Genomic DNA, 57,671 nt, shown 5'->3' on the forward strand with positions numbered 1-57,671 from the left:
GAGCAAGCCCGAGGGCGATGGCGAAGTGCAGGAGATGATCGACATCGCCGACTTCGCGGTCGGCCAGAGCCGCATGCTCTATGGCTACACCATGCATTCGGAGCGCCCCGGCCACCGCATGTACGAGCAGTACCAGCCGCTGGGCCTGGTCGGCATCATCAGCGCGTTCAACTTCCCGGTGGCGGTGTGGGCGTGGAATGCGTTCCTGGCGGCGATCTGCGGCGATATCTGCATCTGGAAGCCGTCCAACAAGACGCCGCTGACAGCGATCGCGACGATGAAGATCTGCAATGCCGCGCTCAAGGATGCCGGCTTCCCGGACGTATTCTTCCTGATCAACGATTCCGGCACTTCCCTGTCGGAGAAGCTGGTCGAAGACACCCGTATCCCGCTGATCAGCTTCACCGGTTCGACCCAGATCGGCCGCGTGGTCGCTGAAAAGGTCGCCCACCGCCTGGGCCGCTGCCTGCTGGAGCTGGGCGGCAACAACGCCATCATCCTGGACGACACCGCCGATTTGAAGCTGGCCATCCCCGGCATCGTGTTCGGTGCGGTGGGCACCGCAGGTCAGCGCTGCACCACCACGCGCCGCCTGATCGTGCACGACTCCATCTACGACAACGTGCTGGCCACGCTGGTCAAGGCGTACAAGCAGCTCGACAGCAAGATCGGCGACCCCACCGACCCGGCAAACCTGATGGGCCCGCTCAACAGCCAGGGCGCGGTGGAGCAGTTCCTGGCCTCGATCGCCAAGGCCAAGGCCGCCGGCGGCACGGTCGAAGTGGGCGGCACCGCGATCGATCGTCCTGGCAACTTCGTGCTGCCGGCGATCGTCACCGGGCTGCAGAACAGCGACGCGGTGGTGCAGCACGAGACCTTCGCGCCGATCCTTTACGTAATGAAATACGGCACGCTGGACGAGGCGATCGAGCTGCAGAATGGCGTGCCGCAGGGCCTGTCGTCGTCGATCTTCACCCAGAACCTGAAGGCGGCCGAGAAGTTCCTGTCGGCGGCCGGCAGCGACTGCGGCATCGCCAACGTCAACATCGGCACCTCCGGTGCGGAGATCGGCGGCGCGTTCGGCGGCGAAAAGGAAACCGGCGGTGGCCGCGAATCCGGCTCGGATGCGTGGAAGGTCTACATGCGTCGCCAGACCAACACCATCAACTACTCCGACTCGCTGCCGCTGGCGCAGGGCATCAAGTTCGATCTGTAATCGATGGCATCGCAGCGCGCCGGCCATGGCCGGCGCGCTGCAGCTGTCGCATGCCTTCGCTGCGGCCGGCCTGCAATAACGACAGACAATCAATCGCGGCAGGTGCCACCCGCAGCGGTTGACAGCGGTCCGCTGACATTTCGGACAGGCCCCCGGCACCCCATCGGCAAGGTGTCGCGTTACCAGGCAATCAGACAGTCAAGGCAAGCCTTCAGGCCCCCTCCCCGGCGGCTAATGCCCCCAGGATCGCGTTTCCGCCCCAGACGGCACGCCATTCGGACGGCCGCTCTGGGATAATCGCCTCACGCCAGCCCTCTGCTGCCGCCAATCTCCAGGAGTTCATGATGAACGTTGTCGTTCGACAGACCAGCGCCATGGCCATCGTCAGCCTGGTCGCAGGCATCCTCGGCTGGACGCTGATTCCTTTCATCGGCAGCGTGTGCGCCATCATCACCGGCCACCTGGCACGCGCGGAAATCCGCCGCAACCCGCAGGGGCTGGAAGGCGACGGCCTGGCGATCGGCGGGCTGATCCTCGGCTGGCTGGCGGTGGCCCTGTGGGTGCTGGGCATTGCGGTCTTTATCCTGTTTTTCGGCGGTATGGCGTGGCTGGCGGCCGCAAACAGTTGAGCATGGCCGCGCCCTCCTCGGCCCAACGCTTCAACGACCGTGTAGCGGCCTATGTGCGCTACCGGCCCAGTTATCCGCCGCAGTTGCTGCGCTGGTTGCATGACGAACTTGGCATCACGCCAGCGACTGCGGTGGCCGATATCGGCGCCGGCACCGGCATTTCCAGCCGGCTGTTTCTGGAGGCCGGTTACGCGGTCACGGCGGTGGAACCCAACCCGGCCATGCGCGAAGCCGCGCAGCAGTGGCTGGCAGGGTTTCCCAAGTTCCAGGCCGTCGATGGCACCGCCGAAGCCACCGGGCTGGCCGATGCGAGCATGGGCCTGGTGTCTGCCGCGCAGGCCTTCCACTGGTTCGACACCCAGGCCATCCGTGCCGAGTGGGCGCGCGTGCTGCGGCCCGACGGGCTGGCGGTGATCTACTGGAACTCGCGCGAGCTGGACACCACCGCCTTCTTGCGCGGCTACGAGCAACTGCTGCTGGACTACGGCACCGACTATTCGGCCGTGGCCGAACGCTACCAGGACGATGCGACCATGCAGGCCTGGTTCGGCGACGGGTTCCGCGCGATGGCGCGCTTTCCCAATGGGCAGCGGCTGGATTTCGATGCACTGCGCGGCCGCCTGTTGTCGTCTTCCTACGCACCGCTCGCACACGACCCGCGCCACGCACCGATGCTCGCCGCGCTGCGCACGCTGTTCGATGCGCACGCACAGGACGGACAGATCGACTTCCAATACCAGACCCGCGTCTTCGCCGGGAAATTGAACTGACATCCATGTATTCGCTTGCCCGCCCCCTGCTGTTCACCCTCGATGCCGAGCGCGCGCATGCGCTGGCGTTGCGCTCCATCGACACCGCCTACCGCACCGGCACCACGTCGCTGCTGGCCAAGCGCCCGGTCCCGCTGCCGACGCCGGCATTCGGCTTGATGTTCCCCAACCCGGTCGGCCTTGGCGCCGGCCTGGACAAGAACGGCGAGCACATCGATGCGCTACTGGCGCTGGGCTTCGGCTTCGTCGAGATCGGCACGGTGACGCCGAGGCCGCAGGAAGGCAATCCCAAGCCACGCATGTTCCGCTTGCCGGAGTATCAGGCGGTGATCAACCGCATGGGCTTCAACAACCTGGGCGTGGATGCGCTGGTGGCCAACGTGCAACGCGCGCGTCGTCGCGGCGGCCTGCTCGGCATCAATATCGGCAAGAACAAGGACACGCCCAACGAGGAAGCGACCAGCGACTACCGCTATTGCATGGAGCGCGTCTATCCGCTGGCCGACTACATCACCGTCAACATTTCCTCGCCCAATACCGCCGGTTTGCGCGAGCTGCAGGAAGAACAGGCGCTGCGTCGACTGATCGCCGATCTGCGCGAAACCCAGGAAGCGCTGGCCGCCCAACACGGCAAGCGCGTGCCGATGCTGGTGAAGGTGGCGCCGGATCTCAACGACCGCGACATCGATGCGGCTGCGCGCGTGCTGGCCGACCTGGCGGTGGATGGCGTGATCGCCACCAACACCACGGTGACGCGCACCTTGATCGCCAATCATCCGCTGGCTGCCGAGGCCGGCGGCTTGTCGGGGGCGCCGCTGCTTGGGCAATCCACACTGGTGTTGCGCCGCCTGCGCGCACGCCTGCCCGAGTCGATCCCGTTGATCGGCGTGGGGGGCATCGGCTCCGGCGCCGACGCCGTGGCCAAGATGGCGGCCGGCGCGAGCCTGGTGCAGTGCTATAGCGGCCTGGTGTATCGCGGGCCGCCGTTGATCGGCGAGTGCGTCGATGCCATCCGTCGCCGTCGCGAAGCGCCCAGCGGTGGCGCGGTCTCGCCGCTATGAGCGATGCGGTGCACACTGGCTGGAACTTGAGCGCGCATGCGCCACTGCGTGCGCTCAACACGTTCCATGTCGAGGCGACGGCGCGCTGGTTGCTCGGCATCCACACGCCCGAAGCATTGCCGCAGGCGCTGGCCGCGCCTGAGATCGCCGGGCTTCCATTGCTGGTGCTGGGCAGCGGCAGCAATGTGCTGCTGGCCGGCGACCCGCAAGGTTGCGTGCTGTGTTTCGAAAACCGCGACATCGCCATCATTGCGCACCATGCCGACCACGCCATCGTGCGCGCCGGGGCGGGTGTGAACTGGCATGCGCTGGTGCTGTATTCGCTGCAGCAGGGGTTGTCGGGCCTGGAAAATCTGGCGTTGATCCCCGGCACCGTCGGTGCCAGCCCGATCCAGAACATCGGTGCCTACGGCGCGCAGGTGGGCGACTTCATCCACGCGGTGGAGGCCTTCGATCGGCTTGGCCAGCAGTTTGTGCGGCTGAGCGCGTCCGAGTGCGCCTTCGCCTACCGCGACAGCGTGTTCAAGCAGCAACCCGAGCGTTATCTGATTGTGGCGGTGGAATTCAATCTGCCGCTGTTGCACGAACTGCGGCTGGATTACGCCGGCATTCGCGAAGAACTGGCCAGCATGGGCGCCGAGCTGGCGGGGGCCGCCGACGTGGCGCAGGCAGTGATCAACATCCGTCGACGCAAGCTGCCGGACCCGGATGTGCTCGGCAATGCAGGCAGTTTTTTCAAGAACCCGCTGTTGCCGAACGAACAGATCGCCGCGTTGCAGGCCACCTTCGCCGACATGCCGGTGTATCCCGGCGAGCAACCAGGCCAGGGCAAGTTGTCGGCCGCGTGGTTGATCGAGCAATGCGGCTGGAAAGGCCAGCGCGAGGGCGATGCCGGCGTGTCTCCCGATCACGCCCTGGTCCTGGTCAATTACGGCACCGCCAGCGGCGCACAGTTGCTGGAATTTGCCAGGCGTATTGCCGAATCGGTGCGCGAGCGCTATTCGGTGATCCTGGAACCGGAACCGCGCATCATCGGAGCGCATTGGTGACTGCAGCGCAGGTCTCGCGTCGTGCGGCGCTGTGGATGCTCACCAGTACCTTCGCCTTCGGCCTGATGGCCATCACCATCCGGCTGGCGTCGAGCGACATTGCCACCACCGAGATCGCGTTCTTCCGTAATGCATTCGGGTTGCTGGCGTTACTGCCGTTGATCCTGCGGCCGGGCAAGGCGCTGCCACGGACGCGGCAGTTGCCGCAGTACCTGGCGCGCACGCTGATCGGCCTGGCGTCGATGCTGTGCGGGTTCTGGGCGATCGGCCACCTGCCCTTGTCGCAGGCGATTTCGCTGTCCTATTCCACGCCGTTGTTCGTCACCGTGCTGGCGGTGGTGTGGTTGCGCGAGCAGGTACGGTTGCGCCGCTGGCTGGCAGTGGCGGCAGGCTTCGTCGGCGTGCTGGTGATCCTGCGACCGGGATCGTCCACCTTCACGCCCGGGCTGCTGATCGCCTTGCTGGCCGCCGTCATCAGCGCCGTGGTCGCGATCCAGATCAAGCAGCTCTCGCGCAGCGACGACTCCGACACCGTGGTGTTCTATACCTATGTGTTCTGGGTGCCGATGTCGCTGATTCCGGCCCTGTTCCAGTGGACCTGGCCGCAAGGCATCGACTGGCTGTGGCTGGTGGCGACCGGCGTCTTCGGGACTGCCGGGCAGTTGTTCTGGACCCGCGCGCTCAAGCTGGGCGAAGTCTCCGCACTGCAGCCGATCAGCTTCATGCAACTGCCGCTGGTGGCATTGCTGGGCTGGTGGTTGTTCGGCGAGGCGATCGAACGCCACACCCTGATCGGCGCGGCCATCATCATCGGCGCCAATATATACATCGCCCACCGCGAAACCGTGCTGGCGCGCCGCGCTGCCACGCATGCCCCGGTGGAGGGGGCTAAGCCGGGCGAGTAATGCAGCAGCGGTGACGCGATACATGTGGGTATAACGCGCGTCGCCGCACGCATTGGCACGCGCACCACAACTGCAGCGGCCGCGTTGTCGCGTACTAAGCAGTTGTCAACGGCTTCTCCGTCACCTGGATCATGCGACCGGGATCGTATGCGACCATGCAGGCGAACCCGCTTGCGCCAGGACATTGCACGTGAAGACCATCGGGATGATCGGCGGCATGAGCTGGGAGTCCACCCTGCCCTACTACCGCCATATCAATCAGGCCATCCGCCGCGAACGTGGCGGGCTGCATTCGGCCCGACTGTTGCTGTACAGCGTGGACTTCCACGATATCGAACGCCTGCAGCACGCCGGCGACTGGGAGGGCGCCGGACGCGAGATGGCGGCGGCCGCGCGTTCGCTGCACGCCGGCGGCGCGGACTTCATCGTGCTGTGCACCAACACCATGCACTGCGTCGCCGATGCGATCACCGCCGCAACGCCACTGCCCTTGCTGCACATCGCCGACGCCACTGCCGATGCCTTGCTCGCGGCAGGCATCACCCGGGTCGGCCTGCTCGGCACGCGCTTCACCATGGAACAGCCGTTCTATCGTCAGCGGCTGGAGGCGCGTGGACTGACGGTGGTCATACCGCCTGCCGATGCGCGCGCGGAACTGCATCGGGTGATTTACGAAGAGCTGTGCCAGGGCGTGATCGATGCAGGATCGCGTCACTCTTTTCGTCAGGTCATGGCCGAACTCGAGCAGCAAGGCGCGCAGGCGATCGTCCTGGGTTGCACGGAAATCTCCTTGCTGGTGGATGCCGGCGACTCGGCGCTGCCGCTGTTCGATACCACCGTGCTGCATGCCGAAGCAGCGGCGCTGGCCAGCCTGCACGCTTGACAGGTCACCACGGGCGCAGACACGACGCGTTTACCGAAGTCCCATACGTGCCATCCAGCGCCAGCAGGCAAGCCGCACCTGCTGGCGCGCTAGGATGATGCCGCACAGGCGACTGCTGCATCCGCGCATGCGCGCCACCACCCGCCACAGGATGTCACGCCTTGAAGACCCATCCGCCCACAGGCACTGCACCGAGGTCGCAGCTCAAACGCGACGACTACAAGACGCTGGCCTTGTCCGCGCTGGGCGGCGCGCTGGAACTGTACGACTTCATCATCTTCATCTTTTTTGCCGCAGTGCTGGGCGAGTTGTTCTTCCCTCCCGGCATCCCCGACTGGATGCGCCAGCTGCAGACCTTCGGCATCTTTGCCGCCGGTTACCTGGTGCGCCCACTGGGCGGCATGGTGATGGCCCATTTCGGCGACCTGGTCGGTCGTAAGCGCATGTTCGGCTTGAGCCTGCTGCTGATGGCGCTGCCAACGCTGTGCATCGGCTTGCTGCCCACCTACGCGCAGATCGGCATTGCTGCGCCGCTGCTGTTGCTGGGCGCGCGCCTGCTGCAGGGCGCCGCGATCGGCGGTGAGGTGCCCAGCGCCTGGGTGTTCGTCGCCGAGCACGTGCCGCCCCAGCGCACCGGGCTTGCCTGCGGCACCCTGACCGCCGGCCTGGCCGGTGGCGTGTTGCTCGGTTCGCTGGGTGCCGGCGCCCTCAACCGCCACTTCACCCCTGCCGAGATCGCCGACTATGCCTGGCGCCTGCCGTTTCTGGCAGGCGGCGTGTTCGGGCTGGTGTCGGTCTACTTGCGCCGCTGGCTGCACGAGACGCCGGTGTTCGCAGAACTGGTCGCCATGCGTGCGCTGGCCCGCGAAACCCCGCTCAAGCTGGTGCTGCGCGATCATCGCCCTGGCGTACTGCTGTCGCTGGCACTGACCTGGATGGTGGCCGGCGGCGTGCTGGTGGTGTCGTTGATGACACCCGGCCTGTTGCAGAGCAGTTACCACTACCCGGCTGCAGTGGCGCTACAGGCCAACAGCCTGGCCATCGTGCTGCAGGCTGCCGGGTCGGTGGTGGCCGGTGCGTTGGCCGACCGCTATGGCAATGGGCGCGTGCTGCTCATCGGCAGCGTCCTGCTGGGCGTAGCGGCATGGGCGTTCTACCGCCTGGCCGGCGATCCACAGCTGGTGTTTCCGCTCTACGCGCTGCTGGGCGCCGCACTGGGCGTGCTGGGGGTGATCCCGCGCATCATGGTCGAGGCGTTCCCACCCGAAGTGCGCCTGTCCGGCGTGTCGTTCGCCTACAACCTGGGCTATGCCGTGTTCGGTGGGCTGACACCGCTGCTGGTGGTGATGCTGGTCAAACAACACCCCATGGGCGCCGGCTATTACATGATGCTGCTTGCGTTGATCGGCAGCCTGATCGGCATGCAGCTGGCGCGCAGGACATCTGCGCAGGATCGCCATCGCAACAGCGCCACATAGGCGATGCGCTGCACTCACAGATTGCGATGCCTCTACGGCAAGGGCGCCTGTTCGACGCGGTTTGCGACTTGCGTGAACGCGCGCCGACGGGAGACCGCACTACCCCTGGCGCGACACTGATCAGGCGCCGGCGCGCGCCTGCAACACCGCCAGGTTGCGCAACTCAGGCGCTGACACGGGGACGACGCCAATGCGGCCGCCGCGTGCCGCGGAACATCACCAGATACAGCCCCACCACCCACACCACTGCTGCCGACCAACCGCCGAGGATATCGGAGGGGTAATGCACGCCCAGATAGATTCGCGACACGCCGACCAGCACCGCGAACAGGCTGGCGGCGATGGTCGCCGGCCAGCGCCAGCGTGTGCGCCACGCCAGCGCAACGACCACTGCGGCGAGCGTCATCGAGCCCATCGCATGCCCGCTGGGAAAACTGAAGGTGCTTTCCGGTGCGATCGACTCCCACAGACTGGGCCGGTCGCGTTGAAAGAACTGCTTGGCGCCCATGTTCAACAACGCCGAACCGCCGAAGCCCAGCGCTGCAAAGGTGCCCTCGCGCCAGCGCCGTAACGCCAGCAGCACCAGCACGATCGCGATATCGATCGGGATCACGCCGTACTGGTAGCCCACCTTGGAAATCACCCCGAAAAACGTATCCAGCCCGGGCGTGGCGATGCTGCGCATGCTCCACAGCAAGGGTTCGTCGAAATAGGCGTTTTCCAGCTTGTGCACTTCATCGGCCAGGTCGACGAACAACCCCAGCGGCAGCAGCACGCCGGCAAACAACAGCGCCATGCGCCATGCGTTGTTGCGCAACCACGCGCTGAACCCGGCCGGCGATTCAGCCGGCGCGGCGGACATAGGTGCGTTCGACGTACTGATCGATCAGATCGATGAATTCGTAGGCGATGTTTTCGCCACGCAGGGTGACGCTTTTCTCGCCATCGATGAACACCGGTGCCGACGGCGCCTCGCCCGTGCCCGGCAACGAGATGCCGATGTTGGCGTGGCGCGATTCGCCCGGGCCGTTGACCACGCAGCCCATCACCGCCAGGGTCATGTTCTCGGCGCCGGGATTGGAAATCTTCCACTCCGGCATCTTGGCGCGCACGTGGTTCTGCACCACGCCGGCCAGCTCCTGGAAGAACTCGGAGGTGGTGCGGCCGCAGCCCGGGCAGGCGGTGACCATCGGGGTGAACGCGCGTTGGCCGGTGGTCTGCAGCAGTTCCTGCGCCACCACCACTTCCTGGGTGCGCGACTGGCCCGGCTCGGGCGTCAGCGAGATGCGGATGGTGTCGCCGATGCCTTCCTGCAGCAGCACGCTCAAGGCCGCCGCCGAGGCCACGATGCCCTTGCTGCCGATGCCGGCTTCGGTCAGGCCCAGGTGCAGCGCGAAATCGCAGCGGCTCGCCATGTCGCGGTACACCGCGATCAGCTCCTGCACGCCGGACACCTTGGCCGACAGGATGATGCGCTCGCGCGCCAGGCCCAGTTCCACCGCGCGCTCGGCCGAATCCACGGCCGAACGGATCAGCGCCTCACGCAAGACGCGGCCTGCGTCCCACGGCGTGTCGCGCCTGGAATTTTCGTCCATCAGCTGCGCGGCCAGCGACTGGTCCAGCGAGCCCCAGTTGGCGCCGATGCGCACTGGCTTGTCGTACTTGATCGCGAACTCGATCAGCTGCGCGAACTGCAGGTCCTTCTTCTTGCCGAAGCCGACATTGCCCGGATTGATGCGGTACTTGGCCAGCGCTTCGGCGCAGGCAGGCTCGGCGGCGAGCAGCTGATGACCGTTGTAGTGGAAGTCGCCGATCAACGGCACCTCGATCCCCATCATGCGCAGCTTGTCGACAATGCGCGGGATGGCCGCGGCCGACTCGGGGTTGTTGACAGTCAGGCGCACCATCTCCGAACCTGCGCGCCACAACTCGGCCACCTGCTTGACGCTGCCAGCGATGTCGGCAGTGTCGGTATTGGTCATCGACTGGACGACCACCGGGTGGCCGCCGCCCACGATCACGCTGCCGATCTTGACGGCCTGGGTGATGCGGCGCGGCCAGGCAGTGGCGTCGGCGGGAGGGGTTGGGCGAGTCACGGCGTCGTACATGCCGCCATTTTAGCCTGTCCGTCGTCCGCTCACAGCTGAAGCGTCGTGCGGGCCGCCATCCGGGCCGATGCGACGGTTTGTCGCAGGCCATCACTTCCGCGAGCGCATAGGATTGCCGTGATGAATAGCTCCGACGCCTCCTTCCTGCGGACCCTGTGCAGCCTGCGCTGGCTCGCCACCGCCGGCCAGGCCGCCACCATCCTGGTCGCCTCCGGCCTGATGGGTCTGCACCTGCCGCAACAACCGCTGTGGGCCGGCGTCGCCGCGCTGGCGGTGTTCAATCTGTATGCGCAGCTGCGCGTGGCGCATCGCGGCGCGGTCAGCCCGGCCACCGAGTTTGGCCATATCCTGGTCGATGTGACGGTGCTGACCTGGATGGTGGGCTGGAGTGGCGGCATCGCCAACCCGTTCGGCTCGCTGTTCCTGGTGCTGATCGCGCTGGCCGCGCTGGCCCTGCCGCTGAGCTGGGCGATGGCCGTGGCAGCATCGTGCGTGGCCGGCTATGTCATCAGCGCCGCGTTCGGCCTGCCGCTGCCGTACGGCAGCTTCGATCCGCTCAGCCTGCACATGTGGGGCATGGCGGCCAATTTCCTGCTGTCCACGGTGGTGGTGCTGGCCTTCGCCACGCGGCTGGCGTTGTCGATGCGCGAACGCGAGCGCGAAATTTCCACCCTGCGCGAGCGCTTTGCGCGTAACGAGGGCATCGTGGCATTGGCCACCCATGCAGCGTCGGTGGCGCACGAACTCAACACCCCGCTGGCCACGATGACCCTGCTGGTCGACGACATTGCCGACCAGTGCGATCAGAACGAGCTGCGCGAAGACCTGGACACCCTGCGCGAGCTGCTGGTGCAGTGCCACGAGCGCGTGCTGGCGCTGGCTCAGCCTGCCGACAACGGCCACCTGAGCCGCGAAGTGGCGGTACAGGAGGTGCTGGAGCAATGGCGGCTGGTGCGCCCCACCATCGAGCTGCGCCGCAACGAGGACGCACCGATGCGGCTGATGCTGCAGCCGGGCGTCAGCCACCTGTTGATGGTGCTGCTTAACAACGCCGCCGATGCCGGCGAACGCGCCGGGCGCCCGCAGATCGATCTGACCTTGCGGGTCGAGAACGACCACCTCAGTGGCGAGGTGCGCGATTACGGGCCCGGCTTCGACACCGCGCAAGCCATGCTGCCGGGCACCTTGTTCAACAGCGGCAAGCACGACGGCATGGGCGTTGGCCTTGCGCTGTCGCATGCCACCGTCGAGCGCCTGCAGGGCGAGTTGTGGATGCTGCCCGCCGAAGGCAGCGGCGCCCGCGTCGGTTTCCGCCTGCCGCTTTCCGAACACGAGGCCCTGGCATGACAAGCACCCCGATCCGCACCGGCCTGTTGGTCGACGACGACACCTTGTACCTGCGCACCCTGCAACGCAGCCTGGCGCGACGCGGCGTGGAAACGCTGACCGCCACCGATGCCGCCAGTGCGCTGTCGACCGCGCGCAGTGCGTTGCCGGATTTCGCCCTGATCGACCTCAAGCTCGGCCACGACTCCGGCCTGAGCCTGATCCAGCCGCTACGCGAGATCCGCGCGGACATGCGCATCCTGCTGGTGACCGGCTACGCCAGCATCGCCACGGCGGTGGAAGCGATCAAACTCGGTGCCGACGACTACCTGCCCAAGCCCGCCAACATCCCCACCATCATGCGGGCGCTGGGCGAAGAAGACGACGACCTGCCCGAGCCGGACGAAGAAGAAACCGCGCAGGAAATGATGACCCCACTCAGCCGTTTGCAGTGGGAACACATCCAGCAGGCCCTGCACGAAACCGGCGGCAACGTGTCCGCGGCCGCACGCCTGCTCGGCATGCACCGGCGTTCGCTGCAGCGCAAGCTGACCAAACGCCCCAGCCCGGGACCGTTGCGCGAACCCGGACGCTGATGGCGCCCAGGCTGCGCGCAGGCATGCGCCTGGGCGGCCGGCCTAGCGCCGCCTTGGCGCGAAGATGCTCGCCCTGCGTGAGGTGGCTCGGATGCCGTCGGGTCCTTGAATCAGCGTGCGGCCCCAGCTGCTGAGACGCGTCGGGTCCCAGCCCAGCACGATATCCAGCGATTGGGTACTGCTGTCGTTGCCCGACCACGACCAGCCCATGTAGCCGACGTTGTACTCGCGCGCACGGCGCATGATCGCCGCTTCGTCGACCTGGGCACCGCGGTGGTCGGCGCCGAATTCGCCGACCACCAGGGCCAGCCCGTTGCTGCGAAATGCGCGCAGATAGCTGTCCACCGCGGCGTCGTTGCCGAACACTTCGTACATGTGCACGCTGAAGACCAGATTGCGGCGGCTGTCGAGCGCCAGCAACGCCGCAGCGTTATCGCGCATGTAGAACTGCCAGTCCTGACCCCAGTTGGGCGCGTCCACCATCAACACGTGAGTGAGGCCGGCACTGCGCAGCGTGGCGATCGCACGGGCGTGGCCGTTGACCCACTCGCTGGCGCTCAACTGATTACCGAACGGTTCGTTGCCGATATTGATGATGACGTAATCCTCCTGGCCCACCAGCGCGCCGCGCACGCTGGTCCAGTAGGTGGCGGCATTTGCCAGGGTGCCTGCGGCGCCGTCTTCGCCGTAGCCGGTGGTGTCGTGCACTTCCAGCACGGCGATCAGGCCCAGGGCCTTGCAGCGCGCGATGATGCGCGCCACCTCCGCCTCGGGCGTGCGGTTCCAGCGGTGACCGGTGCTGAGCACCACGCGCACGCTGTTGGCGCCGGTGGCGGCGATCTGTGCCAGCGCCGCGTCGGTACGATCGGCAAACCAGGCATGCGGCAGATTGATGCCACGCAAGACCAGCGTGTTGCCGTTGGTCTCTCGCAGCTGCGTACCGGACACGGATAGGCCGGCATGCGCGGCCGAGGCCAGCGCCAGGCCGGCGATCAGCAGCACTGCGCGCTGCGCCAGACGATTGAAGATCTTCATGATCGGCTCCAAAAGAGTGGGTGGCGCGGGCGCACCTGCACGCACTCGCATGCCCGGCCCACGTGCGCCCACCGTGGCGATGGCGGGCGCACGCGATCTGCGGCTGGTTCACAGAACAGGAAAAATTGCCGGATGCAGACCGAGCGCGCAGACCACGCGGCAGCGCGCTGGTAACGTTAACTTCCGTGTATTCGAGCGTCCTGCGCTGCACGGGGCACGGCGCGCTCAGCCTGACGGCACGGTGCATCGGCGATGCTCGGCATTGCGCACTGCGGTGTTGCAGCGCGAAAACCGCACCTGCCGCCTGCACTGCGTAGACGCCGCGCGGGACCTACGCGTCGCGCTGCAACATGCCATTGCGCTGCTGGCAGCTGAATAAGCGAGCACGGCCACGTCAAGTGGATGCGGCCGAGGCCGATAGAGCCACATGCAATCACTGCCCGCCTCCGACTTCAAAGCGCCCCCCATGTCCGACGAAGCCACCCGTCTGGCCGTTCTACGCGGCCTGTGCCTGCTGGATTCGCCACCGGACCCGGTGTTCGACACCATCGCCGCGATGGCCGCGCGCAGCCTGGGCGCGGAGATCGCGCTGGTGTCGCTGGTGGACGAACACCGCCAGTGGTTCAAGGCGCGGGTGGGACTGGAGGCAGCGGAGACCCCGCGCGACCAGGCGTTTTGCGCGCATGCAATCCGCTCGGACGAGGTGATGGTGGTACCGGATGCGCAACTGGACCCGCGCTTTTCCGACAACCCGTTGGTGCTGGGCCCGCCGTTCATCCGCTTCTATGCAGGGGCGCCATTGCAACTGAAGGACGGCCACCGCATCGGCACGCTGTGCGTGATCGGCACCAGCCCGCGCGAGGGCCTGGATGCGGAGGCGATGACGCAGCTGGAAGGCCTGCGCGACCTGGCCGTGCTGCGGGTGGAGAACCTGCGCAGCACCACGTATCGCGATGGCACGACCGGCCTGCCCAACCGCTCGCGCTTTGGCGAAGATCTGGATACCTGGCTGGCCCGGCGCGATACCGCACCGGCCACCACGGCAGTGGCGGTGGACATCTGCGGCAGCGATTATTTCCGCGACATGGTCAAGGCGCTGGGCTGGGACTACGCCGATGGGTACGTGACCTTGGCGCAACGTCGCCTGGCCGCGTACCTGCCCGCCAACACCCTGCTGTATCGGCTGGACCCGACAACCTTCGGCTTCCTTACCCAGGCCGAAACCCAGCGCCTGTCCAGCCTGTGCAACAAGGTGTCCAAGGCGTTTGCCGAGCCGCTGGATCACCAGGGCATTCCGCACACCGCGGTGGCATCGATCGGCGCGGTGTCGCTGCAGACCAGCTACGGCGCCGCCGACACCATCCGCTCGCTCACCACCGCCGTGGACATCGCCCGCGAGCGCGGCCTGGCCTGGAGCATGTACGAGCGCAAGCACGACGTGGCGCAGCGCAATACCTTTCGCCTGCTTGCCGCCCTGCCCGCCGCGCTGGACAGCGCCAGCCAGCTACGCCTGCACTACCAGCCGCGCGTGGACTTGAACGATCACCGCTGTGTGGCGGTGGAAGCACTGCTGCGCTGGCAGCACCCGATGATCGGCCCGGTGATGCCATCGGACTTCGTGCCGATGGCCGAAAAGACCGCGCTGATCAACCGCATTACCGCCTGGGTCATCGACAACGGCATCGCCCAGGCTGCGCGCTGGCAGCAACAGGGCCTGGACTTCAACCTGGCCTTGAACGTGTCGGCGGCCGATCTGGACCGCCCCGGTTTTGCCGGCCTGTTGCGACGCGGGCTGGAACGTCACAAGCTCGACCCGCGCCGGCTGGAAATCGAATTCACCGAGAGCGCGATGATCCGCCATCCCGATCACCTGGCCGAACAGCTGGCCGATGTGGCCGCGCTGGGCGTGCATATCGCCATCGACGACTTCGGCACCGGTTACAGCAATTTCAGCTATCTCAAGCAGCTGCCAGCCAGCTCGCTGAAGATCGACCAGTCCTTCATCCGCTCGCTGCCGGACAACCGCACCGACCGCACCCTGGTGCCGGCGATGATCCAGCTCGGTCACAGCCTGGGCCAGCGCGTGGTGGCCGAAGGCATCGAATCGGCAGAAGCGTATGCGCAGTTGCGCGCCTGGGGCTGCGACGAAGGCCAGGGCTACTGGATCGCCAAACCGATGCCGGCCGCCGCCCTGGAAACCTGGCTGCAGACGCCGTGGCACGCGCAATTCACTGCGCCGGCCCTGTTTCTTGCGGCAGGCCTGGCCGCGGCGCGGGTATAAGCACGGTCACCAGCTCGCCGGCACCATCGCGCGCGGCCGCCAATCAGCCGCTCGCCATGCAAGCAAGGTGACTGTCGCTGCTTGCCAGGTCATCGACGGATGCGCTAACGCAACGCGGCGCGACACCGAAGTGTCGCGCCGCGTTGCGTTTCAGGCCTGGAGCGGAGGGCAGACGATGCGTCGGCCACTCCAGAACACTCCCTGGCTTACCAGAACACCGTGTACAGCACGATCAGGATCGCGATCACGCCAGCGGCGCCGATCTTGAAGCCCAGCGTGGTGCCGTAGGCCACATCGTCGGTACGGATCAGGTCGCGTGCCTGGGTGGGTGCGGTCATCAACGACACCACCACCGCCAGCACCAGTGCGGCCAGGAACACCACGCCGATGCGGTCCATGAACGGCAGTTCCGGCCAGGCGAACTTCAGCGCGAACGACAGCACCACCGAGCCGATCGCCGCGGTCAGCGCGCCTGCTTCGTTGGCGCGTTTCCAGAACAGGCCCAGCATGAAGATGACCACCACGCCGGGCGTAAAGAAGCCGGTGAATTCCTGGATGAACTGGAAGCCCTGATCGAAGTTGCCCAGCAACGGCCGTGCGGTGAGGATGCCGATCAGCACCGACGCCGCGGCCACGATCCGGCCCACACGCACCAGCTGCTTCTGTTCGGTCTGCGGGCGGAACTTGGCGTAGAAATCCAGGGTGAAGATGGTCGCCACCGAGTTGATCTTGGACGCCAGCGAGGCCACGATCGCCGCCACCAGCGCGGCAAACACCAGGCCCAGGATGCCGGTCGGCAGCAGCTGCATCATGGTCGGATAGGCCTGGTCGGGCTTGGCCAGGTCCGGCGCCAGCACCACTGCGGCAATGCCCGGCACCACGATCACCAGCGGCATCAGCAGCTTCAGGAAGGCCGCGAACACCATGCCCTTCTGCGCCTCGCCGATGTTCTTGGCCGCCAGCGCGCGCTGGATGATGTACTGGTTGAAACCCCAGTAGCTGATGTTCATCACCCACAGACCGCCCAGCAGCACGCTCAGGCCGGGCAGATCCTTGTAGAACGGGTTGTCCTTGCTCAGTATCATGTGGAAGTGCTCGGGGTGCGCGCTCCACAGGTGCTTGAAGCCCGCCAGCACGCCGGCGCCATCGCCGATCCGCGCCAGCGTCAGCCCGGCCACCAGCAGGCCGCCCAGCACCAGCAGCGTGACCTGCACGATGTCGGTCAAGGCCACCGCCTTCAGCCCGCCGTACAGCTGGTAGACCAGCGCGAACACGCCGATCAACGCCAACGCCAGGGTCTGGTCCATGCCGGTGACCTGGCTGACCGCGATCGACCCCAGCCACAGGATCGAGGTCAGGTTCACGAACACGTACAGCAGCAGCCAGAACACCGCCATCAGCGTGCGGATCCACTTGCCGTAGCGCTGTTCCAGGAACTGCGGCATGGTGTAGATGCCGTTGCGCAGGAAGATCGGCAGGAAGAACTTGCCGACGATCAGCAACGTCAGCGCCGCCATCCACTCATAGGAGGCGATCGCCAGGCCGATCGCATAGCCGGAACCGGCCATGCCGATGATCTGTTCGGCCGAAATATTCGCGGCGATCAGCGAAGCGCCGATCGCCCACCACGGCAACGACTTGCTGGCCAGGAAGTAATCCTCGGCGCTCTTGCTGTGGCCTGCCTTCTCGCGCGACACCCACTGCGCGAGCACGAAGATGCCGGTCAGATAGACCAGCACAATCACGATATCCAACGTCGCCAAACCCACTGCACTCTCCTGTCTGGCTCTGGGGTATGCGCCGACGATCAGGCAGGGCTGCAGAAGGCCGCCGCCGCGCACCAGGTGCGCAATGGCAGCGCGGCGAACCGCGTCTGCAGGCCATCCCGGCCGATCGACAACACCGCCCCCGCGGCGGCTGATGGCACCACCGCGATCGGTGGCCGCTTCGACACGTCGCCGGAAGCGGCGACGCACGTGTTTCGCTTGACCTGCACCGTGCCCGGAAGCGTGCCCCCGGGCATGGGGATTACTTGACCGGGCAGTCCACCGTCACTTCGGCTTCGTTGAGCGCGCCCAGCGCCACCTTCGACACCGACAGATCCAGCGCAGCGCCGCTTTCGATACCGACGACCTGGGTCAGCCTGGTCACGTCGGCACCGGCCACCGCGAAGCACTTGAGCGGAATGCCCACCACCTTCCACTGGCCCTGCGGCAGCGCGGCCAGGGTCTTCTGCGCATCGACGCGGCCGCTGCACTTGTCGCCGCAGCCCACGCCCAGCCACACCGGCGCGGTCACCGCGCTGTCGCGGCGCACGCTCAGCTGCAGCTGCACATCGCCGTTGCTCTCGCGCGACACGTCCACCGGCTTGCCGGACACCAGCAGCACGCTGGCAGGCTTGGCGCCGGACCACACCAGGCGACGTGCGTCTTCCTGCGCCTTGTGGTCGACTGCGGTCATCTTCAGGCTGCCATCGGACAGGCCCACCGGCAGCGTGGTCGCCGGCATGTTGGCCTGGCCCGCATTGGACAGCTGCATCGCGATGCCGAGCGCCGGCTTGCCGCGCACGAAGTACACCCCGCCCACCGACTGCTCGCCGGACACGCCCGATTCCTCCGGCAGCGCAGCCAGGTCGCCCTTGTCGGCATAGGTCAGGCCGAAGCCGAACTTGAACTGCGGGTCGTAATCCTTCTGCCCGACATTGTTGGCGAATTGCACCGCGGTCTTGGGCCAGGAGAAGCTGAGCTTGCCCTTGAAGTCGTTCTGCACGCTGCCATCGGCCTTGCGCAGCAGCACGTCGGCAATGCCCTCGCCTTCCGAACCCGGCAGCCAGGCGGCGACGAATGCATCGGCGGCATTGATGTACTGGTTCATCCACAGCGGACGCCCGCTCAGGAACACCGCCACCACCGGGATGCCTTCGGCCTTGAGCTTCTTGATCAGCGCCAGCTCGCTCTCGTCGCCCGGCTTGTACAGCAGGGTGGCGATGTCGCCCTGGAACTCGGCGTACGGGTTTTCGCCGAACACCACCACCGCCACATCCGGCTTGGTCTTGTACGCACCATCGACTGCCAGCTCGGCCTTGCCGCCGGCGGCCTTGATCTGCTTGTCCAGGCCTTCCCAGATGGTGTTGCCGTTGGGGTAGTCGCTGCGCTTGGTGCCGGTGCCCTGCCAGTTCAGCGTCCAGCCGCCGGACTGCTTGCCCATGTCGTTGGCGCCGTCGCCGACCACCAGCACGCGCTTTTTGGGATCCAGCGGCAGGATGCCGGCCTGGTTCTTCAGCAGCACCAGCGACTCGCGCACCGCCTGACGGGCGATGGCGCGGTGCTCAGGCGCGCCCAGCAACTCGTACTTGCCGCCGAGCGGGCGCTTGGACGGCTTGCCGGCTTCGAACAGGCCCAGGCGCAGCTTGACCCGCAGGATGCGGCGCACCGCATCGTCCAGACGCTCTGTGCTGATTTGACCGGACTTCACTGCGGCCAGTTCGGTTTCGTAGATGCCCTTCCAGCTGTCGGCGGCCATCGCCATGTCGACACCGGCAATGAACGAGGCCGGGCAGTTGTCGTTGGTGCAGCCCTTGACCTGGCCGTGGCCGTTCCAGTCGCCGACCACGAAGCCGCCGAAGTTCATGCGGCCCTTCAACACGTCGGTCAGCATGACCTTGTTGCCGTGCATCTTCTCGCCGTTGAAGCTGTTGAACGAGGCCATCACCGTCTGCGCGCCGGCCGCAATCGCGGGCGGGTAACCGGCCGCGTGGATGTCGCGCATGGTGGCCTCGGACACCTTGGTATCGCCCTGGTCCTTGCCGTCGGTGGTGCCGCCGTCGCCGACGAAATGCTTCACCGACGAGATCACGTGGCTGCCGTCCAGGAACTGCGGGGTGCCCGGAGTGCCCTGCACGCCTTCGACCATCTTGCCGGCGAAGCTGGCCACCACGTCCGGCGACTCGGAATAGCCTTCGTAGCTGCGGCCCCAGCGGTCGTCCTGCGGCACCGCCACGGTCGGCGCGAAGGTCCACTCCATGCCGGTGACGCGGGTTTCGGCGGCGGTGACTTCGCCGATCTTCTTGATCAGCTCCGGATTGCGGGTGGCCCCTAAGCCAATGTTGTGCGGGAACAGCGTGGCACCGACGATGTTGCTCTGGCCGTGCACCGCATCGATGCCGAAGATGATCGGAATCGCGTTGCCGCCCTTGGAGGTGTCCATCGACGCTTCGTAGAAGGCGTCGGCCAGCTTCAGCCATTCGGCCGGGCTGGCGTCGTACTTGCCGCCCGGATCGGAGTTGCCGCCGGCCAGCACCGAGCCGATGCGGTACTTGCGCACATCGTCCGGGGTCATGCTGGCGATGTCGCCCTGCACGGTCTGGGCGACCTTCTCTTCCACGCTCATCTTGGACATCACATCGGTGATGCGCTGCTCCAGCGCCGCGTCCTGCGCGAACGGCCACTTCGGCGACGGCCACTGGTCCGGATGGATGGTGGCCGATGCCTCGGCAGGTGCGGCAGCCGGCGCCGTCTTGCCGGCCTCGGCGGTGGTGTCCTTGCCTTGGCAGGCAGCCAGCATCAGCACCGCCGCAGCGGTAGCCAGAGAAAGGGCGCGACGCGCGACGGGCGCGGCGGTATGGCGAAGCAGCTTGTCCAAGATCCAGGTCTCCAGGGGTGTCTCCTGCCGCGATGCATGCGCCGCAGGCCTTCAGGCGGCGTACGCTCACGTGATTCAGCTACCCTGTCAACAACGCTCGCCCGTATGCCAAATGACGGGCAACTTATTGGGCCGGGCTATAGCCTTGGAATACCGGCAGCACCTGTCAAACCACGGAAAATCGCCAAATCCGGCGCGCCGCTTGGTCTTGCGCGCCCCCGCGCTTTGCTGCATCGCACCACCGGGCCGAGGTCACAGTGCGCAGGCACCATGCCCTGCCAGGGGCAGGTCGCGTCCGCTTTCGCTGCAGCGTCCGAACCGGCGCCAACCGGTGAGCTCGCCGTCAAACAACTGTCATATCCCGGGCCTAGCGTGACCGCTTGCCGATGCGCCGTTGCCCATCGTTGATCGTTGCCTTTGCCTGGAGTTTCGATGTCCGCCTCCCCCGACCCCTCCCGTCGCCGCCTCATGCAACTGCTGGCGGCCGTCCCCCTGTTGCCGCTCGGCAGCGCCAGCGCCGCCGCGTTCCAGCAGCTGGGCAGCGCCGCGCTGGCGGCGCGCCCGCTGCGGCCTTCGGAAAACCCCACCCGTCTGGTCTCGGCCACTTTCCATGGCATGCCCGCGCCCAGCCTGGCCGACCCGGCCGCGATGGCCACCACCACGGTGGGCTCGGCGCTGACCGTAGCGCGTAGCGATGGCAGCACCCAGCGCTATGCACTGGCCTACCACCCGTTCTTCGTCACCGGCGACCAGGTCCCCGACGGCAAAGGCGGCACCGTGCTGGCCGGCGGCTATTACGACATCCAGCATCGCCCCATCATCGACCGCTCCAAGCCCGGCGCCGAACGCCCGTTCTTTTCCGACTGCCCGGACGGCTCATCGCTGCTGACCCTGCCCGATGCCAAGGTGCCCGGGGTCAAGGGCAACCATGTGTTTGCGGTGGTGCAGTTCGAATACACCACCCGCGACCAGGCCGGCAACGACACCAACCGCCATCTGCCCGCGCCGATCGCGGTGCTGACGCTGGACCAGGACCCGGCCACCGGCAAGCTGTCGCTGGTGAAGTACCACAACGTCGACACCGCCCCGGTGCACGGGCTGTGGACCACCTGCGGCGCCAGCCTTTCGCCCTGGAATACCCACCTGTCCAGCGAAGAGTACGAACCCGACGCCACCGCACTGGCCGGCAACACGCAGTTCCGCAGCTACAGCACGCATCTGTACGGCGACCCGGACAAGGCCAATCCATATCACTACGGCCACCTGCCCGAAATCACCGTGCACCCGGATGGAACGGGGAGCGTCCGCAAGCACTATTGCCTGGGCCGCATCTCGCACGAGCTGGTGCAGGTGATGCCCGACCAGCGCACCGTGCTGATGGGCGACGACGCCACCAACGGTGGGCTGTTCATGTTCATCGCCGACCGCAAGGCGGACCTGTCGTCCGGATCGTTGTACGTCGGCAAGTGGCACCAGACCTCCGGTGTCGGCCCGGGCGCGGCCACGCTGAGCTGGATCAAGTTGGGGCATGCCACCAGCGCCGAGATCCAGGCAATGGCCGACCGCCTCACCGCCGCCGACATCCTCGATGTGCATCTGAGCGACCCCGGCGATGCCGGCTTCACCAAGATCCCGTTCAACGGCACCTTCAACTGGATCCGCATCAAGCCCGGCATGGAAAAGGCCGCCACGTATCTGGAAACCCATCGCTACGCGGCATTGGCCGGCGGCAGCCTGGGCTTTACCAAGCTCGAAGGCACCACCGTCAACGCCCACGACAAGGTCGCCTACATGGCGATGTCCTACATCGTCACCAGCATGCGCAACGGCTCGGGCGACGTGAAGGTGGAAGGCCCGGATGCAGGCGCGGTGTATGCATTGAATCTGCGCGGCGGCCAGCGCGACAGCCACGGCGCGGCGATCCATAGCGACTGGGTGCCGATCGACATGGCGGCCCCGGCCGCGCTCACCGGGCATGACCTGGCTTCCGCCGATGCACTGGGCAATCTCGCCGACCCGGAGCGCCTTGCCAACCCGGACAATCTCAAGTTCTCCGAAGCGCTGCGCACCTTGTTCATCGGCGAAGACAGCAGCCTGCACGTCAACAACTTCCTGTGGGCCTACAACGTGGACAGTGGCGCGCTGACCCGCGTGCTGTCGGTGCCGGCCGGCGCCGAATCCACCGGCCTGCACGCGGTCGACCAGATCCACGGCTGGACCTACGTGATGAGCAATTTCCAGCACCCCGGTGACTGGGAAAGCCCGCTGCACGACACTGTCAAGGCGACGCTGGATCCACTGATCCGCGCCAACTACAAGAACCGCTTCGGCGCGGCGGTGGGCTACCTCACCGGCGACCCGGTGGCGGTGCAATTGAGCAAGGCGTAGGCGCCGCCGTTCCAGTTGCAGCGCTGCGTGACGCTACAGCTGACACGTGCAGCGTGGCTATCTCGCTGCTGTCGCAATGCCGGTAGGAGCGCACCTAGGCGCGAGGAGCTTTGTCGGTAGGGCCTGTCGCGCCCGGGTGCGCTCCTACGGGTGAGGCCGACACGTGCAGCGTGGCGTTCTCGCTGCTGTCGCAAGGCCAGTAGGAGCGCACCTGGGCGCGAGGAGCTTTGCCGGTATGGCCTGTCGCGCCCGGGCGCGCTCCTACGGGCGAGGTCGATGGATGTCTGGCCGGGTCGGTGAGAAGCGGATCAGACCGCAAATGCATGAGCGCGCGGTTCAAGACTGCCGCAACTCCAGTGCCGCCATCACGATGGGCTTGGCCCAACCGGGCACCTGCGCCAATTCGTCGGGCGTTTGCGGGTACTGCAGGCCGCTGCGGTCCAGTTCCAGCACCAGCAACGGCGCAGCCTGCCCCGTGGTATCGGCCGGTGCGCTGTTGTCGTAGACGTGTAGCACCGACAGATGCGGCAGCAAGGCGATCAGATTGGCGCGCGAGGCATCGAAGCGCTCGCGGATCCTGTGCTCGGCGATCGCATGGCCACCCGCGGCTACCCGCGCTGCAACGCGTTCGATGTGCAGCTCCACCGTCGCCAGACCGCAGAACCAGATGGCCACCGTGTGCTGCGCACAGGCCTCGCGCAGCAAGCGCGGGATGGTGTTCGCGCCTAATGTGGTTTCGAAGGCGTAATCGCTGCCATCGGCCATCGCCTGGCGCAGCCGTCGCACGCCCTCCTGCCAAGCCTGCGCATTGGCATCTTCCAGTGTCCAGCCTTGCTCCACCAGCGCTCTGGTGAACGCATCCGGGTTGAACCAGCTGGCACCGTCTTCCCGCAGCAGGGTGCCCAGCAGCGAACTCTTGCCGGCGCCGTTGACGCCCGCCAATACCAGGATGTTTCCCATCGATCAGAGCGACGGTCCCAAGGCGACCTTGCGGCCACGGCGTGCGGGCTTGGCGATTACCTGGGCCAACACTGCGCCATCGACAACCGCGGCAAGATGCGCGTCGAATCTGGCCTGCAAGGCCTGCAGCGACTGCGCGCGTGTGGTCGCATCGGCAGACGCGCTGGCCTGCCGCACCAGATGCCGGTACTCCTCGGCATCCACCACCACCGCTTCGGGGTGATTGTGATTGGTGATGACGACCGCGCCGTGGGCGCGCACCTTGCGCATCAGGCTGGGCCAGCCCTTGATCTTGATGTCGGCCGCTGGCGCTCTTTCGAGCTCGGGCAGGTCTTGATGGCGGGACATGGGGCGGTCCTCCGAAGTGAGTAGCTCCAGGCTACGCCAAAATGTCTATTTTGGGAAATTTGTCCATTCTGGCCTTATTCCGCGAGGAGCCAACCAAAAGCAACCAAGCGCAGCGAACAAAACGTAACGGGCTTTCGTCAGATAGGTGCAGGCGGCGCGCAGCAACCGGAATGGACAAGTGTTGTTACAGACCGATTCCCGCGCTCGCCTGTCGGTGGTGCGACAGTTTTGTTGGCTGCTCCAAACCGTCACGGCCGGTCATCAGGTGGCTGAGGGAAGACGCACTCGGATCGGAGCATACGAGTGGCACGCGTCGCATCGAGCACCGGCTGCGCCCACCTGGCAGCAAACGTAGTCGTGCGTGAGCCGCTCCAAACTGAAACGGGGCCCGCAGGCCCCGTCGCTTGATGCCACAGCTGTGAGCCGCTCAACCGCGCAGTTTGGCCAGTAGCTCGCGGGTCACCGGGTCGGCCACATCGGCGGCCTCGCCCTTCAATGCCGGCAACAGCTGGCTGGCCAGCTGCTTGCCCAGCTCCACGCCGAACTGGTCGAACGCATTGATGCCCCACATCACCGACTGCACGTAGACGCTGTGCTCGTACATCGAGATCAGCGCGCCCAACGCCTGCGGGGTCAGCGCGTCGAGCAGGATCACCGTGCTCGGGCGGCCGCCCGGATAGCTGCGGTGCGGATCGCTGCTGTCCTGGCCGTTGGCCAGCGCTTCGGTCTGCGCCAGCACGTTGGCCATCAGCGCGACATGGTTTTCCGCATACGGATCGTCGTTGTGCACGGTGCCGATGAAATCGGCCGGCACCACGCTGGTGCCCTGGTGCAACGCCTGGAAGAAGCTGTGCTGCACGTCGGTGCCCGCACCGCCCCACCACACCGACACGGTGTCGCTGTCCACGGCAGAACCGTCGAGCTTGACCCGCTTGCCCAGGCTTTCCATCACCAGTTGCTGCAGGTAGGCCGGCAGCAGGGCCAGGCGCTGGTCGTAGGTCATCACCGCATGCGTGGCACTGCCGAGCAGGTTGCGGTTCCACACCGCCGTCAGGCCGTGCAGCACGGCGACGTTTTCTTCCACCGGTGTGTCGAGCGCATGCGCGTCGAACTGCGCGGCGCCTTCCAGCAATTGTTCGAAACGTTCGAAGCCGATCGCCAGGGCGATCGGGAAACCCACCGCCGACCACAGCGAATAACGGCCACCGACCCAGTCCCACATCGGCAGCACTCGGCTCGGCGCGATGTCGAAGGCCTTGGCGGCACGTTCGGGGTTGGCGCTCACCGCGTACAGACGCTCGCTGCCGCCGAGCCAGGCATGCAGGATGCTGCCGTTGAGCAGAGTTTCCTGGGTGCCGAAGGTCTTGGAAATCAGGATGCCGGCGGTGCGCGCCGGGTCCAGCGTCGCCAAGGTGCGCTGCATGGCGGCGCCGTCGACGTTGGAGACGAAATGCACGCGAAACCGCGCACCCGACGGCGCACGCAAGGCATCGGCCACCAAGCGCGGCCCCAGGTCCGAGCCGCCGATGCCGACGCTGACGATATCGGTAACGTCGGTGGCTTCCAGTTGCTGGATCAGCGCGCCCATGCGTTGGCGCACTTCCGCAGCGGTTGCATATGCTTCGGAGGCCACCGGCGCATCGGTCAGGTCGCCGCGCAACGCGGTATGCAATGCAGCGCGCTGTTCGGTGACGTTGACCTGCTCGCCGCGGAACAGGCGCTGGAACGCGCCGGCCAGATCACGCTCTCGCGCGATCGCGAATAGGGCATCGAGCGCGGCGCGGTCGTACTTCTGCCGCGCGAAATTGAAATACAACGGACCGACCTGCCTGGCGTACTGCGTCGGCCGTTGCGGCTCGGCGGCAAGCAATGCGGGGATGGCAGCGCCGCGCAGGCGCTGGGCGTGGGCGTGAAGCGCGTCGAATCCGTTGGTGTGTGTCATGCGGCCTGCGTGGGGATGCTGTGGTTGGTGTGGGTGATCGTGTTGCTGCCGTCCACATATACCAGATTGGGCTTGAAGGTCTCGGCTTCGGCTTCGCTCATGCTGGCAAACGCCGCAACGATGATCAGATCACCGACCTGCACGTGACGCGCGGCGCCGCCGTTTAGCGAGATGATGCCGCTGCCTTCCTCGGCACGGATGGCATAGGTGCTGAAGCGCGCACCGTTGGTGACGTCCCAGATATGCACCTGTTCGAACTCACGGATGCCGGTGGCTTCCAGCAGCAGGCCGTCGATGGCGATCGAGCCCTCGTAATTGAGCTCGGAATGGGTGACGGTGGCGCGGTGGATCTTGGCTTTCAGCAGGGACAGGTGCATGACGGGCAACGGCAAAGGAAAGCCGGCATTTTAGCGGAAAGCGCTCGTGTGCACCGGCCTGCCCTATAACCGGAGGTAAGGGCTTCAGGCCGGCGTCGGACAACGCGCCGGTGCGCCGAAGCGCAGGCGCCGCCGGTCATGGCCCAATCCGGCGCATGCAGCAGCATTGGGACCGCTCAGAATTCCAGGTTGTCGATCAGCCGCGTGGTGCCCAGGCGGGCCGCAATCAAGGCCACGCGCGCGCCGGCGTGGCTGTCGCCCGGCTCGCTCAGGTCGGGCAGCCGCACTACCGCGTAATCGACGCGGAAACCGGCCTGTTCCAGCGCCTGGGTGGCAGCCTCTTCGACCTGCGCACGCTGGGTGCCGGCAGCGTAGCTGTCGCGCATCTGCAGCAGCACCTTGCGGATCTGCGCCGACACCGGCCGATCCTCGGCCGACAGATATTGATTGCGCGAGCTCATCGCCAGGCCATCGGCCTCGCGCACGATGCTGCCGCCCAGGATCTCGATCGGAAACGCCAGGTCGGCCACCATCTGCCGAATCACCGCCAGCTGCTGGTAATCCTTCTTGCCGAACGCTGCCACATCCGGCTGCACCTGGTTGAACAGGCGCGCCACCACCGTGCAGACGCCGTCGAAATGGCCTGGACGGCACACGCCTTCCAGCACGTCGCTGACGCCCGGCGCGTGGATCGGCGTGGCCAGCGCGGTGCCGAGCGGGTACATGGTGTCCACGTCCGGCAGCCATAGCGCATCGCAACCGGCGTCTTCCAGCCCGCGCAGGTCGGATTCAGGGGTGCGCGGGTAGCGCGCGAAGTCTTCGTTCGGGCCGAACTGGGTCGGGTTGACGAATACGCTCGACACCACGCGGTCGGCGTACTGGCGCGCCAGCATCACCAGCGAATAGTGGCCGGCATGCAGGTTGCCCATGGTCGGCACCAGCGCCACGCGCAAGCCCTCGCGCTTCCAGCCGGTGACCAGGGCGCGCAGGGCGGAAAGATCGGTAATGGTCTGGATCATGCGGCGTACGCGTGCTCTGCATCGGGGAAGCTGCCATCGCGTACGGCCAGGGCATAGGCACGCACCGCGCCGGCCACCGAACCGCCTTCGGCCAGGAAATCCTTGACGAACTTGGGACGGCGATGGCCGCTGTCCAGGCCCAGCATGTCGTGCATCACCAGCACCTGGCCATCGCAGCCCGGGCCGGCACCAATGCCGATGGTGGGCACGCTGAGGTCGGCGCTGATCTGCGCGGCGATCGGCGTGGGCACGCATTCCAGCACGATCATGCTGGCGCCGGCATCGACCACCGCCTGCGCATCGCGGCGCAACTGCTCGCCTGCCTCGCCGCGGCCCTGCACTTTGTAGCCGCCAAACCGCAGCACCGATTGCGGGGTCAGTCCCAGGTGCGAACACACCGGGATCTCGCGCTCCACCAGGTAACGGATGACATCGAGCTTGTGCCCGGCGCCTTCGATCTTGACCATCTCCGCGCCGGCCTGCAGCAGCCGGGTGGCGGCGTCCAGTGCGCGCTCCGGCGTGGCATCGGCCTGGAACGACAGATCGGCCACCAGCAACGCCTGCTCCAGCACCCGCGCCACCGCGGCGGTGTGGTAGACCATGTCGGCGGTGGTCACCGGCAAGGTGGAATCGTGCCCCTGCACCACCATGCCCAGCGAATCGCCGACCAGGATCAGGTCCACGCCATTGGCGTCGAAAGTCCGCGCGAAGCCGGCGTCGTAGGCGGTCAACATGACCAGTTTTCGACCCTCGCGCTTGGCCTGCGCCAAGGCGGGCACGGTCCAGGGCTTGCTGTCGGTATGGCTGCTCATGAAGTCATTACGTGGGGTGATAAGCCGGCCATTATCTACCCAATCGGCTCCAGCCCGCAGACATCGATGGCCTGCAACGCGTGTCGCACTGTTCCATGGCCTGGAATGATCGCCTCTGGCGCCAGCTCGAACAGCGGCAGCAGGGCGAAGCCGCGCACGTGCAGATGCGGGTGCGGCACCTGCAACCGTGGCAGGTCGATCACCTGATCGGCGTACAGCAGCAGATCCAGGTCCAGCGTGCGCGGGCCCCAGCGCTCGCCGGCCTCACGCTGCCGGCCGAAGGCCTGCTCGATGCCCAGCAAGGCATCCAGCAGCGCCAGCGGGGCAAGCCCGGTCTGCAGCTGCGCCACGGCATTGATGAAGTCGGGCTGGTCTTCGCGGCCCCAAGCCGGTGTGCGGTACAGGCGCGAGGCGGCAATCAACGTGGACTGCGGCACCTCGCCCAGCGCGGCGATGGCCGCGCGCACGCTGGCCTCGGCCGGGCCCAGGTTGGCACCCAGGCCGACAAAGGCGGTGTGCATGCCCTACTCGCCTGCGGCGGCGCCGGTGCGGCGGCGGCGGCGGCGACGCTTGCGCGGCGCACCCTCGTCGCCGTCGTGATCGGCCTGCGCAGAGTCGATCGCATCGACCAGCTCCTGGCCGGACGATTTCTGCGCCTCGCGCCAGAACTCGACATCGGCAGCGTGATCGGCAGAGGCAAACTGGCGCAGCACCAAGAAGTCGAACGCGGCGCGGAAGCGCGGATGCGACAGGGTGCGGAACACACGCTTGCGTTGACGCGACGAGAAGCGCGTCTGCAGCAGCCAGATTTCCTGCATCGGCAACGAGAAGCGGCGCGGCAATGCCACCCGCTCCAGCTGGTGCAGGGTGACCCGGTCGGCGGCGCGACGCTGCGCATCTTCCGGCTGCACGCCCTGCGCCTGCAGCGCCATCAATGTGCGGCAGAACGCCGGCCACAACAGCAACGCAAACAGGAACGCCGGCGACACCGGCTCGTCGTTGGCCACGCGCGCATCGGTATTGCGCAAGCCTTCCAGCACCATCGCGCGCAAGGCGCCGCTACGGTTGGATTTGAGCGCCGCCGCACTTTCGGGGAACAGCGCGCCAAGCAGGCCGTAACGCTCCAGGCCTTCGAAACTCGCCACGCCGTGCCCGGACAGGAACAGCTTGAGAATTTCCTCGAACAGCCGCGCCGGCGCGGCTTCGGACAACAGCCCGGCCAGACGCGGGATCGGTTCTGCGGTGCCGGCTTCGATGTCGAAGTTCAACTTGGCCGCCAGCCGCACGGCACGCAGCATGCGCACCGGATCTTCCTGGTAACGCAGCTCCGGGTCGCCGATCAACTTCATCAGCTTTGCCTGCACGTCTTCGAAGCCGCCGCAGTAGTCGCGCACCGAAAAATCTTCGATCGCGTAGTACAGGGCGTTGCAGGTGAAGTCGCGACGGATCGCATCGTCTTCGATGCTGCCGTAGACGTTGTCGCGCACCAGGCGGCCGTTATCCAGTTCGCGGTCGCCGCTGCCGTCGTCGATGTTCGCGCGGAAGGTGGCCACTTCGATGATCTCGCGGCCGAACACCACATGCGCCAGACGAAAACGGCGGCCGATCAACCGGCAATTGCGGAACAGCGCCTTGACCTCTTCTGGCGTGGCGCTAGTGGCGACGTCGAAATCCTTGGGGTGGCCGCCGACCAGCAAGTCGCGGACCGCGCCGCCGACCAGATAGGCGCCAAAGCCGGACTCGCGCAGGCGATACAGCACGCGTAGCGCGTTGGGGCTGATGTCCTTGCGCGAAATGGTGTGCTGATCGCGCGGGATGACGCGCAGCGTGAACGGGGATGTAACTGAGGGTTCGATGATGGCGCTTCCGTCTTGTGTTGCAGGATTGCCCAACGGCTATTACCTCACTATACTAGCGCGCTGCACAAGACGCGACAAAACGCTCCCTTCGTCTAATGGTTAGGACGTGGCCCTCTCAAGGCTAAAACAGGGGTTCGAGTCCCCTAGGGAGCACCACGTTCGTCCTGCCGCAGACCACGCCAAGGCCCCGCATTGCGGGGCTTTTGCGTTATTGGGCAGCGGTGACTGCCGCTGGCCCGGCGAAGCGCAATGATCCCTTCCCAGGCCAGACAAGCCCACCACCCATGCCAACGCCATCGATCCGATGTGCCCGGATGCGCCGATTGGCCGAGGCCGGTTACGGCGCCGGACAATGGGGGGGCCTTGTCGCCGATTGCGCACCTCAGCTCTGCGGCTATCGTGCAACCTGGCGGCGGCGCGCGGGCTTGCCCCCTGCCGATCACCCCACGACAAACATCATGTAAGGCCCGATCAACACATAGACCTGCACGACCGCGCGTCCGCATCGACGCAGCGTACGATGATCAACCTCGCACTTGCGCGCAGCGACGGCAGATCGAGGCGGATGTTTGCACTGCATGGCAACTCCTCACTGGGCGACGGGATCAAACGCGTCTGCATCGGCATGACTGCCGGTTTCGGCGACGGCGTCGTGGGCATGCAGGCTTTCCAGGTGACGCACCGCCACGTCGAAGGCCGTGTAGCGCTCGGCCAACGCCATGCGCAGACGCCGCGCGGCATCTTCCACATACATCAGGTTGGCGCCATTCAAGCGGGCGAATGCCTGCTCGTCGATACGCCGTACCGCGGCCTGCACCGGCGTTGCCAATGCCTGTTCGCAGACGCCGATCAACGCGCGGATATCCAGCCGCTGCAGGCAGGCCAGCAGATCCACACGCACCTGCGCCACGCTGCGCTGACTGTGGGGCGTGGCGTACGAACCGTGCACCTGTAGCCACTGCGCAATGTCGTCCACCTGCAGCATGGCGCGACCTGCATGCTGCTGCACGAAGGCCTCGCTCAACAACTGCCGCGACAACGCGGCCGAACACGGGCAGGTCGAGGCATACAGCACGTCGATCTGCAGGCTGACCAGGCTGCGCCCTTCCCTGCATTGCGCGTCGATGCGTACCGGGTAGGCACGCCACCCGGCCAGGCCCTCGCTGAGCAAGGCCGGCGTACGCAGCATCACCTCGAGCGACAGGGTCACCCGCGCCGCGCGGCTGCCGCAGTCGGCATGACTGTCGATCAAGGCCTGCAACAACTGCGACAACATCGCCGGCGAGACCGGCTGTTCCAGATGCCGATCCAGCAGGCGGTACAACCGCGACATATGGATACCCTTGATCTCCGCGCGCGGCAGGTCGACCTGCACGCTGGCGCGGGCGGCGACGGTGCCGCTGGGCTCGGCCTCGTCCAGGCGCACGGGGATGGCAATATCGTGCATCCCCACCCAGCGCAACGGTGCGCTCAACGTGGGCAGTTCGGTAACGGCAACATCGGGAAGCGTGGCGGACATTGATCGCTCTGAGAAAGGGAAGATGGCGACCGCACCTCAGGCGCGACCGGGGAAGGCCTGGAAGTAATCGTCGATGCCCGCATGCAGCGTCTGCGCCAGCTCGTCCTGATGGGTATCGCCGCAAAGCCTGTTGCAATCGTCGCGATTGCTCATAAAGCCGGTTTCCACCAGCAAAGACGGAATATCCGGCGACTTCAGCACCGCAAAGCCGGCCTGCCCCACCTGATCCTGGTGCAGGCGCGTCACCTGCTGCAGGCGGCCGAGCATCAGCTTGCCGAACTGCAGGCTGCTGGCGATGGTGCCGCTCAGCGACAGGTCGGCCAGCACCTGCGACAGCACCGGGTTGCTGGGCACGCGCAGGCGGCGTGCGCTGTCGCCCATGTCGTCGGCGGCGTTTTCGCTGTCGGCAATCCAGCGGGCCAGGGCCGAGCTGGCCCCGCTCTCGGACAAGGCGAATACCGAGGCGCCACGCGCCTGGCTGTTGGGGGCGGCATCGGCATGGATGGACACGAACAGATCGGCGTTGTGCCGATGGGCGAGCAGCACCCGCTCGTGTAGCGGCACGAAGCGGTCGTCGCTACGGATCATGCTCGGCCGGTAACGCGGATCGGCCGCCAGGCGCTGGTGCAGCCGCCCGGCCACCGCCATGGCGACATGTTTCTCGTAGCGGGCATCCGCGCTGACCGCCCCCGGATCCTTGCCGCCATGGCCGGCGTCGATGGCGATTACGTACGGATGCAGGCGCGAGCGTGTGAACGCAGCCGCCGCAATAGCCGGATCGGCTGCGGACAACGAGACAGTGCCGGAAGCGGCAGCAAGATCGAATACCAACGCACTGCCTTCCCACTGCGGCGTGGCCGTCAGCGGCTGCGACAGATCGAGCACCACGCGTAGCCCGTCACCATGCGGGCCGCTGCGGATGGCAGCGACGGCGACACCTTCGGGCAATGGATCCATCTGCGGTGGCTGCGCCGAAATGCCCGACAGATCGATGACCAAGCGCGCCGGGTCGGACAGGCTGAAACTGCGGTAGGCGACCTGCGTACTCAAGGCGAGTCGAAGTCGCAGCCCCGCCTCCTGACGCTGCAGGGTGCAGTTGCGCAGCCGCGGCAGCGATTGTCCGTGGACCAGGCTCGGCGACAGCACCAAGGCTGCGCCGACGGTGCGCAGCACCTGCCGCCGCCTCATCGGGCCAATCCCGAGGGACCGACGCGGCCACCGCGGCACCTGTAGCACAGAAGGTTCGGCACGGTGACCAGGCAAATGACACTCTGCGGCAAGGAAAGCGACACGACGTGACCAGACTAGTGATGGATAAAGTGTTATAAAGTAACACTTACTGCGCAAAATCAAGCCTGCCGTGCCCCGCCAACGTCCTCACGTTCACGTTTACCGAAGAGCACCACGATGCCCCCCGCCATCCCCGACAGCTATACCGCTTGGCGCCACTGCATTGAAGTCGACTGCGCCCAGCCACTGACCGCGCCTTTCATCGCCCAACGGCTCGCCAGCCTGCGCGATCTCGGCGACCACCACACCCAGCAATTCCTGCGTCGCTGGGGCGAACCTCATCGTCGGCAGGTAATTGGATGGTTCGAGCATGCGCAAACCGCGCTGAGCACGTATTAATGCTTGGCCGGAGTGGAAGGATGACAAGTCGATTTATCACTCAAATATCTTCGACAACACATTTCAGCCCGAAAAAACCCAGTGACATTACTCGACAAATTCCCCGCGACGCTTTCATTGACGCCATGAAAAAGACCGGGTAACGACCATTCCCCACTGACGGGCAAGTCATCTGGCCGAGCCCGTGGATGAGCCTGATCCAGTCCCACACAGGATGCACACCTGTCGGTATGGGGATCGACGTGCCCCTGGACCGTGAGCTGGCACGGCGGATCTAGACAGCGTGCAGAAACACCAATAACCAACACCGGAAAGCACGCGCCGGAAAACCGGCACCACCTAAAGTGATATTGCTGCCATGCCTATTCGCATGCATGTCGCCGAGTCAACACATTGGCGCGACGCGTATCCAATGAAATTGGACTCAGCCCCTCACGGAACTACAGAGAAACACGTACCGTAGGCATGCCTGAATTGCAGGCTAGATAGTTCCCGATCAAGGGAAAAAGGCGAAGTCATGGAAGTGAAGGCAAAGCTAGCAATAAAGACTCTAGGTGCCCTCGCCGTCGCAATGCTGGCAGGTATCGGATCGGCAAATGCCTGCTGTCCAGGCGATGGTACGGTTGCCTCGCTGGCTGCTACAGGGCTAGGCGAGTCGGCACCGCGTGCGACTAACCTGGCAGTAGATCCGACATGGCGGATCTACGAGTTTCAACGCGAGGGAATGCTGTATTTGCAGATCAACGATGCAAGTGGCGTAGTCCGCGGTGCGGTCGGCCGTGCAGGCGAGCTTCTCTGGGTACTGCCAATGGGCAAGGACGTCAGTCGCGTCACAGCCTCGACCCTGGTGGTTCCGGCAACAGCACAGTTGGTATATCAGACCGACAATTTCACCGTGTATCTGATTCCGAGCACATCTGGAGAGCGCTGGATCGTCACACGGACGAAGTGACAGATGCCTGTTCGGCAACCAGGAAACTGAGGACCAACGCATGGCGGCGACGAAAAGTACCGCCATGCGCTTTCAGTCGCGTCCGCAATTCGTTGCTTGCCTCGGGCGCATCACGATGCACCACATCCAGTAGAGAACTATCAGCGAAGATTCTGATCACCACCCCCTGTGCGTTACGACCTTTCCATGCACGGGCCTGTATGAGATGCCGCTTCGCCTGCGGAAGCATCTCTAACGCGTTCAGCACGCATCGATAGGCCGCCAGTTGCAAGCCCAGTGAAAGATTGCCGCAACTGCCACGCAACGCGTGATGGATCTCCGTGCCGTAAAAACGCGCCAATGCCGGTGAACGCAGGGCTTGATACACGCCATGAGTTTCGATCTCAAGCGGATATAGCCCGGCGACGTATTCGTGCAGCAGCTGCGACTCGATGACTCCCGCTCTGGTCAGTTCCATTGCTGCAGCATGGTGCCCACGTTCGCGTAGCTGAGCGACACACTCCTTGCGCAGTCGGTTGATGTGAACGTTGATATCAGAGTAGTCCACAACGCGGTTGCGCAGAGTGCGCTCAGCCGCGAGATAACCGGCCTGAGCGAATTGCAATGCTTCCAACTGTACTTGGCCGTGGTTGCCAGCCTGTGCGTATACAGAAGCCAGCTGCGAACCGAGGACAAATAGACCTGTCGCAATGACAGCGATCAGCAGCTGGACACTAAATAGTTCCGGGTCGTAAGCGGCAATCCCGTATTTCGAGCGCGACAAGGCGGCAATAAGATTTGCCAGCAATGCACCAACCGCTGCGCCGCGCCAACCGTAGCGGAGCGTCAGAATGATCGCCGGCCCAACCAGCGACACCATCAAGACCTGTCGTAGCAGCGGCTCCGGAACGACATTGGCAGTGCAGAACAAAGCTGCCATCGCCAATCCCGCGAAGGTACTGTCACGCACCAGGTTGCTGCGGGGATCGCTTTCTTTACGCCGATGCCATAGCAGACCAGGTAACAGAAACATCAAGATGCCGAGATAGGACCCAAGCCATGTGCGCAACAGAATCTCCATGGGAGAACTGGCGACGGGACCGCCAAGCGTGGCATTCAGCGCCATGCCGCAAAGCGTGCTCCATAACGCCAGGAGCGCCATCAACGGAAGAATTGCGTTGCGGGTCATCACGTTCAGCGTGTGCCGACGAATCGCAGACACTGCAAGCGCAACTGCTGGTGCAAGCAGGAACGGGCTCATGTACGCCCACATCGGCGCGTAATCCCTTGTCTCCAGCATGGGGATGCGCAACCAAAGCATCGCGGCAGCATCTCCCGCTAGCAGGAACGGCCAGCGACGATACGGCATGAATAGAAGAGACGCCGCTCTCAAACCAGCGGGCAGATACCACTGGTCGACAGACAAATGCCAGACAAGTAGATAGACGACGCAATAGCCCAGACTGAGGAGAAGCCCTTCCGCCAGCTCTCTAACAACTGCCATGCAACCACTCCCTGGTTCTTCGACGAATTTTGCCTAGTGTGAAGCCAATTAGCACATCGCGTATAGCCGAAGCGCACAGATCGCGAGAGTGACATCGACAGCGGATCCGTGCTGCTCCCAGGCAACAAGCGCCTTGCAACAAGGATGATGCACTCCCCAGCGGCGACGTGACCATGCCGGGCGGATGAACACGCTTCTACAAGAAGGCCGCGCGTTGCGCGGCCTTCTTCGTTTTCCATGCCGATATCGGCACAACAGATAGAATCAGCCCTCCATCTGCTCCAGCTCCTTGCCCTTGGTCTCGTAGACGTACTTGAGCACGAAGAACACCGAGATGAAGGCGGCGACGGTGTAGATGCCGTAGGCGCCGGCTAGGCCGATGCTGCCGAGCAGGATCGGGAAGCTGACGGTGATGGCGAAGTTGGAGGTCCACTGCGCGGCGCCGGCAATGGCCAGGCCCGAGCCGCGGATCTGGTTGGGGAACATCTCGCCCAGCATCACCCACATCACCGGGCCCCACGAGGCATTGAAGAACACCACGTAGACGTTGGCGGCCACCAGCGCCAGCATGCCCATGGCATCGGACATGGCGAGCTTGCCGTTGGGGTCCAGGGAGGCGGTGGCAAAGGCATAGGTCACCAGGGCCAGCGAGACCGCCATGCCGGCCGAGCCGATCCACAACAGCGGTTTGCGGCCGATCTTGTCGACCAGCATCACCGTGACCAGGCAGGCGCCGATGCTCAGGCCACCGGAGAGCACGTTGATCAGCAGCGCGTCCTGTTCGGAGAAGCCCACCGCCTGCCACAGTACGGCGCCGTAGTAGAACACCACGTTGATGCCGACCAGCTGCTGGAACACCGCCAGACCAACGCCGATCCAGACGATCGGGCGCACCTTGCCGGTGGTCTTGCTGATCAGGTCGGAGAACTTGGGCTTGTGCTGGTCGGCCGACATCGAGGCGGAGATTTCGCCCAGCTTGGTCTGCGCGGCGGCGTTGCCGTACAGGCGCTTCAAGACCACCAGCGCCTGCTCGCGGCGGCCCTTGACCACCAGGTAGCGCGGGCTTTCCGGAATGACCAGCAGCAGCAACAGGAACAGCAAGGAGGGAATCGCCTGCATCCAGAACATCCAGCGCCAGGCGGCCTGCCCGGCCCATAACGGCTCGGTGGAGGCACCGGCGGCGTTGGCCAGCAGGTAGTTGCTCAGAAACGCGCAGAACAGCCCGCTGATGATGGCGATCTGCTGCATCGTGGCGAGCCGGCCGCGATAGCGCGCGGAGGCGACCTCGGCGATGTAGGCCGGCGAGATGACGCTGGCCGCGCCCACCGCAAAGCCGCCCATCACGCGGGCGAAGATGAAGAAGCCGGAGCTGTGCGAGGCACCGGCGCCAATGGCCGAGAGCAGGAACAGCGCCGCAGAAATGATCAGGACCGCGCGGCGGCCCCAGCGGTCGGCCAGGCGGCCGGCAAAGAAGGCGCCAATGGCGCACCCCAGCAGCATCGAGGCGACTTCGAACCCGGTCTCGGCGGCGCTGGAATTGAAGGTCTGCTTGAGCCCGTCGACGGTGCCGTTGATCACGCCACTGTCGAAGCCGAACAGAAAGCCGCCAATCGTGGCCACACAGCTGATCAGGATGATGAAACGGGTGTTCTCGCCGGCATCGGGGGCGCCGTCAATGGAGACACTGGACATGGGTTCACCTGGAAACATGCAAGGGAGCGGTCACGGGGGCAACCGCCATCGGCCGGCGACGCGCACTGCGCCGCCGGCCACGGGACATCAACGCGTCAGATACTGGTTGATCAGGTTCTCATACGCTTCCTGGCGCCCGCTGACCTGCTTGGGCGCGTTGCCGGCCGCGTAGCTGGCAAGGTCCGCCAGCGTGCTGCTGCCGTTGGCAAAATCGGCACCGGCACCGCTGTCGAAGCTGGCGTAACGCTCGGCGCGCCACTGCTCCAGCGGCGAGGAGGTCAGCAGCGCGTTGGCCACTTCCAGGCCGCGTGCGAACGCGTCCATGCCGCCGATATGCGCCAGGAACAGGTCCTGCGGATCGGACGACTCGCGCCGCACCTTGGCATCGAAATTCAGCCCGCCCGGTGCCAGCCCGCCCTGCCGCAGCACCACCAGCATCGCGCCGACGGTGTCGTACAGGTCGGTCGGGAACTGGTCGGTATCCCAGCCGTTCTGCGGGTTGCCGCGGTTGGCATCGATGCTGCCCAGCAGGCCGGCATCGGATGCCACCTGCAGGTCGTGCTCGAAGCTGTGGCCCGACAGCGTGGCGTGGTTGGCTTCGATATTGAGCTTGAAGTCCTGGTCCAGGCCGTGCTGGCGCAGGAAGCCGATCACCGTGGCGCTGTCGAAGTCGTACTGGTGCTTCATCGGCTCCATCGGCTTGGGTTCGATTAGGAAATTGCCGGTGAAGCCGATGGCGCGGCCGTAGTCGCGTGCCAGGGTCAAGAAGCGCGCCATGTTGTCCTGCTCGCGCTTCATCTGGGTGTTGTGCAGGCAGGCGTAGCCTTCGCGGCCGCCCCAGAACACGTAGTTCTCGCCGCCCAACTCGACGGTCGCATCGATCGCCGCTTTGACCTGCACCGCCGCACGCGCCACCACATTGAAATCCGGATTGGTCGATGCACCATTCATATAGCGCGGGTGCGAGAACAGGTTGGCCGTGCCCCACAGCAGCTTGATGCCGGTGTCGGCCTGACGCTGCTTGGCGATGCCGACCATGTGCTTGAGATTCTTTTCGTACTCGCCGATGTCGTCGGCATCCGGCGACAGGTCCACGTCGTGGAAGCAGTAGTACGGCACACCGAGCTTGGTGAAGAATTCGAATGCGGCATCGGCCTTGGCTTCGGCACGATTCAACGCGGTGTTGCCCACATCCCACGGATACGCGCGCGTGCCCGGGCCGAACGGATCGGCGCCGTTGCCGCAGAAGCTGTGCCAGTAGGCCACGGCAAAGCGCAGGTGCTCGGCCATGGTCTTGTCGCCGATCTGCTTGTTGGCGTCGTAGACCTTGAAGGCCAGCGGGTTGTCGGAATCGCGGCCTTCGAAGCCGATCTTGCCGATGCCGGGGAAGTATTCCTTCGCGCCGATGTAAACGGTGTTGCTCATGGGGTGTGATGTCCTTGGTTCTGGGGGAGTGGTGAATCAGTCAGCGTAGAGCGGGCTGACGACATGCAGGTGCTTGAGGAAGGCTTGGTAGTGCTGCTGATATTGGGCCACGCGCTGCGGATCGGGATGCGCCGACAGCTCTTCATCGATCTGCAGATGCTCCAGCACCACCTCCGACAACGCGGCATCGCCACCATCGTCGCGATCGCAGGCCCACAAGGCCTGCAGCGCGGCACCGAAGGCAGCGCCTTCCGGCTGGCTCGGCACCACGACCTGCAGGTTGAAGATATCGGCCACCATCTGCCGCCACTGCGCGCTCTTGCTGCCGCCGCCGGTGAGCAGGATGGTATCGAACTGCAGACCAGCCGCAACGAAGGCATCGAAGCCGTTGCGCAGGCTGTAGGTCGCCCCTTCCATCGCGGCGCGATAGAAATGCGCGGCGGTGGTGTTGTGCAGGTCCATGCCGAACAGGCAGCCGCGTGCGTCCGGCAAATTGGGCGTGCGCTCGCCATTGAAGAACGGCAGCAGCACCAGGCCATCTGCGCCCGGTGTGGTGCTGGCGATCAAGGCGTCGGTCTGCTCGCGGGTGATCGAGAACATGCGCATCACCGCCTCGGTGGCGACGGTGCAGTTCATGGTGCAGATCAGCGGCAGCCAGCCGCCGCTGGACGAGCAAAACGCGGCCCAGCGTGCGTCGTCGTCCACCACCGGGTGATCGGCGTAGGCGAACAACGTGCCCGAGGTGCCCAGGCTCATGGTCAGGCGCCCAGGCACCACGTTTCCGGTGCCGATGGCGGCCATCATGTTGTCGCCGCCGCCGGTGGTGACACGCACGCCGGCCGGCAGATTCAGCGCATCTGCAGCGGCATCGGACAGGGCGTAGACCGCGCCGGTCTCCACCAGCGGCGGCAATGCAGTGCGCAGATCGCGCTGCGCATCCACTGCGCTCAACATGCGCTCTGACCATTGCCGCGTGCGTACATCCAGCCAGCCAGTGCCCGAGGCATCGCCCACCTCGGCGAAGCGCTCGCCGGTGAGCCAGAAGTTGATGTAGTCGTGCGGCAGCATCACCGTGGTCATCGCCGCATACGCCTCGGGCCGGTGCTTGCGCGTCCACGGCAACTTGGAGGCGGTGTAGCCGGCCATGATCGGGTTGCCGGCGGTGGCCACGCTGCCTGCCGCACCACCGACTGCGTCCATGATCTCGTCGCATTCCAGCGCGGTGCTGGTGTCGCACCATAGCTTGACCGGTGCGGTGACGCTGCCATCGGCAGCCACCGGCACGAAGCCATGCTGCTGGCCCGACACCGAGATGCCGCGCACGCGCGCACGCTGCTCACCGTCGAGCTGCGCGAAGCAGTGCACGATGCCGTCGATCCACCACTGCGCATGTTGTTCGCGGGTGCCGTCGTCGCGGCTGATCAGCTCCATCGGCGCGGCGATGGTGGCGACCACCGCGCGCTCCTGCGCGTCGTAGGCCACCAGCTTGACGCTCTGCGTGCCCACGTCCAGTCCTACGTACAAGCTCATTGCTTCACCAATCGGTTGTTGTTGAGTCCCACCTGCTGGGTGCGGCCGGCGCCCAGTTCCAGGTCCAGGGTCTGCCCTGCGTAGGACAGTTGATAGCGCCCGCCACGATCGCTGTGCAGGCGTGCCTGCTGCAAGCGACCGGCATCCCAGTCCAGATCGATGCTGGCACCGCCACGCACGCGCAGGCCACGCACGCTGCCGCGCGGCCAGGCGCTGGGCAGGGCCGGCAGCAGGAACACACTGCCGCCCCAGCTTTGCAACAGCATTTCGGTGATGCCGGCGGTACCGCCGAAGTTGCCGTCGATCTGGAACGGCGGATGTGCGTCGAACAGGTTCGGGTAGGTGCGCTCGGGCGAGATCAGCAGTTGCAGGATGCGATACGCATGCTCGCCATCGGCCAGCCGTGCCCAAAGATTCAGGCGCCAGCCGATGCCCCAGCCGGTGGTGTTGTCGCCGCGCGTTTCCAGCGTGCGCTTTGCGGCGGCGGCAAGCTCCGGCGTGTCGCGCAGATTGATCTGGCTGGACGGATGCAGCGCGTACAGGTGCGAGACATGCCGGTGATGGATCTCCGGCGCTTGCATGTCCCAGTCCTGCTGCCATTCCTGCAACTGCCCGGCCTTGCCGATGCGGTTGGGTGGCAATTGCTCGCGCAGCGTGCTCAATTGTTGCGCGAACTCCGCATCCACCTTCAGCAGCTTGCTCATCGCGATGCACTGCGCGAACAGATCGCGCAACAGCTGCGCATCCATGGTCGGGCCGGCGCAGAGGGCGGCACCGAACGGATGCTGGTTTTCCGGCGACATCGACGGGTTGGTCACCATCGCACCGGTCTGCGGGTCGCGCACCAGCGTGGCGACGAAGAACTCAGCCGCGCCCTTGAACAACGGGTAGATCTTGCTCAGGTACGCACGGTCGCGCCCGTAGTCCCAGCGGTCCCAGAGCTGTTGCAGCAGCCAGACCCCGCCCATCGGCCACAGGCTCCACTTGGCGCCATCGATCGGCCCGGCCTGGCGCCATAGATCGGTGTTGTTGTGCACCACCCAGCCCGGCGCACCATAGAGCGCACGTGCGGTATGCGCGCCGGTCCTGGCCAAGTCGAACAGCATGGATTCCAGCGGTTCCACGCACTCGTGCAGTGCGTTGGCCTCGCTGGGCCAGTAGTTCATCTCGGTGTTGACGTTGATGGTGTACTTGCTTTCCCACGGCGGCTGCATCAGGTCGTTCCAGATGCCCTGCAGGTTGGCCGGCTGGGTGCCGGGCCGCGAGCTGCAGATCAACAGATAGCGACCGTATTGATGATAGAGCGCAGCCAATGCCGGGTCGTCGCCGCCGGCAAACTGCTGCACGCGTTGATCGGTGGGCAGCGCTGCCGCTTCGCTGGTACCCAGGTTGATCGCCACGCGCCGGAACAGGCGCTGGTGATCGGCCAGATGCGCACGCAGCAATGCCGCGTAGTCCAGCTTGCCCGCCTTCTGCATGCTGGCTGCGGTGAGCGCAAGCGGGTCGCCATCGACCATGTCGTAACGCTGGTAGCTGGTGGCTGCGGTGAGCAGCAACACCACTTCATCGGCGCCCTCGATACGCAAGCGATCGCGCAATGCGGTCACCGTGCCGCCTTTGACCTGCGGCAACACGCGCAGCGCAAAGCGCAACTTGCCGTCGATGCCGGCAAAGCTGCCGTTGCGGCCGCTGAACAGCAAACTGCCCTGCTCTGCCGTGACCTCGCCGCGTTGCGGGCTGTCGATGCCCACGCGCAAGGAAATCGCGCGCGGGCGGTCGCACGACAGACGCACCACGATGCATTGCGACTGCGCAGAAACGAACACCTCGCGCCGATGCAGCGCGCCGCCGGAGCGGAAGCTGGTGGTGGCCAGCGCGGTATCCAGATCCAGCTGGCGCCGGTACTCGCTGATGCCGTCGGCACGATCGAAATCCAGCAACAGATCGCCGAGCGGTTGATACGGCATCTGCTTGAGCGGACGCGAGAGCAGCTTGGCGTCGGCCAGCTGTTCGGCCTCGGCATAGCGCCCTGCAAAGATCAGCGCACGCACCTGCGGCAACGCGGCCAATCCCTCCGGGCTGGTGGAATCGTAGGGGCCGCCCGCGTAGAGCGTGTCTTCGTTGAGTTGCAGGCGCTCGTGGGCAATGCCGCCCCACACCATCGCGCCGAGTCGTCCATTGCCGACCGGCAAAGCCTCCACCCATTCGTTGGCCGGTTCGCGGTACCACAGCTGCAATGCATCGGCGGGCGCGGCGGCCGGCAACGCGGCGTGTTTCGACGACGCTGCAGCCTGCGCGGCAACCGGTGCGGCGCCCAGGACCGCAAGCGCGGCCCCGGTTGCCTTGCACAGCTCGCGCCGGGTCAGCACGGCCACCGCCGTGCTGCCTCACCGGAACCGCCCGCGACTGCCTTGCGGCGTTCCGGCATCTGCTCGCTCATCGACTGAAGACAGCCTGCGATCATCGACGACGCGCTTTGCCGGACGCAATCTTGCGCTGCAACACGCTGACCGCCTTGCCGTCGTACTGGATGCTGGTGTCGGTCTTGGGCTCGAGCGCACCGGCGTCGTCGCGCGGGCCATCGACGAATCGCACATTGATGGTGCGCTTGGCCTGCATGCCGGTCCAGCTGCCCTCGCGCTTGCCGATGCTCAGCTCGCCCTTGGCCTGGTTCCAGGCCAGCGGAATGCGGCTGAACTCGCCCTTTTCGTAGCCATAGCCCTTGCCGTCGTCCTCGTACAGCGAGAACTCGCCATCCGCACCGGTGTAGACCACCACCGTCAGCGGCGCATCCGGCTTCTGGTCCACGTATTCCTGCACCGGGCCGGTGGGCACGATGGAGCCTGCACGCACGAACAGCGGCATGCGTTCGATCGGCGCGGCCGCTTCGATGCTCTGGCCACCTTCGTAGCGCTTGCCGGTGGCGAAATCCAGCCAGCTGCTGCCGGCCGGCAGATAGACCTGACGCGAGGTGGCGCCGAAGCGGGTCACCGGTGCGACCAGGAACGCCGGCCCGAACAGGTACTGGTCGTTGATGTCGCGAACCTTGGGGTCGTTCGGGAAGTCCATCATCATGCCGCGCATGATCACGCCATCGCGCTGGTAGGTATCGCCGGCCAGGCTGTAGATGTACGGCAGCAATGCGTAACGCAGGCGGTTGTAGTACGCCATGCTCTCGTAGAACGGCGTGCCTTCCGGAGCGATGTTCCAGATTTCGCGGTACGGGAACTGGCCGTGCGAGCGGAAGATCGGCACGAAGGCGCCGAACTGGAACCAGCGCGTGTTGAGTTCGCGCCATTCCGGCAGATGCGCCGGGTCCTGGTTCTCGTAGCGCTTCTCCACCGCAAAGCCGCCGATGTCGAAGGTCCAGTTGGGCAGGCCCGATAGCGCCATGTTGACGCCACCGGAGATCTGGTCGCGCATGTCGTCCCAGCGCGAGACGATGTCACCGCTCCACACCGCCACCGCATTGCGCTGGGTGCCGGCATAGCCCTTGCGCGAGAGGATGAACACGCGCTTGTCGTCGGCCGCACGGTCGCCCACGTACACGCCATGGGTGTGCGGCAGCGGATAGGAGTTGAAGTATTCGGTGGACGAGCCCAGCGCGTTGGGCGTGGTGCGCGCCTTGCGCTCGCCGATGTCCAGGTTGGAATGCACGTCCGGTTCGTCGGCGTCCATCCACCAGGCATCGAAGCCCTTGCTGTTGAGCTTCTCGTTGACCTGGCGCCAGTAGATCGCCTGCGCCTTTTCCGAATACGGATCGTAGAACGAGTTCTTGTAGCCCTTGCCGATCCAGTCCAGCTCACCCACTTCCACGTTGCGCTTGTACATGAAACCGGCGGCATCCAGTTCCTTGTAGTTGGCGGTGGTGGGATAGAACTTGGGCCAGATCGAAATCATGATCTGCGCATGCATGTCGTGCACGGCCTTGACCATGCCGTCCGGATCGGGGAAGTGCTGCGGGTCGAAATCGTGCGAGCCCCAGGCATTCTCGGGCCAGTACGACCAGTCGAGCACGATGTTGTCCAGCGACAGCTTGCGCTTGCGGTACTCGGCCACCGCGCCCACCAGCTCGTCCTGGCTCTTGTAACGCTCGCGGCTCTGCCAGAAGCCGTAGGCCCACTTGGGCAGCATCACCGACTTGCCAGTGAGTTCGCGGTAACCGGCCACCGCCTGGTTGTAGGAATCGGCCGAGACGAAGTAGTAGTCGATCATCTGGCCGGCTTCGGACCACAGCGACAGATCCTTGGCTTCGGTCGCCGGCAGCGGGTCGCGGTGCAGCAGCGCGATGTAGCTGGGGTCGATCAGGTCCCACTCGACCTTGACGGTGTGGCGCGTGCCCGGCTCCAGCTCAAGCTTGAACTCGTGATTCCACGGGTTCCAGTTCTGGCGCCAGCGATCGATGATCAGCTTGCCGTCCACGTACAGCTTGGCGTACTCGCTCGAGTACAGCGAGAAGGTGTGCTCGCCACCGGTGAGCGCTTCGATCTCGCCCTCCCAGGTGACCTGCATGCGGCTGTCCTTGTCCTTGGTGATCGCCTTCTTCGGATACTTGGTCAGGTCGCTCAGGTACTGGTAGTTCACCTCGCTCTCGCGACGCTCGACGATCTGCTTGCCGTTGATCGCATAACGCGCGGTCAGCGCACCGGCCTTGCCCTTGGCGTCGTACAACTTCAGCGTCTTGGGCAGCGGCTGCAGGCCACGCGGGTCGCCCAGGCGGCTGATGGAGTTGTTGTCCCATAGCAGGCCGTAGTTGCGGCTGGACACCAGGTAGGGCACCGCCATGTCGATGTTGTTCTGCTGCAGCTCGACGTTGCGGCCCTTCTGGTTCATCCAGCCCTGCTGGTGCTGGCCGAAGCCGTACAGGGCTTCGTCATCGGGCGACTGGAAGCGCTGACGCACGCTCAGGTACTGCTTGCCTTCCACCTTCAGCGGCGCAAAGCTGCGCCCGCCGGCCACTTCCGACAGCACCGGCTTGCCATTGGCATCGGCGAAGCTGACATGGCCATCGACGGTGGACACGGTGGCGGTGACCTTGCCGGTCTTCAGCTGCACGCTGTCGCCCTGTTCGGCCAGCTGGAAGGCGCTATCGCCCTGCACCGGCACGCGCATCAGGCTGGGGCTGCGTGCGAAGTCGCCGTCCGGGTCGGCGCTGACGCGGATGATGCCGGCATCGACCACCTGCAGGCGCACCGGGGCGGCGCCCTTGGCGCTCGGCACCACGGTGACGCCATCGGCGGCCTTGCGCACTTCCTGCGCATGCGCGGCATTGGCCAGCAGGGCCAGCGACAACGCCAGGCAATGGGCAAGCGGTGTACGTCGGTTTGCAGGCGCGGCGCCGGCGGAACGGATGGTGGTTTGCATGGTCACTCCCTTTGAATTGCGAAACGCTGCCGCGGGGGCGGCAACGCATGGGTTGCTGATTATTTGTAGGTGGCGAGCTTGATCTTGAGCAGCTGCGGCACGCTGGAAAAATTGACGCCGTAATCGGTCTGGTCGCCGTTCCAGTTGCGCTGGAACTTCCACTGGGCGTCGTCGTACACGCCTTCCTCGACGCGGTCGTAGAACATGTTCGCCGTCGCGTCGCTGGCCGGGTGCAAGGTCACGCGCACGTGGTAGCCGGTGACCAGAAATTCATCCGGGCCCAGCTCGGCGATAAGGGCGGCGCCGATCGGCTCGGGGTTGCCCGGCGGCTCGCCCTTGAACCAGAACTGCGGCACGCCGTAGGTGATGGTGGCGCCCCAGCGGTCGTTGAGCTTGAGCTCCTGCACCGCCTGGCCTGGCTCTTCGGCGGTGCCGTGCAGCTTGCCTTCGGACGCGGCCTTGGCGAACGGGCGCATACCCATGCGCACGGCCTGGAACCCCAGCGCGAACGGTGCCAGTGTTTCTTCGTTGACGTGCTTGGCGCCCAGCGGGTAGTTGGAATAGCGCGTGTAATCCATGCCGAAGGCCGACCAGCCGATGCCGTTGTGGCCCAGCGTTGGATACAGGTAACGCGCGTACTCCTGGCGGTTGCCGGTTTCGGCCACGAACAAGGCATTGTCCGGGCGCGCGTAGCGTTCCAGCACCGTGGTGTACATGCGGTAGTCGGGCATGTAGATGTCCGGCGCCAGCAGATCGATATGCGGGCCGGCCGCCTTCCACACATCGAGCACGTTGTCGGTGGGGCCACCGCTGGCGTACTGGCCGGGCTGACCCGGATTGAAGGGGCCACGCAGCGCGGCATTGACGTACATCGGCAACGGGTATTCGGCCTTGCCGGCTTCGGCCACCTGGTCGATGTAACGCCCGATCGACCAGGCATGGAAGATCTCGTCGGCATCGGCACCGAACACCTGCGCCCAGTTGCCCGGCTGCTTGTTCAAGCGCTTGAGCAATGCGTCCGGTACCGGGCCGTCGAACAGTTTTTGCGCCATCGGCGAGAAATCGCGCACGCTGCCGTAGGTGCCCGGCTCGTTCTCCGGCTGGATCATGATCACGGTGTGTTGCGGGTCCACCTTCTTCAGGTGCTGCATGAAGGCGACGAACGCCTTGCGGTCGGCGTCCAGCGTGGCCTGTGCGTGTGGCGACAGCGAGCCGATCGCCTTGCCCTCGCGGGTGATCACGCGCGGGAAGCGCTGGTTGTCGGCCTTGACCCACAGCGGGGCATACGCCGGACCATTGTTCTTCCAGGTAGCGAACCACAGCAGCACCAGGCGCACCTTGTGTTCGCGCGCCTGGGCGAGCAGCGTATCGACGAAGGAGAAATCGAACTTACCCTCTTCCGGCTCGACCTGTTCCCAGGCGATCGGCACTTGCACCGTGTTGGGACCCAGCACCTGCATGGCCGGCCACACCTTGTCCATCACGCCGGGGTAGTTGCTGGAATTGTTGACCTGCGCGCCCAGGATCAGGAATGGCGCGCCATCGACCATCAACGCATGCTTGCCGTCCTTGCTGACGAACTGCGGCATCGGTGTCTGCGCTGCCGGCGCCGCTGCAGTGGCAGGTGCCGTCGCTGCGGTGCCGGCAGCCGGTGCGGGGCCAGCAGGTTTGGCCTGTTCGGCCTGCTCGCCGGATTGGCATGCAGCCAGGGCCAGTGTCAGCGCGGACAGCAGCAGCGGACGCAGGCAGCGGCGTGCAGTGGAAGGAGTAATCACACGTGCAACGGGGGAATGCATGGACATAAGACTCCTGGTCACCAGGTATCGGTGCGGAAGGGGGAAACAGGAAGTGCGTCGCGATTGATCAGGTTGGCGTCGTCGGGGTTCTCGCTCCAGCCATAGCGCACGGCAACCGGTGCAGGCACCGCATCGCTGCGCACGATCACGCGGTCGCCCTCGATCTGCGCGGTGGCTGGATGGAAGCGCTGATCGGCACCGGCGATGCGCAAGCCCTGCACCGCGCCACCACCACGGACCTGCAGCGCACTGCCCTGCAGGTCGAAGGTCAGCACCGCCTTGCCGCCTTCAAAGCTCGCGCGCTTGAATACCGGTGCGCTGTAGACGAGCGTCTGGCCGTAGGCCACGTGCCGCGCGGCGAGCGCCAGGCGGTGGCCGACATCGCGCTTGTTGGTGGGATGGATGTCGGTGGGGTTGCCGATATCGATGATCACCGCCTGGCCAGTCGCCGGTAGCGCCAGTGTCTTGGACTGCGACTCGCGCAACAGCGCCCACGGGCTCAGCTCGCCCTTGTCGCCGCCGGCCTTGAAGTTGGCCAGCTGCACCCACAGGAACGGCAGCGTTTTCGCCCCGCGTTCGGCGCGCCATTGCTGGATCATCGCGGCGAATTGTTCGCGGTACTTCACCGCGCCGGTGTCGCTGGCATTGGTTTCGCCCTGGTACCAGATCACGCCCTTGACCGGGAACGGCTGCAGCGGATGGATCATCTGGTTGTACAACAGCGTGGGCAGCTGGTTCTTGTTGTCGGTCAGCGACACGCGCACCGCCGCCGGGCGAAACTTCCAGCCGCTCAGCGCGCGCCTGACGCCATCGCTGGTCTGCACGAAGCGTTGCTCGTCCGGGCCGTGCATGCCGCCACCGCCGCTGAGGTCTTCCACCCGCACCGCGATGTGGTTGACGCCTGCATGCAAGACAGAGGCGGGCACGCTGTAGACGCGCGGCAGATTCCATTGCTTCTCGGTGCTGCCCACCTGCTGGCCGTTGACGTAGGTGATGTCCGAATCGTCGATCTGCCCCACGCCCAGCGTGAGGCCGGCCTTGGCCTCGGCCGCGCTCACTGTCACCGTGGTGCGGTACCAGGCGATGCCGTCCATGCCGTCGTACCCGCTGGATTCCCACTGCTGGGTGGTCGGGATGCTGTCCCAATCGCGGTCGTCGAACGTCGGTTCGCGCCACTGCGGCATGTCGCCATCCACCTTGGGCCAGCGCGCGATGCGCTTGCCGGTGGCGGCCTGTGCGGCAGCGTCGCGTTGCTTGATCGCCTCGATCGCGCCCTGGTTCTGCTCGGCATTCAAACCCAGCGACGCGGCGTCCATCCACGCCTCGATCGAACTGCCGCCCCAGGTGCTGTTGACGATGCCGATCGGCACGCCGGTGCTGGCGCGCAGCTCCTTGGCGAAGAAATACCCCACCGCGGTGAACTCGCCGGCAGTGTCCGGCGTGGCCGCTTTCCACGCGCCACCGGTCAGGCGCGTTTCCGGCTGCACCGACCACGACTTGGGCACCTTGAAGTGGCGCAACTGCGGGTCGTTGGCGGCAGCCATCGCCTGCGGACCATTGCTGGACTGCGCCAGTGGCCATTCCATATTCGATTGCCCGCTGGCAAGCCAGACATCGCCGACCAGTACATCGCGCACCTGCAGCTGCCCGCCATCGCCCTGCACGCTCAACACGTACGGGCCGCCGGCGGTGTGCGCCGGCAGCCTGACCTTCCATGCGCCCTGCGCGTCGGCCCTGGCGGTGGCGCGCTTGCCATCGAAGCTGACGGTGATCGCGGCATTCGGCGATGCCCAACCCCACACCGGCATGGGCTGGTCGCGCTGCAACACTGCGCCATCGGCAAACAACAGCGGCAAGGTCGGCTGGGCCAGCGCGAGTGGGCTGGCCAGCGCCAGAGCCAGCAGGCATGCGCGGCAAACGAGACGTGCGGTCATACGGTGATCTCCGGCAGCGGCGCGGCCAGTCGGCGCGCAGCGAGGCGATGGGGGATGAAGCGGGTCAAGGTACGGCAGCGCGATGCCGCGCGCAGGCACGCAGCGCTCATCGTGGGTCGCCATAAAAGATGCCACGGCCACCGGTGGCGAAGTAGACGCGACCAGCAAGTCGCGGATCGCCGGTGACGCTGTAGGGCTTGCCGAAACGGTGCGCGTCGTCGTTGATGCGCAGCCACTGCGCGCCCTCGTCGTCGGAACGGAACACACCATCCACACCGGCCACCCGCCCGGCCAGATACAACGCCGGCGGTGCGCCCGCGCGCAGCGGCTTGCCGATGCCCAGCGAGCGCGCTTCATCCGGCTTGGACACGGTCTGCATGCGTGCGTCCTGCCAGCGCAGCACGCCCAGCGACGGACTGGCCAGATACACCACGCCAGCACGCCAGGGGTCGGGCCGCAGCTGCGGACGCACGCGCTCATCGCGCGCAGGGTTGCCTGCCTGTTGCCCGGTATCGCGGAAGCTGGCCGCGCCGTCGGTACTTTCATAAAATCGTCCGCTGACGGTGTCGGCGGCATACCAGCGCTGTGCATCGACACGGTCGGCCACCACCACCGCAGTATCAGGAAGCCCTTGCACGCGCTGCCAGCGCTTGCCGAAATCGGCCGTGCGCCAGTTGCCGCCGTTGGCGGGCGCCCAGACCACCTGCGATGCATCGGCTGCGATGGCAATGGTACCCGCACCCTGCCCGGCCGGCGGTTCGCTGGCGAAGGCGCTCCAGTGCACCCCGCCATCCTGCGACACCAGCGCGCGGATCTCGTTGTTGCGACGATCGCGCACGGTGCCGCTACGCACCACGGTCAGCGGCGCCTGCCCCGCAGCATCGATGCTCTCACCGTTGGTCAGACGCGGGCCGCCATACTGCAGCTGCGCGGTGTCCAGCGCGTCGTGGCGGAATCCATCGATATCGCCCAGCGCGCTGAGCAGATGCGCACCGCCCATCGGGCTGAGCAGGTCCAGGGGCACGGTCTCTTCCAGCCCACGGTCCTGGAACCACCACTGCAACGGCTGCCGCTTGCCGGCGAAATCGCGCAGGTTGCGCGAGGCCCAGATGCCGTAGCCGGTGACGAACAGCGCGTGGTTGCCGTCAAACGGATCGATCGCCAGCGCGCCCATCCAGTGCGGTGTGGCATGCGCGGTCCACGGCGCGGCGCTGTGATCGAACACCGCATCGGCCAACAGCGGCGTCCAGTGCTTGCCGCCGTCGACGCTGCGGAACAGCTCATCGCGCGGCGCACGCCGGCGGAAGGTGCTGGCCAGCAGCACCTGCGGATCCTGCGGGTCCACCGCCACCGCGCCCCAGCCGAAACCATCGCCATCGGCCGGTTGCGGAATCGGGCTGATCTCGCTCCAGCGCCCCTGCGCCGGGCTGTACTTCCACAACGCCCCCCCGGCCATCAAGTCCGGGCCGGGCTGATCGCCATAACTGAGATACCACTGCCCATCGCGGCCGCCGTCCATATGGCTGGGGCGCAAGCCCTGCGGCTGCCCGGCCACCGCCGACCAGGTGCGACCGGCATCGTCGGAGACATACAGGCTGGTCTGCGCGGTGGAGACGCCGACGTAGATCCGTGGCGTGGGACTGCCAGCGCGGCCGCTGGCGGGGTCGAACACGACAAAGGCGATCCCCACCGCCTGCTCGCGTCCGACATGGTTGCGCGCAGTGGCAGCGGCCAGCGCCTCGGCAGGAAATCCTTCCACCCGCGCCCAGTGCGCGCCGCGATCATCGCTGCGCCACAGGCCTGCATCACGTGAGCCCAGCAACAGCACCCGGCCATCGTGCGGGTCCACCGCCAGCCGCTCGCCATTGGCGCGGCCAAGCTGATTGCCACCAAGCTTGAACGACAGCTCGGCGCGCTCGAAGCTTTTGCCGCGATCGAACGAACGCAGCACTGCCGCATTGCCGGCGCGCGCGTGCATGTAGGTGCCCGCCGCCAGATAGATGGCATCGGAATTGCCAGGGTCGATGGCGAACGCATCGATGCCCATCAGGTTCCAGTCGTCGGCGCCCAACCAGTCGGTCAGCGCCACCCACTGCTGCACATGCGCATCCCAGCGATACGCACCACCGACATCGGTGCGCGCATAGGCAAGATCTCGTTCGGCGGGATGAAACACTACACCGGTGACAAAGCCGCCACCGCCAATGGCCACGCTGCGCCAGTGGTAAGGCCCCTGCGTGACGGGCTCGGCCGCGTGCACGTGAGACGTCATGAAGAGCAACACCAGCGTCAGGCAAACTGCAGTCGGCCACGCGTGTGCTGCGAAAAAGCGGCGCTTAGTAGGCGGATCGATCATGGCGATCATTCCTCCGGCTCCCTTCGCGATCGACGGCAACCCCATCGATAGGAAAAACACCGGCCCAGCGAACTGCCTGCACAGCTCGCCGGACCGGCGACGCACTTCCTACGGCGCGTTCTACAGGCTGGCCCGCAAGGTCAGGCCATACCGACGATCGTTGATCACGAAGTCGCGGTAGCGCGACTCGTTACCCAGGTAGCTTTCGCGGCGGGTATCGAGCAGATTCACGCCATCCAGCGAAATCGACCACACATCATTGATGTTGAAACGCAGCGAGGCGTCCAGCTGGCCGAAGCCCTTGTTGTAGACCGGCAGATTGCCGGTGCCGTTGCCTGCGGTGGTCACCAGCCAGTCGCTGCGCCAGTTGTAGGCCACACGGCCCTGGAAGCGCGAGGTTTCGTAGCTGAGGATCGCGTTGTAGCTGTTCTTGGACAGGCCTTCCAGCGGCACCGTCAACGACTGGCCGTTGGTGTCGGTGGCAGTCGGGCTCGGCGCCTCGCTGTCGACGTAGGTGTAGTTGGTCTGCAGGCCGAAGCCGCTCAGCCAGCCCGGCAGGAAGTCGAAGAACTGCGTGTAACCCAGTTCCGCACCGCGGATCTTGCCCGAGTCGCCATTGACCGGACGGGTGATCTGCCACACCTGGCCGTCGTACACCTCGTTGAAGACGGCGTTGGCGATGAAGCCTTCGACCTTCTTGTAGAACAGGGTGCCGTACATCATCGAGCCCTGACCGAAGTACCACTCCAGCGCGGTGTCGAACTGGTCGGCCTTGACCGCTTCCAGGTTCGGGTTACCTGCGGTGCCGGTGAAGGTCGAGGCGCCGTTGGAGGTGCCGGTGCTCAGGCTCAGGTTGGGGTTGAGGCGATCGAAGGTCGGGCGCGAAATGCCGCGCGAGGCCGCAAAACGCCACTGCAGCTGGTCGCTCAGCATCCAACGCAGGTTCAGGCTCGGCAGCACGTCGGTATAGGTCTGCTGCGCGTCGACCGGAATCAGGCCGCCGCCTTCGGCGTCGGTACCGGTACGCACGCCCTGCGAGCCGACTTCGGTCCGCACCACGCGCACACCGATGTTGCCGTCGAACGGGATGTCGCCGTCCACGCCGAAGCGCAGCACGCCGTAAGCCGCGTAGGTCTTTTCGTTCTGCGTATTGATGTTGTTGGGCGCAAATTCCAGCGGAGTGCCGCCGAAGGTGGCCAGCGTCTGCTCGTAGTTGGCCACGGCCGCATCGGAGGCGGTCAAGGTCGGGCCGAAGGTGCTGCTCTTGCCGCGGAAGAAGTCGGTGATCGGGTTGGTCACCACGCCCACGGTGGGGAACTGCGAGAACGGCGTGCCGGCGCAGCCATTGATGCACATGAAGCGGTAGACGTTGCCCTTGGTCTCGGCATCGCGGTCGGTGTAACGCACGCCAGCCTTGAAGCTGCGCACGAAATCGCTGTCGAAGGCCAGATCCATGTCCGAACGCCAGGCGAACTCGGTTCCCTTGTTGTCGTCCTTGTTGTCCAGGTGCCAGCGCCAGCCGTTGTAGTTGTTCTGGTCGGCCAGGAAGCCCTCTGCCCCGCTGGCGTCGGTCACCGACAGCTTGGGCAGGTCGCCACGGAAGTCGACGTTGAAGAACGGCGTGTTGTTCAGGCCGGTCGCCACGATGTAGCGCGTGCCGGTGGTGGTGGCGTCGACGTACTGGAAGTCGGTGCTCAGGGTCAGCTTTTCGTTGACCGTCCACTTGGCGCCCAGCGAGTAATCGGTGGTCACCGAATGCCGCTCGGTCAGGCTGGTGTTGGAGTCGGCCGGCACGTTCTGGAAGGTGCCGTTGACGAACTCGTTGCGGTCGTTGACCTGGATGCCGGGCGTGCCCTGCATCGGGTTGGCGCCGGTCAACGCGAAGAACGAATAATCGTGCCAGCTGAAGTCGTAGTCCGAACGCAGCACCTGCGTGTAGACCTCGACCGCATCGTTCGGGCGCCACTGCATCGCAAACGCGCCGGTCTTGCGCTCGCGCTCGCCGACGGTGGTGTTGATGCCGGCACCATGCGGCACCGAGATCTCCTGGCCTTCATAGCCGGGCAGATCGGTCTGGGTGTACCACGGTTCGATCGAGATGGTGTCCTGGCGGAACGGGCTCTTTTGCTGCGAGTAGTTCACCAGGATGCCGATCTCGCCGATCCCGGTCTGCCAGCGATCGCTGAACAGGCCCGAGAACGCCGGCTTGCCGTCGTCTGCCAGGTCGTAATAGTTGTACTGGACGCTGCCGGCGATCTTGCGGCCGTCGTAATCGAACGGCAGACGCGTGCGCAGGTCGACGGTGCCGCCCAGGCCACCTTCGATCATGTCGGCAGACGGATTCTTGTAGACATTGACGCCGCCGAGCAGTTCGGCAGAGACGTCTTCGAAGCTCAGGCCACGGCCGTCGTTGGCGGTGAAGATGTCGCGGCCATTGAGTTCGGTACGCACCTGGGTCAGGCCGCGGATGGCGATCGAGCTGCCTTCGCCGTAGTTGCGCGAAATCTGGATGCCGGAGATGCGCTGCAGCGCCTCGGCCACGTTGTTGTCGGGCAGCTTGCCGATGTCTTCGGCGACGATCGAATCGACGATCTGCTCGGCGTTCTGCTTGACCAGCTGCGCCTTGGTGACGCTGCTGCGCGTGCCGGTGACCTGCACGGTGTCCAGCTGCTGGGTCGTCGCGTCCGATGCGGGCGCGGCAGTGGTGGTCGCATCCTGCGCATAGGCCTGCGCGCTCAACAGCGTGGCCACACTGATGGCCATCACGGAGCGGCGGAAATCACGGATCGAACGCTGACCCACAGCCCGGCCTGCCGGAATGTGGCGATGTTGCACTGACATGGTGCTCCCTCCCAGGACGCATGTACTACTCGTTTTAGCGGGCCGGTGCGCGAACGCCCTGCCCGTCGTTGTTGCTGGCCCGCATCCGCCACCGGAAGACCGGCAGGTTTGGATGCGCGGTCGCCCTGGCGGGCAGACCTGCGGCTGCGGCGGGAGCATAGGGCGCTGCCGTCATGCCACACCAATGAAATATTCCTGGAAAGGTATTCGTTAAAACTATATCAAGCACGGCAAACCCGGTAGGTCCGGCATTACAGGCCAGACCTACCGAATCCCGGGAAACGGGCTCGACCATGCCGATCAGCGCACAGCCGGGACGTGACCGGGCGCACTTACCAGTTCATGCGCAGCACCAGCGAATAGCGGCGGTCGTTGACGAAGGACGAGCGCGTGTACAGGCGCGGGTCCACTTCGCCATCGGCGTACGAGGTCGGGCCCATCAGCACCTTGGTCACCGTGTTGGTGAGGTTGTTGGCCTGCACGCCCAGCTGCAGATGTTCGTTGAAGCGATAGAAGAACGAGCCGTCGAGCTGGCCGTAGTCGTCGGCCCAGGTCGGCAGGCGCGTGGCCGCGTCGCTGGTGGTCAGCAGATACCGTGAGCGCCAGTTGTAGGCCAGACGCAGCGACAGCGGGCCTTTTTCATAGATGCCGGCCAGGTTGTAGCTACGCCGCGACAAGCCTTCCAGCGGCAGCTCGACGCCGGTCACTGTGGTGCGGGTGTACGGGTCAATGGCGGTATTGGCCCCGCCCTTGCTGTCGACGAAGGTGAAGTTGGCATTGATGCCGAAGCCGCTCATCCAGCCCGGCAACTGGTCGAAGAACTGCGTGTAGCCCACTTCGGCACCGCGGATGGTGCCTTCGTCGGTGTTGTAGGGGCGGGTCACCAGCCACTCGCGGTTGTCGTAGGTCTCGCTGCGGGTCTGGGTGGAGAAGTAATCCTTGACCTTCTTGTAGAACAGCGTGGTGTACAGCATGTCGCTGGTATCGAAGTACCACTCCAGTGCGGTGTCGAACTGGTTGGCGGTCATCGGCTTGAGGGTCGGGTTGCCCGCAGTGCCGACGAAGTTGGTCGCATTGCCGGCGTCGTCGGTTTCCACGTTGAGCAGCACGTACGGCTGCAACTGGGTGTAGTCCGGGCGCGCCATCGCCTTGGACGCGGCAATGCGCCACTGCAAGGTGTCGGTGAAGCGGAAACGCATGTTCAAGCTCGGCAGCACGTTGGTGTAGCTGCCCTGCGAGTTGTTGTCGAAGTACTGGCCGGTGTAGCGGGCCTGCAGCTCCGGCGACACGTTCAGACCGGACAGATCCTGAAACTGGCCGAAGCCTTCGGCCTGGGTCTTGGTCTGCACGATGCGCACGCCGATATTGCCGTCCACCGGCACGCCCCATGCTTCGTCATTACCGAAATACAGCGCAGCGTAGGCGGCCTGGGTGCGCTCGAACTGGCGGTTGGTGTCCTGCGGCTGATAGCTATCCGGCGCCCAGCCCCATCCACGCAATGCCACGATCTGCTGCTGCAGCAGCTCCGATGCGCGCCGGTAGTTCTTGACCAGCCCACCGTTGGGCACCACCAGCGTGGTGGGCACGTTCACCCCGCCACGAAAGAAGTCCTTGAAGGTGAACTGCGACGACTCGTCAGGCAGGTACTGCGACATGTCCGCCAGCCCCGTGGCGCTGCCGGGGATCGCCGCCCAGTTGTCCGACAACACGCCCCAGTTGTAGCCGGAGTTCTTGTTGGTCTGGTTGCGGTCGGTGGCGCGCATGCCAAAGCGCGCAAACCGCAGCCAGCTGCTGTCCTGGAAGGTGTATTCCAGGTCCACCCGCGTGGAGAGCTGACGTCCACGGTTCTTGCCCAGGTGATCCATCGCCGCCGCCCAGAAATAATTGGACGGGTCCTGGGGGAAGCCCTGGTTGGCGATGTCCACGCGCGGGTACTTGCCCGACACGTCATAGGTCAACCCGGGCAGGTAGGTCGCGCTGAACACGGTGAAGTCCAGCTGGTCGTTGTCCGACTGCACCAGCTGCACATCGCCCTTGATCTGCAGGTTGTCGTTGAAGTAATGGCTGAAGCCCACCGACAGATCCGAGGTGGTGGTCTGCTGATCGGAGTAGCGGTTGTCGGTATTGAAACGCACGCCATCGCCGGTCAGCACGCCGCGCCAGGAATTGGACACCGGCGAACCGCGCTGGAATACGCCGTCCTGGTCGTACTGGAAGGTGGTGCCCGGCGCCGGGCTGATGCTGTTGTTGCTGTCGTTGAAGAACGCCGCGCGCTCCTGCCAGTTCATGTCGTAACGCGACCGCAGGTATTGCGCGTAGATCTCGGTCTGGTCGCTGGGCTTCCACTGAAACGCTGCGGCGATACCGTCGCGCTTGCGTTCGAAATCCAGCTGACGCCAGTTGACGCCACCGGGCACGTAGACCTCGGTACGCCCGCTGCCGGCCAGCACCGCGTCGTCGGTGCGGCGCACATACGGCTCCACCTGGATGCCGTCCGAGCGCGTGGCCAGTTCCGAATGGGCGATGTCGATCATGAAGCCCATCTCGCCGACGCCGGTCTGCCAGCGATCGCTGAACAGGAACGAGGCCGAGGGCTTGTACTTCTTGCTCATGTCGCCGTAGTTGACGTCGACGTTGCCGCCGACGATGCGGCCCGGATTGTCGAACGGCATGCGCGTGCGCAGATTGACCGTGCCGCCCAGGCCGCCTTCGATGATTTCCGCCGAGGGGTTCTTGTACACGTCCACGCCGGCCATCAACTCGGCCGGCACGTCTTCGAAACTCAGGCCGCGGCCGCTGGCGGCGCTGAAGATGTCGCGCCCATTGAGTTCGCCGCGCACCTGGGTCAGTCCGCGGATCATCACCCCGCTGCCTTCGGCGGAGAAATGGTCCGGATCACTGCGTGCGGCGAAGTGGTCGATGGTCACGCCGCTGACGCGCTGCAGGGTTTCGGTGACGCTGCGGTCGGGCAGCGCGCCGATGTCTTCGGCGCTGACCGAATCCACGATCTGGGTGGAGTCGCGCTTGATCACCTGCGACTTGATCAGGCTGGCGCGCACACCGCGCACTTCCACCGTATCAAGATCCACCGCGCTGGCGCCGGCGTTGGTGGCGGGAGCGGTCTGCGGGGACGGCGCCCGTTGCGCGTACGCAGGGGCGGCGAGCAGCAACCCGATGCTGACGGCCATGGCCGAATGACGCAAACGCGGGGTACGACGTGCGTGCACGCCCGTCCCTGCCGAGGCATGGCTTGAAAACTTGTACATCCGAATCCCTCCCAGGACGCTAGACGACTGAAGACTGGTTGTCGCGGCGCCGTGGCGCGGCCCGCGGGATCATGCGGGAGCCGACGCGAACGCCCGCCCCCCGCTCTCTCTGGCGGTTTGCCCGCCGATCACCTGCCCGACTTCACGTGCGCTTCAGCGTGCGATCTGGCGCACAGATATAGGCGCACGGTCTAGCGCCAG

The 57,671-nt window shown here is 65.6% G+C and carries 42 protein-coding genes and 1 tRNA gene (1 of these 43 cut by a window edge); 16 read left to right on the plus strand and 27 right to left on the minus strand.

From position 1 onward, the window contains the following. The 8 genes from FHY19_RS08250 to FHY19_RS08285 all read left to right on the plus strand — a co-directional run. Window positions 1-1,216, plus strand: the 3' portion of a protein-coding gene (locus tag FHY19_RS08250) for an aldehyde dehydrogenase family protein (protein WP_259164423.1). Its footprint begins 317 nt before the window's first position; the window shows 1,216 of its 1,533 coding nt (coding positions 318-1,533); its start codon lies off the left edge, out of view; its stop codon occupies window positions 1,214-1,216. Window positions 1,217-1,560: 344 nt separating this feature from the next. Continuing rightward, window positions 1,561-1,845, plus strand: coding sequence for a DUF4190 domain-containing protein (locus tag FHY19_RS08255; RefSeq protein WP_046962587.1), 285 nt, complete (start codon window positions 1,561-1,563; stop codon window positions 1,843-1,845). Between the two features lie 2 nt (window positions 1,846-1,847). Beyond that, complete coding sequence (locus tag FHY19_RS08260; RefSeq protein ID WP_259164440.1) at window positions 1,848-2,615, plus strand: class I SAM-dependent methyltransferase; 768 nt, start codon at window positions 1,848-1,850, stop codon at window positions 2,613-2,615. Window positions 2,616-2,620: 5 nt separating this feature from the next. Next, the gene (locus tag FHY19_RS08265) at window positions 2,621-3,676 is read left to right on the plus strand and encodes a quinone-dependent dihydroorotate dehydrogenase (protein ID WP_046962504.1); all 1,056 of its coding nucleotides are present in this window, start codon (window positions 2,621-2,623) and stop codon (window positions 3,674-3,676) included. Continuing rightward, window positions 3,673-4,725 carry a UDP-N-acetylmuramate dehydrogenase gene (gene murB / locus FHY19_RS08270; RefSeq protein ID WP_259164446.1) on the plus strand — a complete coding sequence of 351 codons (1,053 nt, stop codon included), beginning with the start codon at window positions 3,673-3,675 and terminating at the stop codon, window positions 4,723-4,725. Before FHY19_RS08265 ends, murB begins: the two co-directional genes overlap by 4 nt. Then, window positions 4,719-5,630, plus strand: coding sequence for a DMT family transporter (locus FHY19_RS08275; protein ID WP_259164448.1), 912 nt, complete (start codon window positions 4,719-4,721; stop codon window positions 5,628-5,630). Before murB ends, FHY19_RS08275 begins: the two co-directional genes overlap by 7 nt. A 205-nt stretch (window positions 5,631-5,835) precedes the next feature. Next, window positions 5,836-6,513, plus strand: coding sequence for an aspartate/glutamate racemase family protein (locus FHY19_RS08280; RefSeq protein ID WP_259159911.1), 678 nt, complete (start codon window positions 5,836-5,838; stop codon window positions 6,511-6,513). A gap of 161 nt (window positions 6,514-6,674) precedes the next feature. Continuing rightward, entirely contained in the window at window positions 6,675-7,991 is a 1,317-nt protein-coding gene (locus FHY19_RS08285; RefSeq protein WP_259164456.1) for an MFS transporter, read from the plus strand. A 163-nt stretch (window positions 7,992-8,154) separates the two neighbouring features. On the opposite strand, the gene FHY19_RS08290 is transcribed toward FHY19_RS08285, so the two are convergent. After that, window positions 8,155-8,853, minus strand: a complete 699-nt coding sequence (locus FHY19_RS08290; protein ID WP_259164458.1) for a phosphatase PAP2 family protein — start codon at window positions 8,851-8,853, stop codon at window positions 8,155-8,157. Further along, window positions 8,834-10,099, minus strand: coding sequence for a flavodoxin-dependent (E)-4-hydroxy-3-methylbut-2-enyl-diphosphate synthase (ispG, locus tag FHY19_RS08295; protein WP_259164466.1), 1,266 nt, complete (start codon window positions 10,097-10,099; stop codon window positions 8,834-8,836). The genes FHY19_RS08290 and ispG overlap by 20 nt, the downstream gene beginning before the upstream one ends. Window positions 10,100-10,219: 120 nt before the next feature. Here ispG and FHY19_RS08300 point away from each other — a divergent pair, with 120 nt between their 5' ends. Both FHY19_RS08300 and FHY19_RS08305 read left to right on the plus strand, forming a co-directional pair. After that, window positions 10,220-11,446 (plus strand): ATP-binding protein, encoded by a 1,227-nt coding sequence (locus FHY19_RS08300; RefSeq protein ID WP_259159739.1) that lies wholly within the window; start codon window positions 10,220-10,222, stop codon window positions 11,444-11,446. After that, window positions 11,443-12,021 (plus strand): response regulator transcription factor, encoded by a 579-nt coding sequence (locus FHY19_RS08305; protein ID WP_046962497.1) that lies wholly within the window; start codon window positions 11,443-11,445, stop codon window positions 12,019-12,021. The genes FHY19_RS08300 and FHY19_RS08305 overlap by 4 nt, the downstream gene beginning before the upstream one ends. Before the next feature lie 42 nt (window positions 12,022-12,063). Here the strand turns inward: FHY19_RS08305 and FHY19_RS08310 are convergent, their stop codons facing one another. After that, window positions 12,064-13,056: a glycoside hydrolase family 5 protein gene (locus tag FHY19_RS08310; protein ID WP_259164468.1), complete on the minus strand. Its 993-nt coding sequence runs from the start codon at window positions 13,054-13,056 to the stop codon at window positions 12,064-12,066. Here FHY19_RS08310 and FHY19_RS08315 point away from each other — a divergent pair. Then, window positions 13,055-13,435 carry a hypothetical protein gene (locus tag FHY19_RS08315; RefSeq protein ID WP_259164470.1) on the plus strand — a complete coding sequence of 127 codons (381 nt, stop codon included), beginning with the start codon at window positions 13,055-13,057 and terminating at the stop codon, window positions 13,433-13,435. The genes FHY19_RS08310 and FHY19_RS08315 overlap by 2 nt on opposite strands. 87 nt (window positions 13,436-13,522) lie before the next feature. Then, window positions 13,523-15,337 (plus strand): EAL domain-containing protein, encoded by a 1,815-nt coding sequence (locus FHY19_RS08320; RefSeq protein WP_259164475.1) that lies wholly within the window; start codon window positions 13,523-13,525, stop codon window positions 15,335-15,337. 206 nt (window positions 15,338-15,543) lie between these two features. On the opposite strand, the gene FHY19_RS08325 is transcribed toward FHY19_RS08320, so the two are convergent. From FHY19_RS08325 to FHY19_RS08335, 3 genes are read right to left on the minus strand one after another with little or no spacing between them, the layout of a single operon-like run. Further along, window positions 15,544-17,106 carry a sodium/sugar symporter gene (locus FHY19_RS08325; protein WP_259159731.1) on the minus strand — a complete coding sequence of 521 codons (1,563 nt, stop codon included), beginning with the start codon at window positions 17,104-17,106 and terminating at the stop codon, window positions 15,544-15,546. Between the two features lie 38 nt (window positions 17,107-17,144). Beyond that, complete coding sequence (locus FHY19_RS08330; RefSeq protein ID WP_046962495.1) at window positions 17,145-17,360, minus strand: hypothetical protein; 216 nt, start codon at window positions 17,358-17,360, stop codon at window positions 17,145-17,147. A 5-nt stretch (window positions 17,361-17,365) separates the two neighbouring features. Next, window positions 17,366-19,978, minus strand: a complete 2,613-nt coding sequence (locus FHY19_RS08335; RefSeq protein WP_259164486.1) for an exo 1,3/1,4-beta-D-glucan glucohydrolase — start codon at window positions 19,976-19,978, stop codon at window positions 17,366-17,368. A 432-nt stretch (window positions 19,979-20,410) separates the two neighbouring features. Between FHY19_RS08335 and FHY19_RS08340 the strand changes: the two genes are divergently transcribed. Beyond that, window positions 20,411-22,366, plus strand: a complete 1,956-nt coding sequence (locus tag FHY19_RS08340) for a PhoX family protein (protein ID WP_259164487.1) — start codon at window positions 20,411-20,413, stop codon at window positions 22,364-22,366. Between the two features lie 336 nt (window positions 22,367-22,702). Here the strand turns inward: FHY19_RS08340 and FHY19_RS08345 are convergent, their stop codons facing one another. The 8 genes from FHY19_RS08345 to pcnB form a co-directional block, all read right to left on the minus strand. Continuing rightward, complete coding sequence (locus tag FHY19_RS08345; protein WP_259164490.1) at window positions 22,703-23,326, minus strand: AAA family ATPase; 624 nt, start codon at window positions 23,324-23,326, stop codon at window positions 22,703-22,705. 3 nt (window positions 23,327-23,329) lie between these two features. Beyond that, window positions 23,330-23,674 carry a type II toxin-antitoxin system prevent-host-death family antitoxin gene (locus FHY19_RS08350; RefSeq protein WP_259164497.1) on the minus strand — a complete coding sequence of 115 codons (345 nt, stop codon included), beginning with the start codon at window positions 23,672-23,674 and terminating at the stop codon, window positions 23,330-23,332. A gap of 427 nt (window positions 23,675-24,101) precedes the next feature. Continuing rightward, window positions 24,102-25,616: a glucose-6-phosphate isomerase gene (gene pgi / locus FHY19_RS08355; protein ID WP_259164507.1), complete on the minus strand. Its 1,515-nt coding sequence runs from the start codon at window positions 25,614-25,616 to the stop codon at window positions 24,102-24,104. Next, window positions 25,613-25,993, minus strand: a complete 381-nt coding sequence (gene panD, locus FHY19_RS08360) for an aspartate 1-decarboxylase (protein ID WP_104582937.1) — start codon at window positions 25,991-25,993, stop codon at window positions 25,613-25,615. Before panD ends, pgi begins: the two co-directional genes overlap by 4 nt. A gap of 176 nt (window positions 25,994-26,169) precedes the next feature. Continuing rightward, window positions 26,170-27,012 (minus strand): pantoate--beta-alanine ligase, encoded by an 843-nt coding sequence (gene panC / locus FHY19_RS08365; RefSeq protein WP_259164515.1) that lies wholly within the window; start codon window positions 27,010-27,012, stop codon window positions 26,170-26,172. Next, window positions 27,009-27,824 carry a 3-methyl-2-oxobutanoate hydroxymethyltransferase gene (gene panB / locus FHY19_RS08370; RefSeq protein WP_259164525.1) on the minus strand — a complete coding sequence of 272 codons (816 nt, stop codon included), beginning with the start codon at window positions 27,822-27,824 and terminating at the stop codon, window positions 27,009-27,011. The genes panC and panB overlap by 4 nt, the downstream gene beginning before the upstream one ends. Before the next feature lie 35 nt (window positions 27,825-27,859). After that, complete coding sequence (folK, locus tag FHY19_RS08375) at window positions 27,860-28,345, minus strand: 2-amino-4-hydroxy-6-hydroxymethyldihydropteridine diphosphokinase (protein WP_259164535.1); 486 nt, start codon at window positions 28,343-28,345, stop codon at window positions 27,860-27,862. Window positions 28,346-28,348: 3 nt separating this feature from the next. Further along, window positions 28,349-29,716: a polynucleotide adenylyltransferase PcnB gene (gene pcnB, locus FHY19_RS08380; protein WP_259159714.1), complete on the minus strand. Its 1,368-nt coding sequence runs from the start codon at window positions 29,714-29,716 to the stop codon at window positions 28,349-28,351. Window positions 29,717-29,764: 48 nt separating this feature from the next. Here pcnB and FHY19_RS08385 point away from each other — a divergent pair. Further along, window positions 29,765-29,839: transfer RNA gene (locus FHY19_RS08385), tRNA-Glu, on the plus strand. Window positions 29,840-30,272: 433 nt separating this feature from the next. Here the strand turns inward: FHY19_RS08385 and folE2 are convergent. Beyond that, the gene (gene folE2 / locus FHY19_RS08390; RefSeq protein ID WP_259164544.1) at window positions 30,273-31,202 is read right to left on the minus strand and encodes a GTP cyclohydrolase FolE2; all 930 of its coding nucleotides are present in this window, start codon (window positions 31,200-31,202) and stop codon (window positions 30,273-30,275) included. Between the two features lie 36 nt (window positions 31,203-31,238). Next, window positions 31,239-32,390, minus strand: a complete 1,152-nt coding sequence (locus FHY19_RS08395; RefSeq protein WP_259164552.1) for an N-acetylmuramoyl-L-alanine amidase — start codon at window positions 32,388-32,390, stop codon at window positions 31,239-31,241. A gap of 219 nt (window positions 32,391-32,609) precedes the next feature. Between FHY19_RS08395 and FHY19_RS08400 the strand changes: the two genes are divergently transcribed. Continuing rightward, window positions 32,610-32,831, plus strand: coding sequence for a hypothetical protein (locus FHY19_RS08400; RefSeq protein ID WP_259159711.1), 222 nt, complete (start codon window positions 32,610-32,612; stop codon window positions 32,829-32,831). Window positions 32,832-33,348: 517 nt separating this feature from the next. Next, on the plus strand, window positions 33,349-33,783 hold the full coding sequence (locus tag FHY19_RS08405; protein ID WP_259159710.1) for a hypothetical protein: 435 nt from the start codon (window positions 33,349-33,351) through the stop codon (window positions 33,781-33,783). On the opposite strand, the gene FHY19_RS08410 is transcribed toward FHY19_RS08405, so the two are convergent. The 11 genes from FHY19_RS08410 to FHY19_RS08460 form a co-directional block, all read right to left on the minus strand. Then, entirely contained in the window at window positions 33,767-35,266 is a 1,500-nt protein-coding gene (locus FHY19_RS08410) for an MASE1 domain-containing protein (protein WP_259164558.1), read from the minus strand. The two genes, FHY19_RS08405 and FHY19_RS08410, sit on opposite strands and share 17 nt — an antisense overlap. A gap of 264 nt (window positions 35,267-35,530) precedes the next feature. Beyond that, window positions 35,531-36,958 (minus strand): sugar porter family MFS transporter, encoded by a 1,428-nt coding sequence (locus FHY19_RS08415; RefSeq protein WP_259159706.1) that lies wholly within the window; start codon window positions 36,956-36,958, stop codon window positions 35,531-35,533. An 87-nt stretch (window positions 36,959-37,045) separates the two neighbouring features. Further along, a complete protein-coding gene (gene xylA, locus FHY19_RS08420; protein ID WP_259164565.1) occupies window positions 37,046-38,383 on the minus strand; it encodes a xylose isomerase in 1,338 nt (445 codons plus the stop codon). Window positions 38,384-38,419: 36 nt separating this feature from the next. Then, window positions 38,420-39,913, minus strand: a complete 1,494-nt coding sequence (gene xylB / locus FHY19_RS08425; RefSeq protein ID WP_259164573.1) for a xylulokinase — start codon at window positions 39,911-39,913, stop codon at window positions 38,420-38,422. Next, window positions 39,910-42,282: a glycoside hydrolase family 95 protein gene (locus FHY19_RS08430; RefSeq protein ID WP_259166346.1), complete on the minus strand. Its 2,373-nt coding sequence runs from the start codon at window positions 42,280-42,282 to the stop codon at window positions 39,910-39,912. The genes xylB and FHY19_RS08430 overlap by 4 nt, the downstream gene beginning before the upstream one ends. Before the next feature lie 91 nt (window positions 42,283-42,373). Beyond that, window positions 42,374-45,277, minus strand: a complete 2,904-nt coding sequence (locus tag FHY19_RS08435) for a TIM-barrel domain-containing protein (RefSeq protein ID WP_259164589.1) — start codon at window positions 45,275-45,277, stop codon at window positions 42,374-42,376. Window positions 45,278-45,336: 59 nt separating this feature from the next. Next, complete coding sequence (gene galD, locus FHY19_RS08440; RefSeq protein WP_276580804.1) at window positions 45,337-47,007, minus strand: GH35 family beta-galactosidase GalD; 1,671 nt, start codon at window positions 47,005-47,007, stop codon at window positions 45,337-45,339. A gap of 83 nt (window positions 47,008-47,090) precedes the next feature. Next, entirely contained in the window at window positions 47,091-49,007 is a 1,917-nt protein-coding gene (locus tag FHY19_RS08445) for a sialate O-acetylesterase (RefSeq protein ID WP_259164606.1), read from the minus strand. A 106-nt stretch (window positions 49,008-49,113) separates the two neighbouring features. Further along, window positions 49,114-51,372, minus strand: a complete 2,259-nt coding sequence (locus FHY19_RS08450) for a cellulase (protein WP_259164613.1) — start codon at window positions 51,370-51,372, stop codon at window positions 49,114-49,116. Window positions 51,373-51,483: 111 nt separating this feature from the next. Then, window positions 51,484-54,204 carry a TonB-dependent receptor gene (locus FHY19_RS08455; RefSeq protein ID WP_259164630.1) on the minus strand — a complete coding sequence of 907 codons (2,721 nt, stop codon included), beginning with the start codon at window positions 54,202-54,204 and terminating at the stop codon, window positions 51,484-51,486. Window positions 54,205-54,536: 332 nt separating this feature from the next. Continuing rightward, entirely contained in the window at window positions 54,537-57,470 is a 2,934-nt protein-coding gene (locus FHY19_RS08460) for a TonB-dependent receptor (RefSeq protein WP_259164637.1), read from the minus strand. Between the last annotated feature and the right edge of the window lie 201 nt (window positions 57,471-57,671).

It is taken from the genome of Xanthomonas sp. 4461 (assembly GCF_024806475.1).
Lineage (GTDB): Bacteria > Pseudomonadota > Gammaproteobacteria > Xanthomonadales > Xanthomonadaceae > Xanthomonas > Xanthomonas arboricola_F.

What these genes read in the sequence shown, in the direction of transcription:
- FHY19_RS08400 (WP_259159711.1), top strand. Translation starts at nt 32,610, where the DNA reads ATGCCCCCCGCCATCCCCGACAGCTATACCGCTTGGCGCCACTGCATT.
- FHY19_RS08310 (WP_259164468.1), bottom strand. Translation starts at nt 13,056, where the DNA reads ATGAAGATCTTCAATCGTCTGGCGCAGCGCGCAGTGCTGCTGATCGCC.
- FHY19_RS08460 (WP_259164637.1), bottom strand. Translation starts at nt 57,470, where the DNA reads ATGTACAAGTTTTCAAGCCATGCCTCGGCAGGGACGGGCGTGCACGCA.
- FHY19_RS08305 (WP_046962497.1), top strand. Translation starts at nt 11,443, where the DNA reads ATGACAAGCACCCCGATCCGCACCGGCCTGTTGGTCGACGACGACACC.
- FHY19_RS08445 (WP_259164606.1), bottom strand. Translation starts at nt 49,007, where the DNA reads ATGACCGCACGTCTCGTTTGCCGCGCATGCCTGCTGGCTCTGGCGCTG.
- FHY19_RS08320 (WP_259164475.1), top strand. Translation starts at nt 13,523, where the DNA reads ATGTCCGACGAAGCCACCCGTCTGGCCGTTCTACGCGGCCTGTGCCTG.
- murB (WP_259164446.1), top strand. Translation starts at nt 3,673, where the DNA reads ATGAGCGATGCGGTGCACACTGGCTGGAACTTGAGCGCGCATGCGCCA.
- panB (WP_259164525.1), bottom strand. Translation starts at nt 27,824, where the DNA reads ATGAGCAGCCATACCGACAGCAAGCCCTGGACCGTGCCCGCCTTGGCG.
- FHY19_RS08280 (WP_259159911.1), top strand. Translation starts at nt 5,836, where the DNA reads ATGATCGGCGGCATGAGCTGGGAGTCCACCCTGCCCTACTACCGCCAT.
- FHY19_RS08330 (WP_046962495.1), bottom strand. Translation starts at nt 17,360, where the DNA reads ATGCCCGGGGGCACGCTTCCGGGCACGGTGCAGGTCAAGCGAAACACG.
- xylA (WP_259164565.1), bottom strand. Translation starts at nt 38,383, where the DNA reads ATGAGCAACACCGTTTACATCGGCGCGAAGGAATACTTCCCCGGCATC.
- FHY19_RS08315 (WP_259164470.1), top strand. Translation starts at nt 13,055, where the DNA reads ATGATCGGCTCCAAAAGAGTGGGTGGCGCGGGCGCACCTGCACGCACT.
- FHY19_RS08395 (WP_259164552.1), bottom strand. Translation starts at nt 32,390, where the DNA reads ATGAGGCGGCGGCAGGTGCTGCGCACCGTCGGCGCAGCCTTGGTGCTG.
- xylB (WP_259164573.1), bottom strand. Translation starts at nt 39,913, where the DNA reads ATGAGCTTGTACGTAGGACTGGACGTGGGCACGCAGAGCGTCAAGCTG.
- panD (WP_104582937.1), bottom strand. Translation starts at nt 25,993, where the DNA reads ATGCACCTGTCCCTGCTGAAAGCCAAGATCCACCGCGCCACCGTCACC.
- FHY19_RS08410 (WP_259164558.1), bottom strand. Translation starts at nt 35,266, where the DNA reads ATGGCAGTTGTTAGAGAGCTGGCGGAAGGGCTTCTCCTCAGTCTGGGC.
- ispG (WP_259164466.1), bottom strand. Translation starts at nt 10,099, where the DNA reads ATGTACGACGCCGTGACTCGCCCAACCCCTCCCGCCGACGCCACTGCC.
- FHY19_RS08290 (WP_259164458.1), bottom strand. Translation starts at nt 8,853, where the DNA reads ATGTCCGCCGCGCCGGCTGAATCGCCGGCCGGGTTCAGCGCGTGGTTG.
- FHY19_RS08405 (WP_259159710.1), top strand. Translation starts at nt 33,349, where the DNA reads ATGGAAGTGAAGGCAAAGCTAGCAATAAAGACTCTAGGTGCCCTCGCC.
- FHY19_RS08265 (WP_046962504.1), top strand. Translation starts at nt 2,621, where the DNA reads ATGTATTCGCTTGCCCGCCCCCTGCTGTTCACCCTCGATGCCGAGCGC.
- FHY19_RS08260 (WP_259164440.1), top strand. Translation starts at nt 1,848, where the DNA reads ATGGCCGCGCCCTCCTCGGCCCAACGCTTCAACGACCGTGTAGCGGCC.
- FHY19_RS08455 (WP_259164630.1), bottom strand. Translation starts at nt 54,204, where the DNA reads ATGTCAGTGCAACATCGCCACATTCCGGCAGGCCGGGCTGTGGGTCAG.
- pgi (WP_259164507.1), bottom strand. Translation starts at nt 25,616, where the DNA reads ATGACACACACCAACGGATTCGACGCGCTTCACGCCCACGCCCAGCGC.
- FHY19_RS08300 (WP_259159739.1), top strand. Translation starts at nt 10,220, where the DNA reads ATGAATAGCTCCGACGCCTCCTTCCTGCGGACCCTGTGCAGCCTGCGC.
- folK (WP_259164535.1), bottom strand. Translation starts at nt 28,345, where the DNA reads ATGCACACCGCCTTTGTCGGCCTGGGTGCCAACCTGGGCCCGGCCGAG.
- FHY19_RS08450 (WP_259164613.1), bottom strand. Translation starts at nt 51,372, where the DNA reads ATGATCGCCATGATCGATCCGCCTACTAAGCGCCGCTTTTTCGCAGCA.
- FHY19_RS08435 (WP_259164589.1), bottom strand. Translation starts at nt 45,277, where the DNA reads ATGCAAACCACCATCCGTTCCGCCGGCGCCGCGCCTGCAAACCGACGT.
- folE2 (WP_259164544.1), bottom strand. Translation starts at nt 31,202, where the DNA reads ATGTCCGCCACGCTTCCCGATGTTGCCGTTACCGAACTGCCCACGTTG.
- FHY19_RS08350 (WP_259164497.1), bottom strand. Translation starts at nt 23,674, where the DNA reads ATGTCCCGCCATCAAGACCTGCCCGAGCTCGAAAGAGCGCCAGCGGCC.
- FHY19_RS08255 (WP_046962587.1), top strand. Translation starts at nt 1,561, where the DNA reads ATGAACGTTGTCGTTCGACAGACCAGCGCCATGGCCATCGTCAGCCTG.
- FHY19_RS08340 (WP_259164487.1), top strand. Translation starts at nt 20,411, where the DNA reads ATGTCCGCCTCCCCCGACCCCTCCCGTCGCCGCCTCATGCAACTGCTG.
- FHY19_RS08415 (WP_259159706.1), bottom strand. Translation starts at nt 36,958, where the DNA reads ATGTCCAGTGTCTCCATTGACGGCGCCCCCGATGCCGGCGAGAACACC.
- FHY19_RS08345 (WP_259164490.1), bottom strand. Translation starts at nt 23,326, where the DNA reads ATGGGAAACATCCTGGTATTGGCGGGCGTCAACGGCGCCGGCAAGAGT.
- panC (WP_259164515.1), bottom strand. Translation starts at nt 27,012, where the DNA reads ATGATCCAGACCATTACCGATCTTTCCGCCCTGCGCGCCCTGGTCACC.